The sequence below is a fragment of the Mesobacillus sp. LC4 genome (genome assembly GCF_053543455.1).
Window position 1 is genome coordinate 230,686 of sequence record NZ_JBGCUB010000005.1, and the last position, 56,939, is coordinate 287,624.

Genomic DNA, 56,939 nt, shown 5'->3' on the forward strand with positions numbered 1-56,939 from the left:
ACTGGACTTATATACAGAAACAAAGAGTATCGTCTCTTACTACGGCAGCCGCCCGCTAAATCCGTTTAACGTCTAATCACGAGGCGAGCACTCTATGACCCGGGTGCTCGCCTTTCAATTTTTTTGATCAGGAGGAGTATATAATGAAGAAACTCGTCGTAATCGGTTCTGGCGTTATGGGCAGAGGTATCGCATACGTCAGCTGTCTTGGCGGATTCGAGACCGTACTGATTGATGTGGAAGAAAAACAGCTTCTTAACGCCGAACAAGAAATCAACAGCATTTTTGAAAAAGGAATTGCTCGAGGTAAAGTAACGATAGACGATGCAGAAACTGCCAAGGCAAGATTAAAATATTCAAACTTCCTTGCCGAGAACGTGAGAGATGCAGATTTGATTATCGAGGCAGTACCTGAAAAGATCGATATTAAGAAAACGATCTTTGAAGTGATTGACCAGCACGCTCCTGAACATTGCTTGTTTGCGTCTAATACTTCGACTATGAGCCCGACAGAAATTGCTTCTTTTACGAAGCGCCCTGAAAAGGTCATTGCGATGCATTTCTTCAACCCGGTACATAAAATGCCGCTTGTTGAGATTATTCGCGGTCTTGAAACGAGCGATGAAACAGCTAATGCGGTCCAGCAGGCAGCCATACAGATGGGCAAGGAAACGGTTATTGTAAACGAATTCCCCGGTTTCGTCACTAGCCGGATCAGCGCGCTTGTCGGGAACGAAGCGTTTTACATGCTACAGGAAGGATTGGGCTCGCCAGAAGATATCGACAAAGCCATCAAACTGGGGTTGAATTACCCGATGGGCCCGTTCGAATTGGGCGATCTGGTAGGTCTTGATACTCGCCTGAACAATTTGAAATATCTGCATGAGAAGCTCGGTGAAAAATACCGACCGGCTCCATTGCTAGAGCAATATGTAAAAGCAGGCCGCCTTGGCAGGAAGACCGGGCGCGGTGTGTACGATTATAGAGAGTCAGTTACCACGAAATAAGGGGGATGGCAATGAGAGAAGTTGTAATTGTCGATGCAGTCAGGACACCTATTGGAAGATACAACGGCAGCCTCCGTCAAATCCGTCCGGATGATTTAGGGGCAATTGTCATCAAAGCATTGGTCGAACGCAATCCTGGCGTGCCTGCGGCTGAAATTGAAGAAGTAGTTCTGGGCAATGCGAACCAGGCAGGCGAAGATAACCGGAATGTCGCAAGGATGTCCGGACTTTTGGCGGGACTGCCTGTAGAGGTTGCTGGGACAACCATCAACCGATTATGCGGTTCCGGCCTGGATGCAGTCAACTATGCAGCCAGGGCAATTTTAGCCGGGGAAGGCGAAATCTTCATTGCCGGCGGGACGGAAAGCATGACAAGAGCGCCACTCGTGATGGCGAAGCCAGAAAAGGATTTTCCACGCGGCAATATGGAAATGTTCGACACGACCATTGGCTGGCGTTTCGTCAATAGCAAACTGAAGGACATGTACGGAACAGACAGCATGCCAGAGACAGCAGAGAATGTCGCGAAAAAGTATGGCATCTCAAGGGAAGCACAGGACGAATTCGCTGCAGAAAGCCAGCTCCGTGCACAAAATGCGATGGAAGCCGGGCGATTTGAAAACGAAATCGTTCCAGTTGTTTATGAAGATAAAAAGGGAAACAAGACGGTAATTGACCGTGACGAACATCCAAGACCTGGAACGACGGTTGAAAAACTGGCAAAGCTTAAGCCATTATTCAAGGATGGGACGGTCACTGCGGGCAATGCATCAGGTGTGAATGATGGAGCATCGGCATTGTTATTGATGAGCCGTGAGAAAGCGGAGGAACTTGGACTGAAGCCGCTGGCTAAATATATTGTGTCAGCGACAGCTGGGTTAGAGCCTTCAATCATGGGGATGGGTCCTGTTTATTCGGTCCAAAAGGCTTTGAAGCGTGCCAATTTATCCGTAGGGGAAATGGACCTGATCGAATTGAATGAGGCGTTCGCTGCCCAGTCGCTAGGATGCATCCAAGAGCTGGGACTGGACCAATCAAAGGTCAATGTGAACGGAGGAGCCATTGCATTCGGCCATCCGCTCGGTGCAAGCGGTGCCCGGATTTTGACAACCCTTTTATATGAAATGAAAAAGCGGGATTCCAAATACGGACTCGCGACCATGTGTGTCGGTGTAGGCCAGGGGATCGCCACAATTATCGAAAATATAGGAGAGAAATAAATGAACAACATCAAATTCCAGAAAGAGCAGCATATTGCATATGTGACGATCGACCGTCCGGAATCACTGAACTGCTTCAATTATGAGACGCTCCAGGAACTGGGGAATCTAGTAGACACTCTGCATACAGATACCGACGTCAGAGTGGTCATTTTTACCGGTGCAGGCGAGAAAGCCTTCAGCGCAGGAGCGGACTTGAAGGAAAGGAAGCATCTTACAGAGGAAGAAGTGCGCCGTAATGTGAAAAAGATTCGTGATGTATTCAGTGCGATCGCTGAACTTCCGCAGCCAACGATTGCGGCAGTGAACGGCTTTGCTTTTGGCGGCGGCTTCGAACTGATGCTTGCCTGCGATTTTAAAATTGCCGCAGATAGTGCCTTAATGGGAATGACAGAGGTTAGCTGGGGAATCATTCCGGGTGCAGGGGGAACACAGCGTCTGTCAAGGCTGATCGGTGAAATGAAAGCGAAGGAACTGATTTTTACAGCAAGAAAAATTTCTGCTGAGAAAGCTTTTGAACTCGGGATTCTTACTGCTGTGGAATCAAAAGAGAATGTCATGAGAGCCTGCAAGGAGCTAGCCGGAGAAATCCTCCAGAATGCACCGATTGCAGTAAGACAGGCGAAGTATGCCATCCAGCATGGCAGCAGCACCGACCTGCAGACTGGTCTGGCAATTGAGTCTAAAGCTTATGAAGTAACGATTCCAACCAAGGACCGTGTTGAAGCACTGAATGCCTTCAGTGAAAAACGCAAGCCTGTTTTTACTGCTCAATAAATCCATAGGGAGAAATCCCTATGGTTTTTCCGCATTTTGAGCAAAAAGTTTTTGCAAAATAATGATTATACTGTAAAATGTTCTATAACGGTTTTATTACGTACAATAAAAACGGACGAGGATGACATAAGCTTGAATACTAGATCAATGATTTTTACCTTATACGGTGACTATATCTCCCATTATGGGAGCAAGATTTGGATTGGCAGCCTGATTCGGCTGCTGAATGAATTTGGCCACAATGACCAATCGGTGAGAGCGGCGATTTCCCGCATGAACAAGCAAGGCTGGGTACAGGCCGAAAAGATTGGCAACAAAAGCTATTATTCTCTGACTCCCCGCGGCCAGAAAAGGATAGACGAGGCAGGCAAGCGTATCTTTAAATTGAAGCCAGAGGAATGGGACGGGAAATGGAGAATCCTCATGTACACGATTCCTGAGGAAATCCGCAATGTCCGTGACGAGCTGCGTAAAGAACTGATCTGGAGCGGCTTCGGTTCGATGTCGAACAGTTTCTGGATTTCAGCCAATAACCTCGAAAGACAAGTCAGGGATCTGATCGAGAAGTACGAAATCGAGCAATATGTTGATTTCTTTGTTGCTGAGTACAAAGGGCCGCATGAAAATCTGCGCCTAGTCGAAAAAAGCTGGGACCTGAAGGAGATCAATGCGAAGTACCAGGAATTTATCAGTGAGTACAGCCAGAAATATATCATTGATAAAAACAAAATCCAGAAGGGCAGCATGTCTGACGCAGAATGCTTCGTCGAACGCACGAAGCTGGTCCATGAATACAGGAAGTTCCTCTTCTTCGACCCGGGCCTTCCTGAGGAGCTCTTGCCGGAAAAATGGCTCGGGAGCCACGCCGCCGCATTGTTCAGCGAATACTACAAAGAGCTAGCAGAACCCGCATCCCGCTTTTTCGAATCCGTCTTCAAAGAAGGAAACGAAATCAAGCATAAAGACGTGGACTATAACGTAATGGACCACCCATATATACTAGAATAGCAACAAGCCATCCTTGCATTGTCTTGGATGGCTTTTTTTCATCATATTCGATGGTTAAGCACTTTTAGTTCTGACAGGTTTAGTGCGGAAAGAGGAAAAGCTGTCAAAAGAAAGCCCAACTTAAGACAGGTTTGGCATCAAACGCAGTAAAGCTGTCAAAAGAAAGTCTGACTTAAGACAGGTTTGGCATTAAACGCAGCAAAGCTGTCAAAAGAAAGCCCAACTTAAGACAGGTTTAGCATCAAATGCAGCAAAGCTGTCAGAAGAAGAGGTAACATAAGACAGGTTTGGTGCGAAAAGAGGAAAAGCTGTCAAAAGAAAGCCCAACTTAAGACAGGTTTGGCATCAAACGCAGTAAAGCTGTCAAAAGAAGGAGCAACTTAAGACAGGTTTGGCATCAAATGGAGCAAAGCTGTCAGAAGAAGAGGTAACATAAGACAGGTTTGGTGCGAAAAGAGGAAAAGCTGTCAAAAGAAAGCCCAACTTAAGACAGGTTTGGCATCAAATGGAGCAAAGCTGTCAAAAGAGGAGGTAACTTAAGACAGGTTTGGTGCGGAAAGAGGAAAAGCTGTCAAAAGAAAGCCCAACTTAAGACAGGTTTGGTGCGAAAAGAAGAAAAGCTGTCAGAAGTGGGGGGGATATTAAAAAGTATCAGGAAGCCCCCGGTATTTCTGAAGCTTGCCTCATTTGTTTAGCGTTACATACGTGAATCAATCGAAAGTCCAGGGAGGAAGAATATGAAAGTTCGAGAAAGAGGCATAACAGTTGGCAAAATGTCACCGGGAATCAATAACTGTATAACCGATGTGCCGGGTGTGAAGGTGGGTCATGTGACACTGGATTTCCCACTGGATGACAAAGGTGAGGAGTATGCATGTACAGGTGTGACAGCGATCCTGCCGCATGGAGGCAATTTGTTCAAGGAGAAAGTTACGGCGGCTAGCTACGTGCTAAATGGTTTTGGCAAAACGACGGGACTGGTACAGGTGAATGAACTTGGCACAATTGAATCGCCAATTATGCTGACAAATACATTTGGAGTGGCGGCTGTTACCCAGGGCACTCTGGAGTATATGCTTGCCCAAAATGAAGAAATTGGCGAGACGACAGGCACGATCAATATTGTCGTCGGGGAATGCAATGACAGCCATTTAAACTCAATCCGACTTTTTCCGGTAAAGCCTGAGCATGCGATACAAGCAATAGAGAAATCTTCGAGGAATCCGGCAGAGGAAGGGGCAATCGGAGCAGGAAAAGGAATGGTCTGCTTTGGCCATAAAGGCGGCATTGGGACGGCATCAAGAATGGTTGAATCTGATGATCCTTACACGATAGGCTGTCTGGTGCTCAGCAATTTTGGCAAAAAAGAAGAATTCTTGGCAGGGAACTACGGTATTGGATCAATAAAATCAGGACTATCCGAGACAGTGGACGGTTCCATTATCATCATCCTTGCAACTGATGCCCCCTTAAGCGACCGCCAGTTGTTGCGCCTTGCAAAGAGATGTGGAATAGGCCTTGGCAGGACTGGAAGTCATTTCAGTCATGGAAGCGGCGATATCGTGATCGCTTTTTCAACTGCCAACAAAACGATGCATGATTCAGACGATCTCTTGCAAACAAGCAGGACCATCAGAGATGACCATCATTCGATGAACGAACTCTTCACGGCTTCAGCAGAAGTATCAGAAGAAGCCATCCTGAATTCATTATCCCAGGCTGAGCCAACTAAAGGGAGAAAAGGCAGAGTAATAGAGGCATACCCTTTTTCTAGGCAATTTTAAAAGAAATATGATAAGTTTAAAAAAACAAAACTTGGAAGGAGAGATACATATGCGAGACAAAGATACTTTGAAGCAGGAGATTCTTGATGCTTTCAACTTTAGGCATGCCACAAAGGAATTTGATCCAGGCAAAAAGATTCCGGAGGAAGACTTCCGCTTTATCCTGGAGACCGGTCAGTTATCTCCAAGCTCGTTTGGTTTTGAACCTTGGCGTTTTCTAGTCGTCCAGAGTGAAGAGCTTCGCGAGAAAGTTAAGAATACTGCATGGGGAGCGTTTGGCAAGCTTCCGGAAGCAAGCCATTTTGTGATTATCCTTGCGAGGACGAAAGTTGATACTAAATATGATTCTGAATATCTTCAGGATCATTTTAGAAACAAGAAAAAGATGCCTGAGGAATTCATGGCGAATTATCTCAAGCGAATCGAGGAATTCCAGAAGTCTGATTTTAAATTGCTGGATGGAGACCGCCCGCTGTTTGATTGGGCTTGCAAGCAAACCTATATCGTACTAGCCAATATGATGACGGCGGCAGCGCAAATCGGAATTGATTCCTGTCCAATAGAGGGCTTCAATTTTGAAAACATGAACAAACTTTTGGAGGAAGAGGGATTGCTTGAAGATGGCCATTTTGGTATTTCCGTAATGTGTGCGTTCGGCTATCGTATAAAAGAACCGAATCCAAAGACAAGAAGACCATTGGATGACATCGTCAAATGGGTATAGGAGAAGTGAAAAAAGAGCCAGGCATCTGCCTGGCTCTTGTCTTTTTCAAGTGATATCTTTTAAGCTTTCCCGGTATTCTTTACCCTTTTGCACATATGTATCTATTGATAATTGAATCAGCTCGAGATCTTTATCACCGATCTCCCTTACGACTTTTCCTGGTGCGCCGACAACGAGAGACCGAGGAGGGATTTTCTTTCCTGCAGGGATCAAAGTATTGGCGCCGATGATGCACTCTTCCCCGATTTCTGCTCCATCAAGGATTGTTGAGCCCATGCCAATAATGCATCGTTTTTTAATGGTGCAACCATGAAGGATTGCATTGTGGCCGACCGTGACTTCATCTTCAATCACAAGTGGCGAGCCCTCATACAGGTGGCATGTGACATTATCTTGGATGCTGCAGCTTTCTCCGATGGTGATCGTATCCTCATCACCTCGCAAAACCGCATTGAACCACACGCTGGAATTCTTGCCGATTTTCACGTCTCCAATGATAAAACTCCCGGGTGCCTGGAAAACGGTTTCATCCACGACCGGTTTTTTGTTGGAATAACTTAGAATCAATGAAAATTCCCCCTTTTTTAATTGTCATAATTTTAGAACTAGTATAACATTAATTTAACGAAGGGGGAATTTTTGTGAATGGAATTACTTCTGTTCTGGGCGTAAAATATCCAATCATCCAGGGTGGAATGGGCAATATCAGCAATGCCATTTTAACAGCTGCTGTTTCCGAAGCTGGTGGTCTTGGTACAATTGGCGCCGGTACGATGCCTGCTGACGAAGTGGAGAAAATTATTCTGGAAACGAAATCGAGGACACAGAAGCCTTTTTCTGTGAATGTAGCATTAAGTGTTTCGCCGAATGTGGTGGAAATCCTTCGCCTCGCCGTCAAACATAAGGTTCAAGTTGTAACATTATCAGCAGGTAATCCTGCCCCTTTCATCCCTAAGCTAAAAGAGGCAGGAATCAAGATTATTACCGTTGTTGCATCTGTGAAGCAAGCCAAGAAAGCTGAAGCGGCTGGTGCTGATATTTTAGTTGCTGAGGGATATGAAGCGGCTGGTATAAATTCGAACCTGGAAACAACGACTCTGGCGCTGATTCCTCAGATTGTTGCTCAGGTGAACATACCGGTTGTTGCGGCCGGTGGAATTGGTGACGGGAAGGGCCTTGCAGCTATGCTTGCACTTGGAGCGAGCGGCGTCCAGATGGGAACGAGGTTCATCGCCACAAAGGAAGCTCCTTTCCATGAAAACTATAAGCAAAAACTTTTGCAGGCAAGTGACCATGAAACCGTTATAGTCGGCAGATCTGTCGGCAGAATTCGCAGGCTATTGAATACTTCTTATGCAGGCAAATTGCTCGAGGCAGAAAGACAAGGTCTTACTCCGGAAGAATTCGCTGAACTGACGACGGAGGAACTACATAAAAAAGGTGCACTGGAAGGCAGCGAGGAACATGGCTTCATGAATGGAGGCCAGGTGTCAGGACTGGTTTCAGATGTCCCATCCGTACAAGAATTGCTTACTCGAATGGTAATGGAAGCAAAAGACCGATTAAGAGTTGCAGAACTCTTGCTATAATCTTTAGGAAGCGTGCTCGAACATGGAGCACGCTTTTTTTATGTTTTGGCTCTGTTAAAGCTCTATGTTGTTTAAAAGCCCTGTTGATTGTAGTGGAAGGCGAAGCGCCTGGAACGAAAATCAACAGCCAGGTTTAACAATGCCTATGTTTTTTGTAAGTATTGTTTTTTAAAATGATGTCCCTATCTGGCACTATTAACTAGTCGAAAACAGAAAAGCCTTTAAAATGGGTGTTTATCAGTTGCTTTCGCGCTTAAAAGCGAAAAAGTTATATTATTTTTAAAAAACATCTTGATAGTTTGCTAAAGTGATGGTTTAATTATTAAAAATCATAACATACTAAATTTTCGGAATTTTGTTGACTTTAAATTATTGCTGGTGTTAATATAACGTTATATTTACGGTGTCTATAGTGAATATCATACTTTTTGGAATCGCTTTCAAAAATTGTCAGCAAGATCTTTGCCTAACTTTTTTTAAAATGGTGCGTTCCGGCTGCTTGCAAGATTAATTCTACATAGTTTTACTGCCGGTTAAAAATATTCAAGGGGGATTTATATGAAAAAATCAGTAAAAGCTATTTCTCTTGTTCTTGCCAGTGCCTTGTTCATGGCTGGCTGCGGAGGAAATGAAGCATCAAATGGTTCTTCAGACAAAGATCAGTACAAGATTGGCCTGACTCAATTCGCAGAGCATCCATCGCTTGATGCCGCAACTGAGGGGTTTAAAAAAGCACTTGAGGACAAAGGATTCAAAGAGGGTGACAATGTAACGTATGATTTCCAGAACGCACAGGCAGACATGAATAACACAGCAAGCATTGCGAATAATTTTGTCGGCGATAAAGTGGACCTCATTTTCGCTAATGCTACACCAAGCGCTGTTGCAGCATTGAATGCGACGAAAGATATTCCAATCATTTTCACTTCTGTGACTGATCCTGTTGGTGCAGGACTTGTCGAATCATTCGATAAGCCTGGTGACAATATCACAGGAACTACCGACAACCATCCGGATGCAACGAAAAAGACAATAGATTTCATGACGAATGAAATTGGAGCCAAGAAGATTGGTGTGATCTTCAACGCTGGTGAGCAGAACTCTGAAGTCCAGCTGAAGGAAGTCAAGAAGCTTGCAGAAGCGAATGGAGCGAAGGTTGTTGAAGCCTCTATCTCAACATCAGCTGAAGTTAAGCAGGCTGCAGAATCCCTTGTCGGACGCGTAGATGCCATCTATGTTCCTACAGATAATACAGTCGTATCTGCACTTGAATCTGTTATTTCTGTAGCTAATGGCAAAAAGATCCCATTATTCGTTGGTGAGCTTGATTCAATGAAGCGCGGAGCAGTTGCTGCCAGCGGTTTCAATTACTATGACATTGGTTACCAGTCAGGCTTGATGGCTGCTGAAATTTTATCAGGCAACAAGAAAGCTTCTGAGATCCCTGTTGAACTTCCAGAATCATTAACACTTACAATCAACAAAAAAGCCGCTGAGGAGCAAGGTGTTGAAGTCAAGGAAGCATGGGGAGACGAAGCTGAGTTTTACGAAGAATAAGAGAAAGGATGATTCAACTTGTTTACTTCAATATTTGGAGCATTTGAGTCCGGCATTATCTATGCCATCATGGCTCTAGGTGTATACTTATCCTTTCGGGTACTTGATTTTCCGGATTTGACGGTTGATGGCAGCTTCGTAACTGGAGCTGCGGTCGCCGCCATCATGATTGTAAATGGAGCGAATCCATTTGCTGCGACGATGGTAGCACTGGTTGCAGGATTCATCGCTGGATGCTTGACAGGAATCATCCATACAGTCGGTAAGGTCAATGCCCTTCTGTCGGGAATCCTGATGATGATCGCCTTGTATTCTATCAATCTAAGGATAATGGGCAAATCGAATGTCCCGCTGTTGAATACCGATACTGCTATGACAGCGGTGAGGGACTTTTTCGAAAAAACGGGAATTGACGGTTTTTTCAATGGGATCCTGACGGCAGTCGGACTTGGCGACAGTCTCCCGAGAACATGGGGAATCCTGCTGTTCATGATTGTCGTCACGCTGGCAATCAAGTTCCTTACGGATGCTTTCCTTAAAACAGAACTTGGACTTGCAATCCGGGCAACTGGCGACAACAAAAGAATGATCCGCAGTTTTTCTTCCAATACGAACCTGATGATCATCTTAGGTCTTGGCCTATCGAATGCGATGGTCGCTTTTTCTGGCGCATTGATCGCCCAGCAGGGTGGTTTCGCGGACGTTGGTATGGGAATCGGGATGATTATCATCGGTCTTGCGTCTGTCATCATTGGCGAGGCTTTGTTCGGTACAAAATCGATTGCTAGAACAACGCTCGCTGTAATTGGCGGAGCGATCATCTATCGAATCGTCGTCACACTAGCACTAAGGGTAGAGTTCCTTGAGCCAGGCGACATGAAGCTGATCACGGCTATTATCGTCATATTGGCATTGACTGCACCGAAAATGATAGAAGGCTACAAAGAGAAAAAGCGGAAGGTAAAAAGACAGCTTGAGCACATGAAAATGGCAGCTGTTCCTTCTGAAGGAAAGGGTGAAGCTGGTGCTGCACTTAAATCAGATTCATAGAGTCTTCAATGAAGGTACTCCAGATGAAAAAATCGCCCTGGATAATATCAACCTCACCTTGGAAAAGGGAGACTTCGTGACTGTCATCGGGAGTAACGGGGCCGGAAAATCAACTTTAATGAACGTCATTTCAGGTGTCATGATTCCAGACCATGGCCAGGTGGAACTGGATGGTAAGGATGTAACATACATGACCGAATACAACCGCTCGAAATTGATTGGCCGAGTATTCCAGGATCCGATGGCCGGCACTGCTCCGAGCATGACCATTGAAGAAAACCTGGCAATTGCCTATTCAAGGAACAAGCGTCGTTCTCTTCGCCGAGGCGTCACGAAGAAACGTCGTGAACTTTTCCAAGAGGTGCTTGAATCATTGCACCTGGGACTTGAAAACCGCCTGAATGCGAAGGTTGGCCTATTATCAGGAGGGGAACGCCAGGCTTTATCCCTGTTGATGGCTACATTCACTGAGCCGTCCATTCTTTTACTGGATGAGCATACTGCGGCACTGGATCCTGCACGTGCCGAGTTAATTACCAACCTAACAAAAGAAATCGTCGATAAATACCATCTCACTACACTGATGGTTACGCACAACATGCAGCAGGCACTTGATCTGGGCAACAGGCTGATTATGATGGACAAAGGCCAGATCATCCTCGAGGTGAACGAAGAACAAAAAGCAAAGCTGACAATCGAAGACTTGCTCAATGAGTTCCAGCGGATTCGAGGAACAAAAATGGCGAGCGACCGGGCGTTATTAGGCTAGACAAAAAACAACCAGCTCAAAATAGCTGGTTGTTTTTTGTGGGTTTAATATTATATCAGAATTATTTTTAAGAAAATACCAAAATTTCTTACAATTTATTGACCGTTTATTTAACGAAATGTTATGATAACGTTAAATAAACGTTATACATATTTGCAACTTGGAAAGGTGGGATATGATGCGAGATGGTTTGATCGCTGGGCATACGGCTTCCATCAATGTCATTGTTACACCAGATATGTTTGCCCGCTTTGAGGGGAAAGTCGTCCACCCAGTATACTCCACTGTTTCGATGGTGTATCACATGGAGTGGGTATCGAGACAGATCATTATTCCCTTTTTAGAGGATCATGAAGAAGGTATGGGCGGCGCAGTGACTGTAAAACACATCGCTTCATGTATCGAGGGTGCTGAGGTGACTGTAACCGCAACCGTTACGGGCCTGGAGGGAAATACAATCCTGACTAAGATAAAGGCAGAATGCAAAGGGCGTTTGATCGGAGTGGGGGAAGTCAAGCAAGTGGTCCTTCCTAAAGAAAAGATAACTGAATTACTTACAGGCAGCTAAAAATTTTTGCGCAAAAATGTAAGCGCTAACATGGTTTAACGGAATAAAGGGGGAAAGAACAATGGATATGTTCGAACAAATTCGTGAACACGAGCAGGTAGTATTTTGTAATGATGAAGCAACGGGGCTTAAGGCGATTATTGCAATCCATAGTACTCGGCTGGGGCCGGCTTTGGGCGGATGCCGTATGTACCCTTATAAATCAGTCGACGATGCACTTGAAGATGTACTGCGGCTTTCTAAAGGCATGACGTATAAATGTGCTGCGGCAGACGTCGACTTCGGCGGAGGGAAGGCTGTCATCATTGGCGATCCTACTAAGGATAAGAGTCCGGAATTATTCAGGGCATTTGGCCAGTTTGTTGAGTCGATCCAGGGTCGTTTTTATACAGGAACAGACATGGGGACAGATCCGGAAGACTTTGTCCATGCACTAAAAGAAACGAATTGCATCGTTGGCGTCGATGAAGTATATGGCGGCAGCGGCGATTCTTCGGTCCCAACGGCTCAGGGAGTCATCTTTGGCTTACAGGCTACGAGCAAGGCGCTTTGGGACACGGATGATTTGTCAGGGAAATCTTATGCGATCCAGGGTCTGGGCAAAGTTGGCTACAAGGTAGCAGAATATCTTTTAGAAAATGGCGCAGACCTGTATGTAACAGACATCAACCAGAAAGCGATCGACCAGATTGTCCAGAAAGCGAAGGAAATGGGAGCTGGCATCAAGGTCGTAAACAGTGACGAAATCTATTCCCAGCCTGCAGACATTTTCATTCCGTGCGCAATGGGCGGAATCATTAATGATGAGACGATTCCACAGCTACAGGTGAAAGCGGTGGTTGGGTCAGCGAACAATCAACTCAAAGAAGAAAGGCACGGCCACATCCTTCAGGAGAAAGGGATTCTTTATGCGCCTGATTACATTGTCAACGCTGGCGGGTTGATCCAGGTGGCGGATGAGCTATATTCACCGAACAAGGAACGGGTCTTAAAGAAGACGAAGGCAATCTATAATTCTCTATTAAATATATACAGGCAGGCAGAGGGTGAAGGAATCACCACTGTTGAAGCGGCAAATAAATTCTGTGAAAACCGTATCGATGCCAGAACAAGACGCAATAGCTTCTTCTCTCATATGAAGCGTCCTAAATGGGCAGTGAGGATGTAATAGATTCATAGACTTTTAAAAAAGGGTGAGCCGATGGAAAAGGATTTTCCGATTTTTCAAGTGATGGACCAAAACGGAAACATTGTGTCAGAGGATTATAAGGATTTGGTGACCGAGGAACGAGTGAAGAAGTTTTATTCTGAAATGGTCAGGATCCGGACGCTGGACAGGAAATCAATCAGTCTCCAGCGGCAAGGCAGAATTGGAACCTATGCGCCTTTTGAAGGGCAGGAAGCATCCCAGGTGGGAACAGCTCTGGCGCTAGACAGTGAAGATTGGATGTTCCCGACCTACCGCGATCATGGTGCGGCAACCGTGTTTGGCCACTCCCTGAGAAATATTTTACTATTCTGGAACGGGCGGAACGAAGGCTGTGTGCCGCCGGATGGAAAAAAAATCTTCCCTCCGGCTATACCAATCGCAACACAGATTCCGCACGCAGCGGGTGCTGCTTTTGCAGAAAAACAAAAAGGAACAAAGAATGCGGCCATTTGTTATTTCGGTGATGGTGCAACGTCCGAGGGGGATTTTCATGAAGGCTTGAATTTTGCCAGCGTCTTCAAATCTCCAGTCGTCTATTTTTGCCAGAATAATCAATACGCGATATCTGTCCCAGTCAGCAAACAAATGAATTCAGCAACCATTGCACAAAAAGCGCTTGCTTACGATATTCCGGGTGTGAGGATTGACGGAAATGATATTTTTGCCGTTTTTGCTGAAACGGAAAAGGCATTGGAGCGCGCACGTAATGGCGAGGGCCCGACACTTATTGAAGCAATGACGTGGCGGTATGGATCCCATACAACCGCTGATGATGCTACGAAATATCGTGACCAGGGCGAAAGTGCTCTTAAGCGAATGGAAACCGATCCTTTGCTAAGACTGGAACGCTGGCTGAAAAATGAAGGGTTATTCGATGAAGCATGGGTGAAGGAAGTAGAGGAGCAGGCTGCGGCAGAAATTGATGCTGCTGTACAGGAGATGGAGAAATTCCCTAAAGCTGACCCTGCCGTGATCTTTGATTATGTTTTCGAAAAGCCTACGTGGACGATTGAGAAGCAAAAACGGGAGTACCTTGAGCTGATTGGAGGTGAGGCATGATGGAAACAGCACTTCAGACTAAGACTTTGACACTTGTCCAGGCGATCACCGATGGACTTGATACGATGCTTGGTGAAAGCAAGGAAGTCATCCTTCTTGGTGAAGATATCGGAAAAAATGGCGGGGTTTTCCGGGCAACTGATGGCCTTCAGGAAAAGTATGGAGAGGATCGCGTCATTGACACTCCTTTAAGTGAAGCAGGTTTTGTTGGTGCAGCGATCGGCATGGCCGTGAATGGGTTCCGTCCTGTGGTGGAAATCCAGTTCCTAGGCTTCATCTATCCTGCCTATGAACAAATCATGACCCATGCTTCCAGACTTCGAATGAGAACAATGGGCCATTTTACTGTGCCGATGGTCATTCGTGCTCCATATGGCGCCGGTGTTCGTGCACCTGAAATTCATTGTGACAGCACAGAATCGCTTTTTACCCATATGCCAGGCATGAAGGTGGTATGTCCATCCAATGCCTATGACGCGAAAGGCCTGATGATCGCTGCAATTGAGGATCCAGATCCTGTCCTCTTTCTAGAGCCAATGAGAAGTTATCGCTCTTCACGCGGTGAGGTTCCTGAAGGGAAGTATACAGTTGAAATAGGAAAAGGAAAGAAGCTTACAGAAGGCGACGATGTGACAGTCATTGCCTGGGGAGCCATGGTTCCGGTTGCGATGAAGGCTGCAGAAGAGATGAAACAAAAGGGGATCAACTGTGAGGTCCTTGACTTAAGGACGCTCTATCCAATCGACAAGGACCTTGTCATAGAGTCAGTCCAGAAAACCGGACGGACGGTAATTGTTCATGAAGCCCATGCGACAGGCGGTACTGGCAGTGATTTGATTTCACTGATCAATGATGAGGCATTCCTTTACCAAAAGGCTCCTGCAGAAAGAGTGACAGGCTATGATACGCCTGTTCCGTATTTTGGGTTTGAGGATCATTATCTGCCAACACCGAAAAGAGTCGCAGCTGCAATAGAGAAAGTAATGAAGTTTTAGGAGGCGTGCCGATGGTTGAAGTAAAGCTCCACGACATAGGGGAAGGCATGACCGAAGCAGACATCAATTGTTACCTGGTGAAGCCGGGGGATTTCGTCAAGGCTGATGATCCTTTGGTGGAGGTCCAGACAGACAAGATGACCGCAGAGATTCCTGCTCCCCGCTCAGGTGTAATTAAAGAATTGCTGTTGTCACCAGGGCAAACTGTACAGGTGGGGACGACCCTGCTGATCATGGAAGACCGTTCTGGTGGAGGTCATACAGCAGAGTTCCAGAAGGTAAATGACATGGTAAAGAAAGAATCCCAACCGGCGGAAGCTGCGGTTGCTGTACTGGACAGACCTGCGCAAGGCAAGGTCCCTGTTGGTGTGAGTGCGAGATTGGGACAGATTCTTGCATCTCCTTATACAAGAAAAGTTGCACGCGAAAATGGCGTCAATATAATGGAGGTCAAAGGAACCGGTCCAGCTGGCCGAATCACCGAAGAGGATATATTGGCCTTTGTTAAATTAAGAGAGGCTGGGGTTGCGAACATTTCGGAAGCAGGCTCCGAGCAGCAGGTTCCGAACGTTTCGAAAGCAGGTTCCGAGAATCTGGTTCCGAAGGTTTCGGAAGCAAGTTCCGAACTGCAGGTTCCGAACGTTTCAGAAGCTGGTTCCGAAGAACAGCATACTGTCGTTCACAATGATACATTGCCATTCCGCGGCAGGCGCAAGCAGATCGCGAAAAAGATGGTCCAATCCTTGTACACCATCCCTCACTGTACTCACTTTGAGGAAATTGATGTCAGCGAGTTGATCACATTACGAGAAGAGATCAAGTCATCCGGCAGCTCTATTTCTGCGACTGCTTTCTTCATTAAAGCTCTTTCGATTGGGTTAAAAGAATTCCCTGTGTTTAATGCAAAGCTTGATGAAGAAAATGAAAGTATCCAGCTGCTGCGTGAGCATCATGTCGGGATTGCTGTGGACACTCCGGATGGATTGATTGTACCGGTTATCCGCAATGTGGAGAAAAAGAACTTGAAGCAAATCCATAATGAAATGAAGAGACTGACAAAGCTTGCACTTGATGACAAGCTAACGGTCAAGGATATATCGGGTGGTACCTTCACAATAAGCAATGTCGGTCCGCTGGGCGGCAGCATTGGTGCCACACCGATCATCCAGCATCCGCAGACAGCGCTCGTTTCATTCCATAAAACAAAGAAGCGGCCAGTTGTCACGGATCAAGATGAAATTGCCATCCGTTCAATCATGAATCTATCAATGGCATTTGACCATAGGGTCGCAGACGGTGCAACAGCTGTTGCGTTCACCAACCGTTTCGCACAGCTGATTGAAAACCCAAAAATGATGCTGCTGGAATTGATGTAATTTGTATTAAAAAGCTCACAACTGGTATTAAAAATGCTTCAACTGGAATTAAAAAGCCCACAACTGGTATTAAAACCGATTCAACTGGAATTAAAATGCTCGCAACTGGTATTAAAACCGATTCCATTGGAATAGAAAGGCTTGCAACTGCTATAAAATTCGTATCTTCAGTATTAAAAATTAGTAACAAGTATTCGGATTCAATCAGATTCGGCTCGTAGTCTACTTTTACCATGATTAAAGCAAGTTCTTTATCACACAAAAGCATTATAGCTTTACATCGTGCTCTTGAGAGTGCAAGGACAATTACTATAAAATTATTTTAAATATTATAAATATTATTTCAGGAGGTTTTACAATGCAAGAAAATGTAATGGTATCTGGCCAAAGTACCGAGGACTTTTTTCCGGTCCAGGATGTTGATTATTTAGAGCTTTACGTAGGGAATGCCAAGCAGGCAGCTCACTTTTTCCAGACGGCTTTCGGTTTTAAGGTAGTTGCATATTCCGGACTTGAGACAGGCAACCGCGAAACAGCGTCTTTTGTTCTACAGCAGCGCAAGATCCGCCTGGTTGTGACTGGAACATACAATGACTCTTCACGCGTTGCTCAGTTTGTAAAGACTCATGGAGATGGCGTCAAGGATATCGCGCTTGCAGTTGATGATGTCGAGAAGGCGTATGAGGGAGCGGTTAAGAGAGGAGCAATTGAAATCCAGCCGCCGCATGAGGTTTCTGATGAGCATGGTACGTTAAAAAAGGCAGTCATCGGTACATATGGTGACACAATCCATACTTTAGTTGAAAGAAAAGATTACAAAGGTATTTTCATGCCTGGCTTTGTTGAGCATGAATCGGCTGTTCCTGTGAATGACGCAGGGTTCATCGGCATCGACCACGTTGTTGGAAATGTTGAGAGAATGGAAGAATGGGTTAATTATTATGCGAATGTCATGGGCTTCAAGGAAATGAAGCACTTCACGGATAAGGATATCGTAACAGAGTATTCAGCGCTGATGTCCAAGGTCATGCACAATGGCGGCCGCATCAAATTCCCGATCAATGAGCCGGCAGAAGGAAAGCGCAAATCGCAGATACAGGAATACCTGGAGTTCTACAACGGACCTGGTGTACAGCACCTTGCGATTTTAACAGAAGACATTGTAAGCACTGTAGCACAATTGCGTAAAAATGGTGTGGAATTCTTGAACACTCCTGATTCTTACTACGAAATGCTATCGGAGCGAGTCGGGGAAATTGATGAAGAAATCGATAAACTTAAAGAGCTTAGTATATTAGTAGACCGTGATGACGAAGGCTATTTGCTGCAGATCTTCACAAAACCGATCGTCGACCGTCCTACGCTGTTCATTGAGATTATCCAGCGTAAAGGTGCTAGAGGGTTCGGTGAAGGAAACTTCAAAGCGCTATTTGAATCAATCGAGCGTGAACAGGAAAGACGCGGCAACCTTTAATAGCCGGGAGAGAAGGGGGCGGTTCGCTCCCTTTTCGTTATAAGTGCGACTGATTATGGGGGGATAATCTTGAATGTAAAAGCAAGAGCAGAACTGGAAGGCATCACGCCATATGCCCTCGGCCAAAGCATCGAGGAAATCAAGGAACAGTATGGAATCAAGACAGTAAGGAAGCTTTCAGATAATGAAAATGTGTATGGCACCTCGCCAAAGGTGAAAGAAGCAATCATGCAGGCATCTGCTAGCCTGGCATTATATCCGGACGGAATGACTTCAGGAATTATAGAGAAACTGTCCGAACATTATCAATTGGAGCAAAAGCATTTTCTTGTTTCCAATGGTTCCGAGGAAATCATCCGCCTGCTGACAAGAGCGTATATTGATAAAAATGACGAAGCTGTGATGGCTGAGGCCACTTTCCCGAGATATAAAACGAATGTGATGATCGAGGGCGGCAGAGCTGTAACTATACCGATGATTGACGGCAGGCATGACCTCAAAAACATGCTGGAAGCAATCAACGAAAAAACGAAGATGGTTTTTGTCTGTAATCCGAATAATCCAACCGGGACGATTGTGGCAAAACAGGAACTGCTTGAGTTTATCGGCAATGTACCTTCAAATGTACTGATTATCATGGACGAAGCTTATTTTGAATATGCTGACTCCGAGGAATATCTGGACACAATGCCATTGCTTAAGCAATATGAAAATCTTGTGATCCTAAGGACTTTTTCGAAAATCTACGGTCTTGCCAGTTTGCGTGTTGGCTATGGCATCATGCATGAAGACATTGCGAAAGAGCTTCACAAAGTCAGGGATGTATTCAATGTCAACCAGCTGGCACAGGCGGCAGCGATGGCAGCGCTTGAGGATCAGTCATTCGTCCAAGACTGTTCAGCTAAAAATAGCGCAGAAAGAGACTTCCTGAATGCGAAGTTCAAAGAGTTGGAGATTGATAGTTTCCCATCGCAATCCAACTTCTTGTTTGCCTTCACGAACAGGCCGGTTATCCAGACGCTGACGGAAAATGGCGTCCTCGTGAGACAGATGCAGCTTTCGGGATACAAGGAAGCATTCAGAATCACCCTCGGCAGCCGTGAAGACCATGAGTTCATCCTCCGGATCATCAGCCAGCTTTTTCATGAAAGGGCGGTGTAAGCCTTGGAAATCAAAACAGATCAACTTGAATGGAGAGACGCATACAAGCTATTGCAAGGCTCTGTCCTGCCACGGCCCATTGCCTTTGTTTCCAGCCACGATGAAAACGGGAACGCCAATCTGGCTCCATTCAGTTTTTTTACTGTCATCAGCGCGAATCCAATGATGGTCTGCTTTTCGCCGATGAGAAGAGGGACTGATGGAGCGAAAAAGGATACATTGCAAAATATTGAAGCGACAAAAGAATTCGTCATTAATATTGTCAGTGAAGAGTTCGTACAGCAGATGAATGACTGCGCGACTGAATTTCCGTCAGATGTCGATGAATTCGAGGCATCTGGACTGACTAAGGCTGACAGTATGGCAGTAAAACCGTCGCGGGTAAAAGAATCGAAGGTACATCTAGAATGTTTATTGGATCAGGTCCTGCACTTTGGCGGCGAAGAAGCCGGAGCTGGCAGTCTGGTCATTGGGAAGGTCGTCCATGTACATGTCGAAGATGAACTGTACGAAAACGGACGCATCAATTCGGAAAAATTGAATCCGGTGGGAAGGCTGGCAGGCGCCACATACACTCAACCGCTGGCAAAAACCTTTGAGCTTCAAAGAAAATAGGTGATTTCATGAAATTCATAACTTTTACGAAAAAAGACGGAACTGTAAGTGCTGGCTGGATCAATTCACGCAATGAAGTTGTCGATATGAATGGAGCATCAAACGGGATGTTGCCTGATAATATGCTGGCATTCATCGAAAACCACGAGCAATTTATGGAATACATCGAAAAAAATAAGGGCCTGATTGAGACAGGCAATGGTTCTTATCTTCTGGAAGATATAACCTTGAACGCGCCGCTGCCTAACCCGAAGAGCGTCCGCGATTTTTACGCATTCGAGCAGCATGTGAAAACAGCCAGGGAGAACCGCGGCCTTGAAATGATTCCTGAATGGTATGAGATCCCGGTGTTCTATTTCACCAACCATCTTGCGGTCAAGGGCCCTGAGGAAGAAATCTGTCGGCCGCAGAACTGTGAATGGATGGACTATGAACTTGAAATCGCTTGTGTCATCGGCAAGGAAGGCCGGAATATCAAGGCTGAGGATGCTGAGCAGCATATTTTCGGCTTTTTTATCATGAACGACTGGAGTGCGCGCGATTTGCAGCGGAAGGAAATGAAGGTCGGACTTGGGCCAGCTAAGGGGAAGGATTTTGCGACTTCTTTTGGCCCATATTTGGTCACGAAGGATGAGCTGATGTCCCGCAAAGCTGCGAAAAGCTTTGATTTGCAAATGACAGCTAGAGTGAACGGAAAAGAGCTTTCAAGGGGCAATGTGAAGGACCTCTATTATTCCTTCGGAGAAATGATTGAGCGCGCTTCCGCAGGGACGACACTTTATCCTGGTGAGGTAATCGGCTCAGGAACAGTGGGAACAGGATGTATCCTTGAATTGGGAACGGATGTCCACCGCTGGCTCGAGCCCGGCGATGAAGTAGAACTTGAGATTGAAGGACTTGGTGTCCTGAGAAACAAAATTATCCAAGATTAGAAAGAAGGTGTTTATATGTATTACCGCCAGCTGGGAGAAATCCCGAAGAAACGCCATACGATTTTTAAAAAGGAAGACGGTTCGCTTTACCGCGAGCAGGTAATGGGGACAAAAGGCTTTTCCGGCACGCAGTCAATCCTTTATCATCACCATATGCCGACTGAGGTAGTAAAAAGTGAATTGATTGGCAGCTACATGCCTGAATACGAAGAACAGGAATCACTGAACCACAGGCACTTCCTGACCGACCAGATTACGAAAATGGGAGATGCTTTAAGTGGAAGAGAATATATCCTTGGCAATGACGACTTGCTGATTGGGTTTGCGAATATTAACGAACCAATGAAGCAATTCTACCGCAATGGTGATGGCGACGAGATGTTCTTTTTCCACCATGGATCCGGCAAGGTGGAGACGATGTTCGGTACATTGAACTATCGTCCAGGTGATTATGTCGTTATTCCAATCGGAACAATATATCGAGTGGTCCCTGATGACTCAGAAATGACTAAAGCGCTGATCGTTGAATCGTTCAGTCAGATCACAACTCCTCGACGTTACCGTAATGAGTATGGCCAGCTGCTCGAGCACAGTCCATTCTGTGAACGTGATATTCGCGGGCCGGAAATGCTGGAAACCTTCTCGGAAAAAGGGGAGCATGAGGTGATCACGAAGACACGCGGCCATCTGCATCGCCATGTATTGAACCATCATCCGCTTGATGTCGTCGGCTGGGACGGCTACCTGTATCCGTGGGCATTCAATATCGAGGATTTCGAGCCAATCACTGGCCGTATCCATCAGCCGCCTCCGGTCCACCAGACGTTCGAAGGCCATAATTATGTGGTATGTTCATTCGTGCCAAGGCTATACGACTACCATCCAGAAGCGATTCCGGCTCCATATTACCACAGCAACGTCAATAGCGATGAGCTGTTGTACTATGTGGAAGGGAACTTCATGAGCCGCAAAGGAATCAAGGAAGGGTCTATTACCTTGCATCCAAGCGGAATCCCGCACGGACCGCATCCGGGGAAGACAGAAGCAAGCATCGGCAAAAAAGAAACGCTTGAGCTTGCCGTCATGATCGATACTTTCCGCCCGTTGAAAACGGTGAAGAAAGCCAAGGACATCGAAGACGGCCAGTATATGTATACTTGGATTGAAAAATAAGGAAAGACGACCAATTCGCTATGGAGCGGGTTGGTTTTTTTATGTGGGAAATTGAAAATAATCCAGGTTTTTTTCCAGTTCGCCAATAAAATTTTATTTTCGCCAATAAACATGTGGAGATCGCCAATAAACAGGTGGAAATCGCCAATAAAATGAAATGATCGCCAAAAAATTTTTCAGGTTTCTTTTTAGAGGATGCATTTTTCCCAGCGATACCAAATAATCGTAAAATCAATGGGCAATACTAACAAAATCGACTACGGATTAGGAGGATATGACGTGACGTTATCTATATTCGCCTTGGGCGGCATCAATGAAATCGGGAAAAACATGTATGTTGTCCAGTATGAGGACGATATTTTTGTGATTGACTGTGGAGGAAAGTTTCCTGATGAAAGCTTATTGGGAATCGATTTGATTATCCCGGAAATGACTTATCTAGAAGAAAATAGAGAGAAAATCCGCGGACTGATTGTGACCCATGGACATGAGGACCATATTGGCGGGGTCCCTTATTTTTTCAAAAAGCTGAAGGCACCTGTGTATGCAACAAATTTCACTCTAGGATTAATTGAACTCAAACTGAGTGAACATAAACTTTTAAGAGGTACTGAACTCAATAAAATCAACTCAGATTCACAATTGGATTTTGGCAAGGTGAAGGTTTCTTTTTTCAAAGTGAGCCACAGCATCCCGGATTGCTTGGGAATAGTGTTACACACTCCTGAGGGGAGTGTTGTCCATACGGGAGACTTCAAATTCGATTTGACGCCTGCCAATGATGAGCAATCAGAAATCCATAAGATGGCGAAGATTGGAACGGAAGGTGTAATGGCGCTGCTGTCAGAGAGCACGAATGCGGAGCGGACCGGGTTGACGCCATCTGAGCGAATGGTAGCAAGCCATCTTGAAGAAGCCTTCATGAAGGCAGAAGGGAAAATCTTTGTATCGACTTTTGCATCAAACGTTAACCGAGTTCAGCAGGTTGTCGAGGCAGCGATCAAGACGAACCGGAAGCTTGCCCTGCTTGGCAGGAGTATGGTCAATGTAGTGGATGTGGCAATTGAAAGAGGTTATTTAAATGTTCCTGAAGGCATGCTGATTGAACCACAAGTAGTCGACCAAATGGATCCTGACAAAGTGGTCATCCTCTGTACAGGAAGCCAGGGTGAGCCGATGGCCGCACTTTCCCGCCTTTCTTCAGGGAATTACCGCGATGTCTCAATCTATCCTGGGGATACAGTCATCATGGCAGCGTCACCTATCCCAGGAAATGAAAAGGATGTTTCCAAAATCATTGATAATTTGTTTAAGCTCGGGGCAAAAGTCATCTACGGCTCCGGCAGCACAACAGGCATGCATGTTTCCGGCCACGGCTACCAGGAAGACCTTAAGCTGATGCTGACCCTGATGAAGCCTAAATATTTCATCCCGATTCATGGGGAGTATAGGATGCTGCATCATCATCGCTTGTTGGCGGAATCCGTTGGCGTTGAAAAAGGAAATACATTCATTATTCGGAATGGGGATATCGTTGACATTGAAAACGGCGAAGCGCGCCAGACACGAAATGTCCCAGCAGGTGATACTTACGTTGATGGCGTAAGTGTTGGCGATGTAGGCGAAATCGTACTCAGGGACAGGAAGCAGCTATCTGAGGACGGAATGCTGGTCATTGTCCTGACATTGAGCAAAGCAGAACGGAAAATCATATCCGGTCCTGATACCATCTCGCGCGGCTTTGTTTTTGTGAAAAATTCCGAGGACCTGATGAGAGATGTGAACAAATTGGTGACCAAAACAGTGACTGATCTTCAAGAAGATAATGTACATCGCTGGAATGTCATTAAGCAGGGAATCAAAAAAGCAGTGGGCCAGCATATTTTCCAACAGACTAGAAGAAAGCCGATGATTTTGCCAATCATTATTGAAATTTAATCTTCGCTGATGGACCGGGTACTATAAAGAGTGCCTGGTCCATCTTATTGACGTGACACTAAAAGGTGTTATATACTGAAAAAGCGACACCAAATAGTGTTATTAACTGATGGAGGCAAAAAACATGGAAACACAAAGAGAAATTCGCAAAACCATTATTTTAAATGCACCAATCGAAAAAGTATGGAAAGCAGTCGCAACATCAGAAGGCATTGCAGCCTGGTGGATGCCGAATACGTTTGAGCCGGAACTTGGCAAAGAGTTCATCCTCCACGCAGGTCCTTTTGGAGATTCACCATGCAAAGTGACAGAATTGGAGCCGCCGAATCGCCTGGGTTTTGATTGGGGAAAAGATTGGCATCTTCTATTCGAATTGAAGGAACTTGATGGCCGAACGGAGTTTACTTTAATTCACTCAGGATGGGATCCTGAAAAGGTCACTGAATTCGGACAGCCTCATTCAATTATCCAGGGAATCATGGATAATGGTTGGGAAAAAATCGTTAACGAAGCACTTCCAGCCTATATCGAGGGTTAATATGACAGCCTCAGAAGCGAGATATGATGTGTTCCAAGCTGTTGCGGATCCAACTCGCCGTAAAATCCTGAAGCTGCTCGCAGACAAGGAAATGCCGATTGCTTCCATAACTGAAAAGTTTCCAATTACAAGGACGGCCGTAAATAAGCACTTATTTGTTTTATCTGAAGCAGGACTGGTATCTAGTAAGAAAATTGGGCGGGAAACTCGATATGCCCTACAGCCAGAACCGCTTCAGGAATTGCAAGAATGGCTTTCATTTTTTGAATTATATTGGGATAATAAGCTATCTGCACTTAAACATTTTGTGGAAGATGATGATGATTAGATAAGCCTTTCGAAAGGTTGACCCTTTATAGATTGTTCTCAGATGAAAATTTCCTCAATCATCCATCGCAGGCCGCATAGTTAACTTCCAAGCATGGAGCAATTCCATGCTTTTTTACATTCCTGCTTAACAAATGAGTACATAAGGTCTACACTAATAATTATTGAGAATTGCATCTTCCAGGAGGGAGCAGTCCATGGATATCAAACTAAGTCAAAAAAACATTAAAGATTTATGCGGAACTGTTTCTTTCAAGCGGGGGGATGCGTTTTACCGAGCGGGAAAAGTTGAGTTTACTGATGACAATGTGGGTCGGGTTAGCGCAACCGTAACGGGAGCGGATATATTCCATGTTACGGTCACGGAAACAGGGGACGGCCGTTTCGCAGCTGAGTGCACTTGTCCAAAGCTAGCGTCTGTCAAGCATGAGTGCCAGCATGTGGCCGCGGTCTTACTTGCAATCATGGACGAGCAAAAAAAAGGGACTTCAAATGCACATATAAATGATAAACATAAAGGAAGCGATCTGGCTGAAAGCCTGCTGACTATTTTCAGTGAAGGACCTCGCAGGACAAGCGGCCATCAGCTCCACTTTGAAACAAGAAAGATCCTGAACACAGTATTCAATATTGAACCTATCAAAATGAGTGACAAGGAAATGCTGCTTGGTATTTCGATGAGCATTGGTCCAATTGGTATCCTGGATATTCAGGGGTTTTTGTTGAGTGTAGCAAATAGGGAGGCAGCACATTTATCTGAAGTATTCACATACGATCCACAGCTTCATTGCTTTCAAAATGATATAGATTCAATCATCAACATCCTCATTCAAATCGTCGAGGACGCTGATAATGAGGCGAAAGACGGTACTCTTACCTCAACATTAATTATTCCGCCCTCCTTCTGGGTTCGGCTGTTGCCGCTGCTGGAAAATATTCAGGATGTTAAGTTCAAAGAGGAAGGCAAGGTCACTGGGCCATTTTCAGTTTCAAACGAAAAACTTCCACTTTTGTTCAATTTTGAAAAAATGACAGAGAAAGACTATTCTTTAAAAATTGCTGGTATTTCTGAACTCATTGTGATGGATAAATATGATCTTGTTTGGTTGAAATCCAAATTGATTCAGCTCAGCACAGAGGATTGCAGCAGATTATTCGAACTGAAAAATATGCTTGCCAAAACCAAAACGGATAGCATACCAATTTTAGATGATCAGATGGGCTTCTTTGTGGAAAAAGTCGTGCCGGGACTGCGCCATATCGGAGAAGTTCGAATAGACGGCGATATTACGAAGCAATTTTTGACGGAGCCCTTGACAGCAAAACTATTTTTGGATCGTGTGAATAACCGTTTACTGGCTGGAGTCGAGTTCCAATATGGGAAAATCGAGTTTAACCCTCTAGAAGACAGGGAACCGAAAGTGAATTCTCTATTGATCAGGGACAGTGTCAAGGAGGATCAGATCCTGGAGCTGTTGGATGAAGCTTCATTTGCGAAAACAGATGGAGGTTATTTTTTGCATAATGAAGAGCTCGAATATGAGTTTCTTTATCATGTCATGCCAAAGCTGCAAAAGCTAGTGCAGATTTATGCTACAACAGCTGTCAGGGCTCGAATATTCCGGGAGCCGGTCCGGCCGCAGATTCGAGTCAAGGTGAAAAAAGAACGGACAAACTGGCTTGAATTCAAATTTGAAATGGATGGCATTCCTGAAAAACAGATAAGGGATATACTCGAAGCCCTTGAGGAAAAAAGGAAGTATTATCGGTTACGCAACGGCTCGCTAATGTCACTGGAAACAAGGGAATGGGAAGAAATCCAGCGTTTTTTGAATGCAGGGCCAATACAGGAAGAGGATCTTGAAAAAGGGTTGAATGTCCCAATTGTACGGGGTATGCAGTTGATAGAGACATTCGAGGATGGACCTGTCCTTCAAGTAGAGGAATCTTTCCGGAATTTTCTCGAGGAAATTAGTACTCCTGGGAAGGTGAAGTTTGCTGTCCCTGAATCATTGCAGTCCATATTACGTGAATACCAGAAACAGGGTTATCAATGGATGAAAACGCTCGCTAGTTACGGATTTGGCGGGATTCTGGCAGACGATATGGGTCTTGGTAAAACGCTGCAAAGCATTACGTATATATCATCAGAACTTCGCAATGTGAGGGATAGGCAACATCCAATCCTTATAGTCTGTCCATCATCCCTTGTTTATAACTGGCTTAGTGAATTCATGAAATTCACTCCTGAGATCCAGGCAATCATCATCGACGGCAATAAAGCAGAGCGGTCCAAGATTTTAAAGGATATTTCGGGTATTGATGTTGTCATTACCTCCTACATGCTTTTGCGCAAGGATATTCACCTGTACGAAAAGATCAATTTTCACACGGTGTTTTTCGACGAGGCACAGGCTTTCAAAAATCCGCTGACTCAAACGGCAAAAGCGGTGATGAACATACAGGCTGACCACCGCTTCGCATTGACCGGTACACCGATTGAAAACTCGACTGAGGAATTATGGTCTATTTTTCGAGTGGTTTTTCCGGAACTGTTCCAAGGATTGAAGGAATACAGTCATTTAACAAGCAAAACCATCGCCCGCAGGATTCGGCCATTTTTATTGCGAAGGGTAAAAGAAGAAGTACTTGGAGAACTGCCAGAAAAAATTGAATCAATCGATAGAGTTGAATTGCTGCCTGAGCAGAAAAAGCTTTATGCTGCGTACCTGGCAAAGCTTAGACATCAAACGCTGAAGCAGCTGGACAAGAATACGATCAGGAAAAACCGGATTAGAATTCTGGCAGGATTAACAAGATTAAGGCAAATATGCTGCCATCCAGCCTTGTTTGTAGATGGATACAAGGGGAGCTCAGCAAAATTTGAACAGTTGAAACAAATCATAGAGGAGTCAAGGTTTGCTGGCAGAAGGGTGCTCATTTTCTCACAGTTCACGAAAATGCTCGACTTGATCGGCAGGGAGCTGGCACATGAAGGAATTCCTTTCTTTTATCTGGACGGGCAAACACCACCTGAAGAGCGAGTGGAAACCTGTGAAAAGTTCAATGAGGGAGAACGGGATTTTTTCCTTATTTCCCTGAAAGCAGGAGGCACAGGCTTAAACTTAACAGGAGCTGATACAGTCATCCTTTATGATTTATGGTGGAATCCGGCTGTTGAGGAGCAGGCGGCTGACCGGGCACACCGAATGGGACAGAAAAACATAGTCCAGGTCATTAAATTAATTGCACGCGGCACAATCGAAGAAAAAATGAACGAGCTGCAGGATAAAAAGCGGAATATAATAGAAGAAATTATTGAAGAAAAAAGATCCGCTTCACTGACAGAAGAAGACATCCGCGAAATACTGCAAATTTAGCGGATTAGAGAGTTAAGTATTTAATATTTTTTTAGATAAGCCGATAATAATCTTTGACACTATGCTGTTAGAGGAGAGAATATTTTGGCAAATAGAGGTTTGAACGTAGGCAAGCCAGCACCTGATTTTACTTTACCGGGAACGTATAATACAAAATACAGCTTATCAGACTTCGCGGGTCAGCCTATTATTATTGTTTTCTTAAGGGGCACATGGTGACCTAACTGCCGGAATCAGCTGGTCCAGCTGAATGAGCAATATGATTTCTTAAAAGAAAAGGGGATCCAGGTTCTTGGAATTGCCGGGCAAAATATTAACGGAATTCAGGCGTATGTTGAAAAGGAAGGCATCAAGATTCCCATTCTTTCTGATGAAAAGAGATCAGTGATTAAACAATACGAGGTTTTTGTACCCATAAAATGGGACAGTTTCCGGATCGCCATACCTAGCACATATGTATTGGACGAAAACCATGTAATTCGCTACAGCTATATAGGAGATTCGCAATTTGACCGTCCAGCGATGGATGAAATTTTGAATATCGTCCACGAAATCGATGTATCAACTTCTGGTGGAGATGAAGCAGACGAGCGTGGTCAGGCAAATGTATTCGTTGGTGCAATGAAAGAAACCTTTAATGATATTGTCTTATCCACCCAGACGATTAAACACAGTGTGAATCACAATTTAGTTTCTATTAACGAATTGGAGAACGAACTAACTGAAAATAAAGAAGCACTAACTCAATTTTTCACCGTGTTTGAACAAATGGAATCAAAGATTAGCACTTACAGTGGAGCAATTGAAGAGGTAGCAGAGGGTTCTGTTGCTGTTATCAATGATAATCAGCAGGCTGTCGAGCATATGAATCAAACATCAGAATTATTAAAGGAACTTGTAAGTCTAACCAAAACCATTGGCAGTATCAGCTCTACGATTTCATCGATTTCAGCACAAACGAAAATACTTGCGTTAAATGCTTCCATAGAGGCGGCACGTGCTGGTGAACACGGTAAGGGATTTTCTGTGGTGGCAAAAGAAGTTGGCAAGCTGGCGGCTGCCTCTGCAGAAGCATCTCAAAATATATCTACACAATTAGAAGGAATAGAGAACAAAATCAGTTCGAGTTTTTCTTCTTTCACCGACTTTGACGACCTTATGCAGCAGATAGACACGAAGGTGAAATCCCAAAATAAGGAGCTAGAAAAGGTTTCAACGGGTATCTTATCTATTAGGGCTGATAGTATTTCACTTGCGGAGCGTCTCAGAAACATCACTGAACAGCAAGAAACCCAGCAACGGAAAATCATTTCAGTCAAACAACAAGAAATGAATATTTCTTCCGAAATAGATGGGATCCATCACGATATTGATGAAAATAACAGACTGGTGTCTGAGCTCGACAAGAGATTTTTATAGGCAATAGCAAAGCCCCTATGTAGTAATAGGGGCTTTACTTCTTTATTTAGCAACCTCGTTATCCAGATAAGACCTCAATGTTTGCTGTAATGTGCCTTTGGTTTCTGCCTTTTGGTCAAAAGTGATTCCTGTATGAATCATTTTTCTTACAAGCTCAGGACGCATTCCAGTGATCACTGCGTTCGAACCCATCATGGAAACGCCACTCAATACTTTTTGGAAGTGGGAAATGACGTTCATTTCCATGTCCGCAATCCCTGAAAGGTCCATAATCAAGGTTTGGACCTTAAGTCTTGCAATATCCATTAGGATCTTTTCTTCAATGATATGCATCCTGTAGTCATCAATCATGCCGATTAGTGGCAGAACAGCAACAGTGGCACTGACTGGAATGATCGGAACAGATAAATGTTCAACCAATTTCCTTTGCGAGTTAAGCAGTTCATCTTTGTACTTTGTATAAGTCAGGAAGAAGGTATTCAGGAATTGGTCTATTTGGTCATTGATCCTCTTCTCAAGGTGGAAAAACTCCTCGCGTTCAGAAAATCTATTATGCAATTGATCATATTTGTTTAGGAAGTGCCATAAAGTTCGACGGATGGCCTGAATCCACTCCAGTTTGAAAGCAACAGTCAGTGAATGCTCTGCCCAAGCAATCCCTTCTTGTTCTGCAAAAGCAACCAGATTCTCTTCCTGCTGCTCCACTATGTATACAATTAACTTCTCAGCGTTCTTTAAAAGATCAATATTTCCTTTTTGGAGGATCTCATTGATTTTAGATGCAACATTCACTGCTTCCGACAACAAGTGCTGCTCAAAAAGTTCCCTATTGGCTTTAATGAAATCGGTCACTTCATCTCTTTGGTTAAAGGTTGATTCCATTTTATGTACACTCCCTGATTAAATAATTTAATTTTAATTAACAACACGCAGATAGGTGAAACTTAATCTTTACTAAATGTAACAAATTGACGTTTTTTATTCAAATAAATGCATATTTCCTCCATCTAAAGAGGATATAGAATCTAGACAAAGAAGTAATAATAAATAAATTTTATTAGGAGGAAGAAAAATGGGATGGCTGCTCATTGTAATCATAGCATACTTGCCGATATTTTACAGGATTCATAGAAGGCTGGATTTTCTGGAAAAAGAGGTTGAGCGATTGAGTACGGAAAAGTAAGGAAGGGTTCCTCACACCATAGGCGGAATGAAGAATAATATTATGATAAGTAGGAATCCGCTTTTAACCTTGACCTTGATAGGGAAGAACATAGGACAAATTAAAAGACTGCCATTTTACAGGCAGCCTTTAATTTTAAAATGCATCTATATAGATTTTTTCTTCGAGTCCCGTTTGGGCAGAAATGAATTTATCTTCCTGGAAGTATTCTAAATCCGGTTTCATGTAGACTAGTTCGAAATTGCCTGTCAAAGCTGAGTAAATGACTACTTTCAGTTGATCTTCAATATTGGCAGATGAAACTGAGAGGTCTACTTGATCCAGTGTTTCAAAAGAAGGAACATGACGATTGTGATCAAAGCTTTCAAGTTCACCATTCCTGGCATTCAAATGTAAAATGGTCTCGGTTTCTAAAGGAGTATACAATGTATAACCCTCTAATTTAGGCACAGCTTTGAAGCTGTATACCTTATATCGAGGGTCATCTGCAAACGAGTTGAAATTAAAGCCTAAAGACACAAGTTCAAGGTTGATATCTTTGCCATAAAATCTTTCTAAGTAAAACCTGGCTTTGGTTTCAGCCTCTTTTTGATCAATGATTGAGTCATCACTTAATGGTCCGGTATTACCCATATAATCAGTGATTTGCCCGGTAATAGCATCAATAGCTCCACCATAGCCATTGCCAATATCAAAATGGTAGACATACATGTCATTGACCGGGCTTTCCTTCTTCAGCTTGATCTCTTTTTGATCAAGATCCAGAACTTTAGCAATCTTGCTTTTTAAATCGGACTCTGCCATCGGCTTCACTTGATCTGGCATTTTATGAAACCGAGTATAGCTATAGGTTAATGTATTGACTTTTTGGTAAAACTTATCCATCTTTTTTACATCTAAAATATGCAGGTATGAACTGTATCCATGGTGAGTTTTGCTATACTGCTCACCAACGATTTCATGATGTTCACTAAAGTATTTCTTAATCGCATTGAAGGCATCTTCATCTGTTTCAGACCATCTGCCCTGCTCATAGCGGATTTTCATGACTTCGGCCATCGAGTTCAGTCTTTGGGTGTCAAGCGATAGACTAAACTCAGTAGAGTTCTGGCTCTTCTGCTCAATAAAGTTCATGTGCTCTTCTAGTTTAGCATTGGTTTCAAAAAACTCGTGACTTAGCTGCTGGAACGGATCAAGAGTAATTTGCTCCTTATTTTTTATCATTTCAAATGCCCCGGTAAAGTGGTCGATGGAAGCATAGTATTCATCTACTGCCCTGAACAATTGCTCACGCTCATTGATATAATCTGTGAAAACCATCGTAAAAATAATTGCCGCAAGAACAACAGAAATAATCCTAACTCGATTCAGTTTCATTCTTAGAACAATTTTTTCATCGAGTGATTGTGGTGCTGCAGGCTCTTCTATTTCGCTGATGGGAAATGACTTCTCTCCTGTTTCGTAAAAATTCTTACATGCCTCGCATTCAGTCAAATGTTCATCAACTGCTTTTTTTACCGAAGGACTTAAATCATTTTCCAAATATAATGGATATAAATCCTGGACAACATCATGCTCCAACTTCATTCTCTAGCCTCCATTTCACGGTAGATTTCCCTGAATTTTTTCCTGGCCCTGTATAGTCCAACCTTCATCTGTCCGATTGATTCGTTTGTTATGGCAGCAACCTCTTCATATGAAAGGCCATTGACATCTCGCAGGATGATATACGTTCTGTAATTTTCCGGCAACTTCAGTAATGTCAACTCAATGTGATGCTGATCATCTGAACGTTTGTATGGATCTGGCTGATTAAATCTTTGCTGGTCAATCAAATCCGATTGGTATTCCATTTTGTTTTCTTTCTTCTTGCTGAAATTGATATATGTGTTTCTTGCTATTTTAAAAAGCCAGGTCTTTAATAAGGACTCACCACGAAAGCTTGAAAGTGATTGAAAGGCCTTTAAAAATGTATCCTGAGTAAGATCTTCGGCAATATGCTCATTTAAAGTTGAGCGATACAGGTACAAGAAAATAGCATTCTTGTAGGTCTCATATAATTCAATTCTTGGGTCTGACATTCCATCCCCCTCTCTCTGGAAAACATAGACAGTTAACATCACCAAAAGTTACATATAAATTGATTTATTTATAGAAAATCAGATGGTAAAATTAGTTAAATGCTTACATACAGTCTTTATAATAACATCATCGGTTTAGAATGATGATTTTGTAGAAGGGGGAGGGGGATATTTTATGGAGTTGACTTTACGACTCATCACGAAGGATAACTGGGAAGAGGCCATCCAATTGAAGGTGAAGGATAAGCAAAAGGATTTTATCGCCTCCAACCTATATTCCATCGCAGAAGTCCAATTTCTTGATCAGTTCATTGCGTGTGGCATTTATGAAGGAGACCAAATGGTCGGGTTTACGATGTTTGGAGTAGACCCAGATGACGGTAACTATTGGATTTATCGCTTGATGATCGATGAAATGCATCAAGGAAAAGGATATGGCAGTGCAGCAGTAAAATTAGTAATCGAAGAGATTAAGAGAGGGAACACATCCAGAATCCCTTTGATCATGATTGGCTATGACAAGGAAAATGAAGGAGCAAGAGCTGCCTATAAGAAATCCGGATTTTCGGAGACAGAAATAGCCCCTTGGGGGGAGCAGTTGGCTGCCTACACCCTGAAGGCCGAGGTTCACTGATACTGCGTACAAATATCAGTGTAAGTTCTGGGAAAGTGTCCGTCATCAATGCCATAACGGACAGAAATAGGAAGAAATCCAGGAAAAGTGTCCGTTCTAACTGATGAGGTTGTTAGTTGGCTTCAGGTTTCGTCCCGAATTTACTGAATGAAATGATACGCGCTGCCACACTTGTCAATGAGCCAAGAATAGCGCTTCCGATGATGTCTAATGGATAGTGGTGACCAACCCACACGCGGGAGAAGCCGGTTAGCGCTGACATCCACATCATGATTGTACCTAGGGTTCGATGAAACATCATTACAGTGGTAGAAGCAGCAAAAGCGAGCATAGTATGCTTGCTGGGGAAGGAAGAATCCATTTTTGAAGGAATAAGGATTCCGACACGTCGCTTCATGAAAGGACGAGGTTTAAAATACAATATATGGATGAAGAAGTGTAAAATGAAGCTAATGGCTACTGACATACCTGTTTCAAGTGCAATTTGTTTATTCATTCTGTTTTTAAACAGCATCAATATCAAAATCAAAAGATAAGCATAGCGCACACGATTAGAAATAAGGATCATCAGTTGATCCACCGGTGATACGCGCCCAGAAAGTCTGTTGATTAGCTGAAAAAGGTTAAGGTCCATCATGTTTCTCCTCATTGTTTTTACCTTACTTTTCCCTGGCTGGTCCTAAAAATGTATGAAAAAAGGAGAGGGTTTAAATGGAAGCAAAGCTGGTAAAGAAAGAATCATTCAAGGCTATAGGAGTCAAATGGATCGGCACTTTTGAACAGGCCGCCAAGGGAGAAATTAAAGGCTTTCATAAGGAATTTCTCAAAAGAAGAAATGAAATAGAATGCGCTGTAAATCCTGAAAACATACTTGGGCTTTCTTATCACATCAACGAAACTGGATTTACATATTATCTGGCATTGGAAGTGGAAGATACGACGGCTATACCGGAAGAAATGGAATTAATTACGGTACCGGCCTATGCTTTTGCCAGTACAGAATATAAGGGGACAGCAGTGCATGAAGCATATACAGGCTTGTACGCATGGATCAAACAGAATGGCTATTCATTAAAACAGGGTGAAGTAGAGCATCTGGAAGAGTATCCAGGAAACTTTGATCCTTTAACTGATGAACCTGAACTGATCATCAATATTCCGGTTATCGCTTAAAAAGGGATTTATTTATAGGAAGGGAAATGTTTGAGGGGAAGGAGTTGGTTTATAAGTTTCCCAACTTCTTTTTCATCAAAAAAAAACAAGCACTTTGGAAGCTGCTTGACCAATGTCTTTAGCAAACTTCTTTCTTTTAGGCTGAGGTGTTGGTCTTTTCATTCCCAATATCCTCCCTGACCTGACTACTGTTTCCTATTCGAAATAATTCCAGTCCTCTTAGTAAGGCATCACCCCCAAAGCCAGCCATGATTGACATCAAAAAAACTCTTAGCAGTGAATCAGCTTCGGAAGAGACCACCAAAAGTGCGGCAGCTAATGAACCTGTTAGGATCTCTTCCAAGAAACCAAGGTAGATGAACTTTTTTGTTCTTCGAGGCATGATGATCTTGCCTCGTTTTCTAACATGAGCTGTCAGTCCAACAAATCCACCGATGACCATTGCGAAAATAATGTTTTCTAACAAATTGATCACTCTCCTAAAGTCCAGATTTTTGTTGGTCGACCTTTGGTATCTCTAGGTGTATTACTATTATACAAGTAGTAATGATGGAAAAGCATGTGTAAATTTATCGAATTTTCAGTATATTTTAATGGTAAAAACTATGTGTAACTTTTTGGTAAATTTTAATATTTGAGACCTTTGTAAAAAGTTACAGGCCTATTGTCATAAAGAATTCATTTAAATAAGAGTAATTAATATAGAAAAAGGAATTGAACTGGAGGGTACCAATGTTTGTTATAAATGTGGAAGGGGCTATTTCCAGAGACGGAAAATGGCTAATCATTTAGGAGAAGTAGAGAAGATATCGAGTAAAATCCAGCTTAAATGATGCTGCCGGTACGAGGCGGTATTATTTTTGCCTGAAAAAGGAAATGAATGCTGATTTAGCGAATAAGTAAAGATGTTTTACAAAGTTGAGGTGTGAGGTTGCTCAGATGGAAGCATTAAATAAATTATTGAGACAAATCAATCTGGATGTTCGTCAAAATAAACGATTTATTCTTGGCATAGATGGTCTCAGCAGGTCAGGGAAGACAACTTTAACGAATATGCTACTTTCTATGCTTTCGGAAAGAGAGATTGAGGGCATTGCAATTCATCTGGATGACCACATTGTTGAAAGATCCAAAAGATACAATACTGGCTGCGAGGAATGGCATGAGTATTATTATTTACAGTGGGATATAGAGTGGCTAAGGAAAACATTGTTTGAAAATCTGATTCACTCTGAAGAAATTGAATTGCCCTATTATGATAATGAAAAGGATCTGTATAATGATAAGACCTTGAATTTGGCTGATAAAGAGATCATCATCGTCGAAGGGATTTTCCTTCAGAGAGAAGAATGGAAATCGTATCTAGATTATACCGTTTTTATAGACTGTCCCCGAGATGCTAGGTTTGACAGGGAAAACAGTCAAACTCAGCAGAATATAGAAAAGTTCAGAAACAGATACTGGAAAGCTGAGGATTTTTACTTGGAAAAGCTCAGACCTGAAGAAAAGGCCGATCTGGTCATTTCATATTTTGAATTGTTGAAAAAATCTGCAGGTGATGGGCAATGAATTGGAAAAAGTTATTATCTTACGGCAAAAGTAAGGAAGCCGGAATCAAGATTGAAGAATGCAGTATTTCAGAAGAGGCAATGACAATCGTGAAAAAGCATTATAATGGCCAGTTTATTCCATTTTACAAACAAGAATTGAATACAGAAAAACCTGTTGAAATGGCAGGGATTTGTGCGAAATCCAAACAAGATGAGACGGAAATGCTGGCTTTAAGACTAAGGGAGGAACTTAAGGCAATAAACTATTTGGCCTTTATATGCGATTCCAATCGGGAAAAAGTAGCCATAATCCCTGGATCAGATCAGTTTGAAATCCTGAAGATTCAGCAGACGAACGGAGATAATTACGATATTAGCAATAGAAGTGTTATTTCTAAATTAAAGGAATATTATGGAATTTACCCATTTACCATCATCGGCGCTGATTACGATTGGGTGGAAATGGAATTTGAAGTTTTACCTAATGGCAAAGAGCTAAAGGCGTTTGCCAGAGAAATTGCTGAATTCTGTCCTGACCTTGTAGATCAGGGGACGGGAAGCATCCATGATTTGATGGGAGAAATCAAAGGCACAAGAAAATTGTCTTTATGGTGGGACTAATATGTTAAAACGTTACAGATTATTTGCCATATCTTTTTTGATTGGCTGGATCGGTATTTCTATAACTCCTTTCTTTGACTCTGCCGTTGTAACCTCTGATTATGACTTGACAAGGCACAGACTTGGACTTCCGCTGCCGATCATTGAACAGAACACCTGGTTGACACCATTGGATGATGCTTTTCCGTTTGAATTAGGATTAGTGAGTCCCCAGGAGAACCCTACGAAGATAATAATAGGTAACTATTTATTCCTTGTGATGGCAGCTGTGCTAACTGTTTATATGATTCTAATGAGCATCAAGGTTTTATATATAAGGAATAGGTGATGATGATTATGACTGAAGGTCTTGCTATGAAGTTTAAAAGATTTGCGGTTCATGAATGCAATGGCTCAAGTCCGCTATATGAATTCCTATCTTTAAAAATAGCTGAAGACAATACAATGCTTGATCTTGCAGGGAAAGCGAGAGAGGGACAACCTGTCCCAAATCTATATTTTGGAGCTGTACACTATCTATTAATGAGAGGATATAATCATCCTCTTGCAGGATTCTATCCAAGCTTGACGGAAAAACCTATTCCTGCAGAAGAAGCATTTCCTTTTTTCGTTGATTTTTGCCGGACATATTCTGTTGAGATTATCGAGTTGATAAAAAGTAAAATCGTCCAGACAAATGAGGTTAGGCGCTGTTCTTACCTCTATCCTATTTTCAGCCGCATTTCTCACTTGACCCAAAAGCCATTGGCATTGATTGAAATCGGAACGAGTGCAGGCCTGCAGTTATTTGTTGACAAATATAGTTATACATATGGCACAGTTGAGAATTTCGGTAGTTCTCATTCGGAAGTTCACCTGAGGTCAGAAGTAAGAGGAGATAAATCGATCCTGGATCCATTGCACCATTTTGATGTTGCAACAAGAACAGGAGTCGACCTGCATATAAATGATGTTAGAAATCCAGAGGATTATTTATGGCTAAAGGCATTGATCTGGCCAGAACACTTTGAAAGACGGAAGTTATTTGAAAAAGCGGCAAGCTATGTGAGCAATCAAACATTACGTTTAATAGAAGGTGATGGAGTGGAGATGCTCAGGTCCCTGGCAAGCGACATTCCGGGAGACCAGGTGATTTGTGTATTTCATACCCATGTTGCTAATCAAATGTCTGTGGATACAAAGGAGAAGTTGCTGGAGTACATAAAAGAAATTGGAAAACGAAGGACAATTTTTCATATATACAATAATATTTATGATGCAAAGCTACATATGGATTATTATCTAGATCGTAAGGAAAGCTTGAACACAGTCGGGGAGACCGATGGCCATGGCCGGTGGTTCAAAATTAGTTTTTAGGGCGTTGAAATTTTTCGGTTGGGGGTGGATTTTTTGGATGAAGGCTCTTTAGTTATTTCTAGCATAGGTATGGCCATTGCAATTTTATACTCGATCTATCACCTTTTTATTAGCAAAAAGACTCTTGAATTGGAGCAGGAAATAGACGAAAAGATGAAAGCCCGTCCAGTTGCCAATGTAATTCGTTATTTGATCTTCCTTGCTGTAAACTCTTTTCTTGCTAATATGTTTTTTGATGTAGGTTGGCTTTTATGGATTAGTTTTTGCTCTGCAGTTGCTTTATGGATCTTGCTGGTGGAGCATCAGTTTAACTTGTCATACCTAATCAGTATCATTTTGATTCTTTTGATATTTTTAGGAGCTGGTGTACCGACCCATCAAAAATCGTTTATCAATCATATCAGTGATCATACTGAGTACAAATGTTTGCGAATAGAGTGTGTGAAAGTCGCTGAGATTGTAGTAGAGGATAAAGTAAAGACTGAAGTTAAAATATACTCGATACAAGACTTTTCATTTGATTGGTATCTGCTTTTTGCCCGAGGAGAGCTGATCCTGAAAGATGAAGACGGCAATGTAAAGGAATTCAGCGGGATTAATATTGGTGGCCTATGGCTGCTGGACAAGTGATTACGATGATTTTAGGGGTGGGAATATGATTAGTCTGGATAAGAGATTAGTGGTTGAAAAATGGTTCAGTAAATATTTTACACAGGGGAATCTTAATGTGATTGAGGAACTTACCACATTGGACTTTGTTTACCATTCGCGAAATGGTGAAAATACAAGGGACTCGATGGTTGATTTCATGAAATGGTATCGCTCTGTATTTCATGATGATGAATGGGTACTTGAGGATTTGATTGAACAGAACAATAAGCTGGTGGTGCGCTACACCGGATGGATGACATATAAAGGTGGCTGGTTTGATATACCGTCAGGAAATCAACGTGTTAAAGAGACCGGTATTATGATCTTCGTATTTGAAGGATCCAAAGTAAAAGAAATGTGGTGTGAAAATAGTGATGCAGCTATTCTTTATGATTTGGGTGCACTGAAGAAAAACACTCATGAAGTATTTTAGGAGGATGATGCATGGCTGGAACAATATTTTGGCTGTTAGTCGTAGCGTTTGGCTTCCTGTTAATTGGAGGCTTTATAGCTAAATCATGGAAGCTTCTCCTTATGAGCGGGCTTGCTGTGACTCTACCGTCTCTCTATTTTTTGGGAGCCGAGAATTGGTTTAGGGTTTTGGCTCTTGTTCCATTGGTCCCCTTTGGACTGAGTTATTTTATGGTGAGAAAGATGAAGTCTACGAGTTAACAGTACACAGTGACTTAGCTTCATTTTTAAAAGTAGGAGGATCATATGGAATTTCGAATAGCTAAGAAGAGTGATATTGATCAATTAATTAGAATGAGATGGGATTTCACGCTTGAAGATTACCCTGAAATGGGAGAGGGTGTGGAGTATGCTTCCTTTGAAAAAGAATGCAGAGAGTTCCTCGAAACTGCGATACAGAGCGAGAAGTGGTTTGTTTGGGTTGCCGAAAATAACGGGGAAATCGTTTCCCATATCTATATTGAATTGATTCAGAAGGTCCCGCGTCCAGGCAGGACCACAAATCCGTTTGCTTATATGACAAATGTATATACTGTTCTCGGACATAGGGGAAAAGGGATAGGCAGCAAGCTGATATCATGTGTCAATGATTGGGCTGAGGAAAACAAGTTCGAATTCATCATCGTCTGGCCCAGTGATACAGGCATTGAGTTTTATAGAAGGAATGGCTACACACATAGTAAGGAGCCAATGGAAAGGCATTTTTAAGAATCAATGAACGTTTGGGTGTGCGAATAGTCAGATTATTTGAAACCTTCTCCCCTAATTTGCGTAGTACTTAATATAAAGCAAAAAGGGGGAAAGGTTATGTCGCGTTTAAGTTTCATTTCAGAGAATACCTCGTATTTAATCCTCGTATCAGCGATTATAATAATCATCAGCAGTTTGTTCATGCCACTCGTTTTCGTTTATTTTATACAGGATTATCTTTATCTGTCAGCTGATAAATGGTTTTACGTTTCGCCACCTTCTGCTTATATACTTTTCATGATTGGGATGCTTTGGGTCGCGGTAACTTTATTGCTGCATTTATTTTTACGGTGGAAGTTTGATTGGAAAGGGCTAAAGTGGGTATCTCTCCTCCTTATCTTAGGAAGCATTCCATTTTTCCTGTTTGGTGTGTCTAATTATTACTACCTTGATAATGAGGGTATGCATTTTAATGACCATAAAACGTTCAACACAATTGACTCTTACTATTGGAACGATATTAAAGAAGCGAATGAGATTTTCGTGAAGAGCAACGGAGTAACAGTCCTTGACCATCTGACTTTGATCACTAAATCTGGAGAAGTAGTCGAACTGCCCTATAACACCAAGGTACAGAACAATAAATTTAAAATCATGGAGAAACTGCAGGAAAACAATGTGCCCTTAACCAACAATATGGGAGATTTATATGAATGATGTAAAGGGATGCTGCGCTATTGGATTCGTCTTCAACTAAGTAAATAAAGATAGAAGGTAGGAACATGTTTGTAAAAATATTTAGATACCGCTTAAAGCCGGGTAAGGAGCAGGAATACCTCGAAATACAAAATGAGGCCGAACGAATGTATTCAAGTTTTATCCAGAAACAGACTTTGTTTTTGCAATGCAAGGACGATAAGGAAATCTGGCAGGAAATCCATTTTTATCAGAATAAGAAGAGCTATACTGACACTGTTTCTTCAGTAGACCAACAGCCAGAAATCCAGATTTTGTACAATCGGTTCCTTGCAGTGATTACTTCCCTTGAAGAAATGTCTGAAGAAAACTATCAACTGATTGATTTCCAGAAAAACTAGTTATATGAATAGAATTGGAGATTGAGATGAGAAAATTTATTATTGGCTTATTTGTTTTTATTCTTTTTGGAACAGGCTGTGCTAATTATGAACCTGAGTTGACCAGAATCGATGTGCAAATACTGACTGAAGAGGGCATAAATAATGGGGAAGAAAAGATCATTACCTCAAAGGAAAGGCTGATGAAAATCCAGAAAGCCTTTGATGAAGTCAAATGGTCACCAAGAACAGAAGCTGAAATGTCCAGGAAAGAGGATATACTAGCGACATTCTTCATCCGAGAAGAAAAGAATATGCCGGAAAGATTGTACCAATATCGGATTTGGTTTGAAGGCGAAACGGCTACGATTGTCAGCGAAAAAGAAAATGAGGGTTATGGGAGGTTAACAGATAAAGAACAGGTTGATCTTCTTGAATCTGAATTGCTTTCCGCGGAATAGGGGAATTGCATTGAACACTAAAAAACTAAAGTGGATTACAATCACTCTTTATCTTATGTTCCTGATAGGCCTGATTGTTACGATGTACATCATAGTAACAGATAAAGATACGCCATATTCCTTAGGATTTGTAATCGGGTTTGTTTTATTCTTGCTTTTTTTTGCGCTCTTTCAAATGTTTATGATTGTTATGAACATTAGGAAATTAACTGCAACGGACATAAAAATAAGGATATTGAAATTCGTGGGAACGTTTGTATTCTTAATGGTGGTAACATGGACTTTAAACTATTTTTTTAGACCAGATAGGCTTGGTTTTCTGGACTTTGGAATACCCTTAGGGTTGGCTATTGGTATAACCTTTTATGATCTAATGCAAAAAAAGTGAGGAGAAAAGGAATTAATCCATTTCACCTCACTTTTTAGTACGAAAAAATCAACTCACTGCATTAAAAGCAAGCGGATACTCAATTTTTCCCTGTAAACCTGTTAATGAGCCTTCTTTTAGCTCAAGAGCCATGAAAACTTCGTCAGGCACAGGGAAAGGGGCTTTAATCCCAAATTCGCTGGATGGTGAAAAGCCAAAACGAGGGTAAAAGTTCGGATGGCCCAGAACAAATACATGATCATATCCAAAAGCCTTGCAAGCCTTGATTCCTTCATTGACAAGAGCAGAACCGATCCCGCTATATTGAAAATCTGGTTTCACGGCCATTGGTGCAAGACCTAGAGTTGGAACTGTTCCTTGATCGGTAATAAGATGGATGATGCTAAAAAGTATATGTCCGATTATTTCACCATCACCCTTAGCCGCCACGAGGCTTAAGTCAGGGATAAAGTTCTCCGAATTACGAATAAGTTCAATTAAATTAGCTTCATTTTCTCCATTCCCAAAAGCCTGTAGATTGATTTCTCTAATCCCAGTGAAATCAACTGTTTCTTCTTTGCGAATGACGTAATCAATCTTCTCTTTCATATTTCTTGTACTCCCTCCACACAAGGTTTGACGTTTTAGATTCCGAGTCAGTGAATTCTTTATAATATTTTCTTTCGTTTTCACCGGATATTGAGTCTACTTTATTTAATAATGGAATGAGGAAGTCTTTTTTGCGATTAACTTCTTCTTTGTTCTGAGAGTAATCCACATTATTTTCTTTATTTACAGCTAGTTGATGGTATTCATCAGCCAGCGAATCTAGCATTACTCCTATCATTGATATTTTCCCATTCATCATATGGTATTGTCTGCTTAGGCGAGTTAATTCTCCAATGTGAGAAGCTAATGCAAATTCCCCATTTTTTTCTTGCAAGTTTTTGATCCAAATATTTGGATCGCCATCATATTCCAGCAGAAATAGGGTATCCCTTACAGTCCGTTGAAAAGTGTAACCTAACTCACTCTTAAAATCTGTAATTCTATTGTACTGAAAAATAGTAATTAGAATCAGTAAAGCAATGAGAGCAAATTGAATGTAGATGACTTGTTTTGCTTTCATTAGAACTCCCCTTCACTAGAATTAGGATTATTTTAACAGTTAATTCCTGAAAATGGAATTGTTATTTTTGCCTATATTTTATATTTCAATTCTTTCACTAAATGACTGATTATCTGTTATGATAAAAGCTGGCTTTTTTGCCAGAACTAATATTCTCGAGGAGAACTTTAATGAAAAATAACCTTCCATTTACCATTACCAAGAATGATACCTTCTTTGATTTGTTAGGGGATTATATTGGTGATGTCTTTTATGATATATTGCCTGAAAAAGGCTATGAACTGCGTGATGAACAGATTTATATGGCCTTCCAGGTGGAGCAAGCCTTTAAGAATAAAGGGATTGTTTTCGCAGAAGCGGGTGTAGGAACCGGTAAAACATTCGTATATCTTATTTATGCCATTCTATACGCAAGATACATGGGAAAGCCAGCGATTGTCTCCTGCTCAGATGAGACGCTGATCGAGCAGCTCGTTAAAGAAGGCGGCGATATTGAGAAACTTGAAAAGGCGCTGGGACTGAAGGTCGATGTCCGTCTGGCAAAGGCAAGAGAGCAGTATGTTTGTGTAAAGAAGCTTGATGATCTATCAAATACATCAAGCGACACGGAAATCCTTGATGTCCATGACCGGCTTCCGGATTTCATCTTTGATGAAGGAATTTCAATGAATGCTTTTTCTCGCTATGGAGACCGAAAGGAATACCCATGGGTCACGAATGAAAAATGGTCATCAATGGCTTGGGACCCGCTTCAGCAATGCTCAACATGCAGCTGGCGCCATCGCTGCGGCCAAACCTTGAACCGTGACTATTACCGCCATGCAGGGGATTTGATCATTTGTTCGCATGACTTTTATATGGAGCATGTATGGACGAAAGAATCCCGTAAACGGGAAGGGCAGATGCCATTGCTTCCAGATGCTAGTACGGTGATTTTTGATGAGGGGCATTTGCTTGAATTCGCAGCGCAAAAGGGATTAACATACAGATTCAACTCACAAACCTTGACCACTGTGCTTACGGGGTATATGCACCAGGACGTCCGAGAGGAGTCTCTTTATTTAATAGAAGATATTTTGGAGCTGCATGATGCATGGTTTGACCTTTTAGTTGAGAACTCCTCGGCGATAGAAGGATCTAATCGAAAAGAAGTACCAATGCTATCAAGTATCAGGAAAACAGCGGAAACTCTCGAGAAAAAGGTTAGCGATTTAATGGACCAGCTCGTCTTTGACGCAGAAATGTTCCTGATCGACGAATATCATTTGAAAATCATGGAAGAATATCTGGAGTTTTTCGCATATGGTCTTTCAATTTTCTTGAAGAACGACGAAGGGATTTTCTGGCTTGAAGAAAATGAAGTACAAACTTCACTTGTCATCATGCCGAGGCTGGTTGAGGATATTCTGAAAAAAGAAGTATTTTCCCAAAGTATCCCGTTTGTATTTTCTTCAGCTACCTTGTCTCAGGCCGGAGATTTCAGCTATATAGCGAAGAGCCTCGGGATTGAGAAGTACTCATCATTTACTGTAGCGTCTCCATTTGATTATGAAGAGCAAATGGAATTGGTGGCACACATTGAGGATGATGAAATGAAGAAGTGGGAGAAAATAGGGGATGACGTTAGAAGCAGTAATGGCAGCTCTCTTATACTATTCTCTACTATGCAGGAAATGGAACGATTCCGCGATTGGACTGAAAAACATGAGTGGAGCTTCCCTATTTTGTTTGAGGGTGACCGTGAAATTAGTGAAACGGTAAAGGAATTCCAGACAGACACTGTGACCGTTTTATGTTCCTACAATCTGTGGGAAGGACTGGATGTGCCAGGAGAGTCATTGGTTCAAGTTATCATTTCTTCCTTGCCATTCCCGCCTCATGACCCGGTCTTCCAGGCGAAAAGAAAACATGCGCAAAATCCCGGTCAAGAGGTAGATCTTCCATATATGCTCCTTCGCCTAAGACAAGGAATGGGAAGGTTGATCAGAACGAATCAAGACAGCGGTACCGTGCACATTTGGTTAACTCAAAATCAAAATGCTGCATACTTTGAAGTTTTAAAAGATGTGCTACCTGTTCAATCCATTCAGTGGAAATAGAAAAATCCCGAAAGGTCAAAACCTTTCGGGATTTTTTTAGTTAGTTTCTGCAACCGCACTTTCTGTGGCGGCGGTCACGATCGTCATCCCGATCATCCCGAGCGCCAGCTACCAAATCCTCGATAATACAACGGCGCACAGCACGGCAGAGGTCATCAAAATCAACAGTTGCCCTGACTCTGTCCCTGTCACGGTTAGGATAAAATACGCCTGCAACATCATTGTCATTACGATTGTATCCCATTAGAAACTCAACTCCTTTCCAACTTGAAAGATACTTACACAATATCTTATGTGGAGACGGACAAGTTGTTAGGGTTTCTAACTAGTTTTTTTATAAATGTGCTAGTTTCATATATGTACAGCTTAAAAGCTTTATAGATAATAAAAAAAGCAAGCGAAGACGCTTGCTTTTTTTAATGCATATGGCGGTAGACACCAATGACTTTACCGAGAATGGATACATTACGAAGGATAATTGGATCCATCGTTGGGTTTTCCGGCTGCAGCCGGAAATAATCCTTTTCCTTAAAGAAGCGCTTTACTGTTGCTTCATCGTCTTCAGTCATCGCTACTACAATATCTCCATTATTAGCAGTCTTTTGCTGCTTAACAATCACATAGTCCCCATCAAGGATGCCCGCTTCGATCATACTGTCACCCATGATTTCAAGCATGAAAACCTGCTCATCATGCGGAACAAGGCGATCTGGGAGAGGGAAGTACTCTTCAACATTTTCAATGGCGGTAATCGGCATACCCGCTGTTACTTTACCAACGACAGGAACATTAACGACATTATACTTTGGAATACGTGCATCATCTTCTATTTCGAGAATTTCTATTGCACGCGGCTTAGTAGGATCGCGTCGAATCAAGCCTTTGCTCTCAAGTCTGGCAAGGTGCCCATGGACAGTGGAGCTAGAGGCAAGTCCAACTGCTTCGCCTATTTCACGTACGGATGGCGGATACCCTTTTTTCTTGACTTCGCCTTTTATGAATTCAAATATATCTTGTTGCCGCTTAGATAACTTTGTCATATTCACGCACCTCGTATATTTTTCTTGTCCTAATTATACCATGTCTTTTCCACGGATACAAACATAAGTTCGAATTTTTGAGTTGACACAAAACAAACGTTCGATTTATAATGAAATCAATAAACCGAACATACATTCGTTAAGGGGTGTCGAAATGAAAAAACTATGGGAAAACTATTCATATGGAATGATCTTGCTTGCTGTCAGCTTAGTCTTCACATTCGTGGCTAAAGCTCAATTAAATAACGAAGATGCTTACATAACTGTTACTATAGAAGAAGGGCAAACATTATGGAAGATTGCTGAATCATTTGCCAACGAACACAATTTATCTGAAAATGAATTTGTAAGCTGGGTAGAAAAAGAAAATGGAATTGTCGGTGAAATGGTCTATCCGGGTGACGAGCTGGTAATCCCTGTTGTGGCTGAACAGATTGAACCTACTCAAATTGCCGGTGCAGGAAAGTAGATTGGAACAGAATAAGGTGACAACATGAAAGCAATCATTTATTGCCGTGTAAGTACAACGAAAGAAACACAGGAAACTTCTCTTGCGAGGCAGGAAGAAGAGCTGCTTCGCCTGGCAGGCAGTTATGGCTTTGAAGTAGCCAGTATCATTAAAGAACAGGCCAGCGGTTATGATCTTGAAAGAGAAGGGATACTTGAGCTGCTGGAATTGATTAAGGATAAAAATATAGGGGCACTGCTGATCCAGGATGAAACGAGACTTGGAAGAGGAAATGCAAAAGTTGCGATTTTGCATTGTATCCTTAAAGAAAATGTGAAATTATATAGTGTCTCACATAGTGGGGAGCTGCAACTTTCAGAATCAGATTCCATGGTGCTCCAAATTGTCAGTATGGTCGAAGAGTATCAAAGGAAAATCCATAACATTAAGATCAAAAGGGGCATGAAACGAGCGATTGAACACGGATACAAACCCCAGCGCAATCTAAAAAATCAGGGTGATCATTCGGGCCGGGAACGAAAAGAGATGCCGATTGAGGAAATTGTCAGGCTGCGCAATAATGGGCTGACATTTGCGGAGATCGCTGCTACTCTAAGGGGATTCGGTTATAATGTATCCAAAGCAACAGTAAACCGACGATATCTTGAGTACATAGAAGCAGACGAATAAAAGCTCTATTCTTGTAAAATCTCAATAATTTTAGTAAGATGACATTTGACGTAATTTTTTACAAAGGAGCTTTACAATGCTATCAAGTGATAAAATTGCTAGAATCAATGAACTGGCAAGGAAAGCAAAATCATCTAAGTTGACAGAAGAAGAAGCAAAAGAACAAACGAAGCTTCGAGCAGAATATTTACAGTCTTTCCGGTCTTCTATGCTTAATACACTTAAAGGTGTTACCATAGTGGATCCAGAAGGCAATGATGTTACACCTGAAAAACTTAAAGACGAAAAAGCGAAGAACAAGCTTCATTAAATATATGCAGATTTGGAATACATGCCGAATGTATTCCATTTTTATTTTTATTTTGCTGATTTTCTCATTACAATAGAAAAATTGAAAAAAGGGTGTTATCTGCTCGTTTCATCTACTGATTTAATGGTAATTAGACTAAGTAGGATAGAGAATGCGATGTCTTCAATTTGTAAAAGCGCGTTCTAGCACCTATTTTTTCAATTAAAGAACCATGTATTTTACATATCATAGCGAGATTGTGTCAAAATATATAACAATACGGCCATTTCTGTCTCTTTTAGGCACAATTTGTTGTATAATGATTGCTCTCGCTATAATATTAAGAATGTAGCTAGTACCTATAGAAAGGATGTATATTATGTTTAAAGAAATTGATATGCTTTCAATTGATTCCATTCGTACCTTATCAATTGATGCAATTGAAAAGGCTAATTCCGGCCACCCAGGCATGCCGATGGGGGCTGCTCCGATGGCTTACACACTGTGGAATCGTTACATGAACATTAACCCTAAAAACCCGGAATGGTTCAACCGCGACCGCTTTGTATTATCTGCTGGGCATGGTTCAATGCTGTTATACAGCTTGCTGCATCTTGCAGGTTATGACTTAACGATGGATGATATTAAACAGTTCCGTCAGTGGGGAAGCAAGACTCCAGGGCATCCTGAGTTTGGACACACGGCTGGTGTAGACGCAACTACGGGACCACTTGGTCAGGGGGTTGCTATGGCAGTCGGTATGGCAATGGCTGAGCGTCATCTTGCAGCGGCCTACAACAAGGATAACTATAATCTCGTTGATCACTATACATACAGCATTTGCGGTGACGGCGATCTAATGGAAGGTGTTTCTGCTGAAGCGGCATCCCTAGCAGCCCACCTAAAATTAGGCAAAATGATCGTCCTTTATGATTCAAACGATATTTCACTGGATGGCGACCTTGATAAGTCGTTCTCAGAAAGTATTGAAGGGCGCTTCAAAGCTTACGGATGGCAATATGTCCGAGTTGAAGATGGTAACAACCTTGAGGAAATCGCTAAAGCGATCGAGGAAGCGAAATCAGATTCAGATCGCCCAACAATGATTGAAGTGAAAACCGTCATTGGATATGGTTCACCTAACCTTTCAGGTAAGTCAGATGTCCATGGTGCTCCACTCGGTGCAGATGAATTGAAGCTTACAAAGGAAGCTTATAAGTGGACTTTTGAAGAAGACTTCCATGTGCCAAGCGAAGTATATGATCACTTCAAACAGCAAATCGCTGATAAAGGTGAACAGACAGAACAAGCTTGGAACGAACTTTTTGCAAAATATAAGAGCGAATATCCTGAACTAGGAGCACAGCTTGAAAAAGCGATGAAGGGCGAGTTAGTAGAAGGATGGGATAAAGACATTCCGGTATACGAAGAAGGCAAGAGCCTTGCGAGCCGCGCTTCTTCTGGTGAAGCACTTAACGGCATTGCGAAAAACCTGCCTTACTTGATCGGCGGATCTGCTGACCTTGCTGGTTCAAACAAAACCATGATCAAGGGAACTGGTGACTTCTTCCCAGGTTCATTTGAAGGCCGCAACATCTGGTTTGGTGTTCGTGAGTTCGCTATGGGTGCTGCAATGAACGGTATGGCTCTACACGGTGGACTGAAGATATTTGGCGGAACATTCTTCGTGTTCTCTGATTATCTCAAGCCAGCAATCAGATTGGCTGCATTGATGGGCTTGCCTGTAACATACGTCTTCACTCATGACAGCATTGCAGTAGGAGAAGATGGACCTACGCACGAACCAGTTGAACAGCTCGCTGGACTTCGTGCTATGCCAAATCTGTCTGTGATTCGACCTGCAGATGGCAACGAAACAGCCGCTGCTTGGAAGCTTTCAATTGAGTCTACAAAGACACCTACGGCACTTGTGTTGACACGTCAAAACTTGCCGACAATCAAAGATACTGATAAGAACGCATATGAAGGCGTATCGAAAGGTGCTTACGTCATTTCTCCAGCTGGAAAAGATACTGCTGATGCATTGATTCTTGCAGCAGGCTCAGAAGTTGGCTTAGCCGTTAAGGCACAAGAAGCGTTGGCTTCTGAGGGTATTGATGCAGCTGTTGTTAGCATGCCTTCATGGGATCGCTTCGAACAACAGTCTAAGGAATACAAGGAAAGCGTAATTCCTAAGTCTGTCAAGAAGCGTCTTGGAATTGAGATGGGATCTTCACTTGGTTGGCACCGTTATGTTGGTGACGAAGGGGAAGTTCTTGCAATTGATACATTCGGCGCATCAGCTCCAGGTGAGAAGATCATGGAAGAGTATGGATTCTCAGTAAACAACGTAGTAGCACGCGTAAAGGCATTGCTTGAGCAAAATTAAATAATTGTTTCTAAAGAGTACGGAACCATAAATGGTTCCGTACTCTTTTTTTGAATGGGAATTGGAAATCTATGTTAAAATCAGCTGGGGCTAAGTTAATAGTAGACTAACATGGATTTGTTAAAAATCGGGCTCTATTAAAGCAAAATGAATATTTTAACTCCCTGTTGATTGTAGTCCGCAGAAAGCGGATGGTCTGTAACGAAAATCAACAGGCGAATCTAACAGAGCCATTAATATATTTTTCGTCATTTTGCAACCAGAATGAGGTTGACTTCGCCTATAGAGTAGAATCAAACAGGGAGGTGCTGTTTTTGGAACAGAAAGAACTGATGCTGCGAATTCATAATGGAGATGAGTCAGCATTCGCTGAGTTGTTGAATCCCTTGATTGAAAAGGCATATAAAACGAGTTACAGTATTGTCCGGTCAAAGGAAGAAGCAGAAGAAGTCGTTCAAAACGCAATGATAGAGGCATATCGAAATATCATGGCCGGCAAGGAAATCATCTATTTCAACACATGGTTCTACAAGTTGGTTTCACATCGCTCTATTGATAGCGTTAGAAAGAATGCAAGGTTGAAGGAAACTGTAATCGAAATCGATACGTTAAAAGAGCAGCGAGAGGTAGTCGACGATGTGCTCCAGGATGAAATGTACCTGGAAATCAATCAAGGGATTCAGTCCCTCAAGAACGGGGATTACCGCAATGTATTGCTCTTGTACTATTTTCAGGATTTCTCCATCCAAGAGGTCTCAGAAATGCTTGGCTTAAAAACTTCCACAGTCAAATCTCATCTCCATAGAGCCAGAAAAGCATTGAAGGCAAGGTTAATGGAAAATCAAATTATAGGGGTGAGCACACAATGAATAACGAAGACAAGTTAATCAAAAGAGAGTTAGAGGAAGAAATGAAAAAGATCGAGGTGCCATCTTCACTTTATGATTTTGCCAAAAACATTAAGAAGGAAGAAAAACGAATGACACCTCCCCGAAAAGTTAGGAGAAATAGAACTTTCAAAGTCGCAGCAGCAGCTATAATTGCATTAGGGGTAACGGCTGGTTCTGCATTCTTTAATCCTGCTGTAGCTGAAATGGCTTCAAAAATTCCATACCTGGGGCAGGTTTTTCAGACGAAATCTGTTGATACCATGCTTTGGGAAGCGCTAGAGAAAGAGGGGTATCACAAGTTCTCCCTAGGAATGACTCCGGGAAACGTGACCAGTTTTGAAATCAGGATCGAGGGTTCTGAAAAAGATGCTGAACGGGAGCGGGAGAAAATCACAGCTATAACAGAGAAAGTTCTAAAAAGTAAAGGATACGATTCCTATAAAATTAAAGTCAGCTCCTATATACCTCAAGTTATCCCACTTACTAAGGAGGAGGAAGAATTAGCCAAGCTGGGTGAAAACCTAGAAGCTGAACTTAAACAATCAGGATTTGACATTCTATACGTAAATCCATTCAATAGCCTGATTGAAGTTGCTATACCCAAAACAGAAAACAGTGTAGAAGAAATTAAACAAGCTACAACCCTGGCAGCCAAAAATGAAGGGTACGAAAAAGAAGTTACCATAGAAATTGTCGATATAGAAAAAAATAACCGTGAAGACATTTGGCTGGGTTATATGAGAAGCATTTATGAAGGGTTGGCCTTGAAAAAAGAGTATCATGTGACAGGGTATGGATATTCCTACAAAAAAAATAAAATGAAAATGATCATCAAGACCAATTTAAAGCCATCTGATGAGGTAGCTGAAGAAACGGTCATCAAAATCCGTGAGGAAATCGGCAAGTTTGTTGAAAGTGAAAAACCGAATTCAAGGGTTAAGGAAGATGAATATGAGGTTATCATCCGCGACAAAAGTGGGGATGACTTGCCGTATTAACAGTTTGTAAAAAAAAGCGGAACTTCCGCTTTTTTATTTTTATACCTGAATAAAATTGAACTCAATAACAGATAATGTTAAAATAGTTACGAACTGATGTTCTTAAATTTTTGAAAGAGGTGCTGAAATGATTACAGGAATTGTCCCTTATCTGGTGACGGATGGAAATGGCCAGGAAGCAGTGAAGTTTTATCAGGAGGCTTTAGGAGCCCAAGTAGTTAGCCTCCAAACATTTGGAGATGTGCCTCCAAATCCTGAGTATCCACTTCCTGAAGAAGCAAAGAACCGAGTACTGAACGCTCAGATGAACATTGGAGATGCGAAACTGATGTTATCTGATACATTTCCTGGACATCCATTTCAGCTCGGATCTCAGGTAACAATTGCACTCATGGTGGATAACGCTTCTGAAGCAAAAGAAATTTTTGAAAAGCTCCAAGAAGACTGAAAAGTATCAATGCCACTTCAGGAAACATTCTGGAGCCCGGCTTACGGCCAGGTGACAGATAAGTTTGGTGTCGAGTGGCAAGTATCAACAGAAGAGAAGAAATAATTCCCTAGCTGGACTGTTAAGGCAGTCTGGCTTATTTTTATTACTAGGATTGAAATCATATTCGATGTGGAATCAATGATAATATTACTTTGATTTAAAAGGAGGTCTGTACCATGTCAGGTAGGTTTGAAGGAAAGACAATCATCATAACTGGTGGGGCGAATGGGATTGGGAAAGGAATTGCTGAAGCTTTCGCAAAAGAGTATGCAAATGTGTGCATAGCCGATTTAGATGAGATAAAGGGGAAAGAACTGATTTCCACCTTAGAGAAGTTCGGTGGACAAGCAGCCTTTTATAAAACAGATGTCAGGAAAGAAAACGATCTTCTCTCCCTGATGGAACGTGTTATGAATGACTTTGGCCAGATTGATATATTGGTCAATAATGCCGGAGTGTCAAGATTCAAGCCCTTATTTGAGCTTACAACTGAGGAATGGGAAGATGTTATTTTTACCAATCTCAGAAGTGTCTTCATTGGATCCCGTGAGGCTGCCAGAAGGATGGATAAAGGTGGGCGGATCATCAATATAGCATCGACAAGGGCCACCATGTCAGAACCGAATTCCGAAGCTTATGCTTCCTCTAAAGGAGGAATTGTTGCCTTGACACATGCCCTTGCTGCTTCGCTTCAAGAGAAAGGAATTACAGTCAACTCTATAAGCCCTGGCTGGATCCAGACAGATGATTATGATGAATTACGTGAAAAAGACCATCTACAGCACTGGTCCAACCGAGTCGGAAGACCGGAGGATATAGCAAAAGCATGCCTCTATTTAACTGACCCGGAGAACGATTTTATTAATGGACAAGACCTTGTTATTGATGGTGGAATGACACGGAAAATGATTTATGAAGATTAAACTAAGTGAGGGAGCCGGCATATTGATTGCCGCTCCCTTTTAAAATTGCTGTATTTTTTATATTATAGGAGGATAGAGAACGAATTTGGGAGAGAAATATCAATGAAATACACAAAAAAGAAACCCAAAAAGAAAAAGCAAGTGCAGAGAAATTTCAATCTGGCCATCTTACTTTTTATGAGTTTTATTGGCTTTCTTCTACTTGATAGATTCCTGGAATTATATAATGAAAGTTTTAAAAAAATGAATGTTAGTATGAATAATTCGATAGGAGAAGTTGCCAAGTATACGCCGATGATAGAAGACGAATTGAAAAAGTTTGGGATGGAAGAACACACCATAACGGTGGCTGCATTGATGATGCAGGAAAGCAGGGGAAAGGGTGGCGACCCTATGCAGGCGTCTGAGTCATTGGGATTAGCTCCTAACAGCATCCAGGATCCCCAGCAAAGCATCCAGCAAGGTGTGAAGTACTATCAGCGTGTTGTGGACCATGGCAAAAAAATGCAAGTTGATTTCCCGACAGTCATCCAGTCTTACAATATGGGAATAGGCTATATTGATTTTGTAGCCAAAAACGGCGGGAAGCACAGTGAGGAGCTGGCAAAGAAGTTCTCCATGATCCAGGTTGAAAAAAATCCGCAAACCTATGATTGCGGCGGTGATAAAAATAATTTCCGCTATCCCTATTGCTATGGTGACTTCACCTATAGCACCAAGGTTGCAAAACATATGGAATCCATTACAGTCAGTATTCCAGAAGATTTAAGCAAGGGTTCAACTAAACGTTCATTTTAGTACCTTGGTTGACTTTACCAAAAATGTCATATATAATTAGCTTACTAATATCGAAGGGAGTGAGACGGCATATGTTTGACCTTTTAAGAATAACCTCGGGAATAAAATGTTTGCCACTCACTTATACGGATGAAAGATAGTAGAGAGATGGACCACGAGGGAAGAATAAAACTCGTGGTCCTTTTTTGTGCTTAATCCGTTCAAATGCCTGTGAGGATTGATAGAGGGCAGATGTATTTTGTTTGGCAATATTCATTCCAGTGGTTGTTTTTAAACTAAACTGGTGGGATTAATAATGATGAATCTTGTTACAATGGCAAAAGTAGTTAAAACAGTAGACGGGGAATGGAGAAGTACTCTGGCAGAAGAAATCCTGGAGAGATGGGGGTATGACAGAGGGACTGTCTATTACTATCGTGCAAGTTCAAACTTTTTGTTTGTTTTTAAAAAAGCAGGAAAAAAATATTTTTTACGGTTCAGTGATGCCAGCGAAAAAGCATATTCGCAAATTGAAAGTGAAATGAAGATACTTGAGTATCTAAGAGATCAGCCTATTTGCGTGGCACTTCCTGTAAGATCAAGTAATGGTAATCTTATTGAGTGTATCGAAGCGGACATTGGCACTTATTATGCAGTTGTTTTCGAAGCTCTTCCAGGTAAACAACTAGAGATAGAGGAACTTGAAGAAGACGATTTTCATGCCTGGGGAAACCACCTTGGACGCCTGCATAAGATTTTCAAGGAAATGCCAGCAGAATATGTGTCAGGAAGAAAAGATGTACAAGACCAGCTGGATGAAGTCTTTAAAAATATATCAGACTATGAAACTGCAGCTTTAAAGGAGTTTGATGCAATTAAGCATTGGGTTGGTGCTTTGAGGCGTTCCAACGAAAACTTCGGTGTGATTCATTATGATTTTGAATTGGACAATTTAATCTGGCAAGATGGAAAGATCGGTATCTTGGATTTTGATGATTGTATGAACAACTGGTTTGTTGCCGATATTGCCTATGCTTTAAGAGACATTTTAGTAACACGTGATGACATAGGGAATCCATTTGTGCATGCATTCATATCAGGGTATCAATCAGAAACACAGCTTGACCAGATGCTAGTAAAAGAACTACCAATGTTCATTCGAATGCATAACCTCTTAACCTTTGTCAGTTTGCTCAAAGTAGTTGATGTTCCAGAGAGCATGGAATTGACAGAGGGACTTATAAATTTAAAAGGAAAACTAAAACAATATATTGTGAAGTATCGTAATTCTCTTTCAAGTTAACACCCGATTTTTTCGGGTGTTTTCTTATTTTTAAAATTATTTACTACAGGCAGGAAAAACGAGTGAGCACGGTAAATATATTAGTAATAAATACCCATACTATAAATCAGGAGGTGTGTACTAATGTTTGAATATGGTAAGGAGATTCCACTGGACGGTGCAGCTGTAAAACAGGGAGTTCAGCAAGGAAACAATGATGAACAGGAAATCTCGGAAGCAACTGTTTTCAGCTTTGACCATCGCATGGATATTCCATTGGACGGTGTGAAATAATCAGTAAAAAAAGCCTGCATTAACAGGCTTTTTTGCTGTATTAAAATTGTTTGGCAAGCTCGTTCGCTTTCTGGATTGCTTGTTGCTTAATTTCCTGTGCTTTATCAGGCATAGCCGCCATACCTTCTATTGCTAGAGTTTCGGCATCAGTGATCCCCATGAATGCGAGAACGGCTTGAAGATATCGGTCACCGAACTCCAGTTCCTTGGCTGGACCTTCTGAATAGATACCGCCACGTGCCTGGATATGAAGAGCCTTTTTACCACCAAGTAAACCGACGGGGCCTTCTGCCGTATACTTGAATGTTTTCCCTGCAATCGCAATGTTATCAATATAAGCTTTCATTTTTGGCGGAAAGCTAAAGTTCCAAAATGGTGTGACAAAAATATATTTATCTCCGGCAATAAATTGATCCGTCAGTTTATTGATCGCGCTCACTTTTTGTTTTTCATCATCGCTAAGCTGGTCAAAAGCAGATCCTTGCTGTAATTTGCCCCAGCCGCTAAAGACATCTGTATCGATAAATGGAACATCCATTTTATATAGATCCAGTCTAATTACCTCATCGTCAGGATTGTTTTCACGGTAAGCTTTAATGAACTCCTCGCCAACCGATAAACTGAAAGATTCCTCAACCGGTTTGGGGTTTGCTGTAATGTAAAGTACGGTAGCCATGCATAGTCATCCTTTCTTTTTCTAATCAACATTGATATATTCCCCCCATTACAACCCAATATTCCTTATACGGTAAAATTTCAAATAAACCTCTAATCTCGTGACAACTGAAAAATAGAATTTTATAATAAAAAGTAAGAAAGTTTTGAATTCGACATAATTAGTGGTTTTTCTCGGCATCTTTAGACAAACGAAGACCCAATGTTTTCCTATAATAAAGACAAAAGCTTGTCTGCAGAGGAGGGGATCAGGTGAGATCCTACCAGCTATATCTAATAGAAGATGAATTTGCCTCCCATTATTTCGGAAGAGAACGGATGTTTTATCAATTGTTTTTGGAATATAGTCAAGCAAACCATGATCTTAAATCCATCATCGCCAAGCAAGTCAAATTCGTCACGAAATCCATTCCTGCACTTCGCATCCATCAGCTCCTTCATCAACAGCTTTCCAAGTCAAAGGGATTCCATGTTGAGAACGGCATATATATTTATGAAAATAAATCAAATAATAGCTCTGCCACACTTAAAGTGCATGAAAGATGGCTGGAATTACAATCCC

The 56,939-nt window shown here is 42.2% G+C and carries 63 protein-coding genes and 1 pseudogene (2 of these 64 only partly in view); 53 read left to right on the forward strand and 11 right to left on the reverse strand.

Going from position 1 to position 56,939, the window contains the following annotated elements:
- From AB5I83_RS16615 to AB5I83_RS16645, 7 genes are all read left to right on the forward strand, one after another.
- On the forward strand, positions 1–76 hold the 3' portion of the coding sequence (locus AB5I83_RS16615) for an aldehyde dehydrogenase family protein (RefSeq protein WP_448976780.1). The gene continues 1,442 nt to the left of window position 1, outside the view; only the last 76 of its 1,518 coding nucleotides appear in the window; its start codon lies beyond the left edge, outside the window; the stop codon is at positions 74–76.
- Positions 77–143: 67 nt separating this feature from the next.
- Positions 144–1,007: a 3-hydroxyacyl-CoA dehydrogenase gene (locus tag AB5I83_RS16620; protein WP_448976782.1), complete on the forward strand. Its 864-nt coding sequence runs from the start codon at positions 144–146 to the stop codon at positions 1,005–1,007.
- An 11-nt stretch (positions 1,008–1,018) separates the two neighbouring features.
- Entirely contained in the window at positions 1,019–2,227 is a 1,209-nt protein-coding gene (gene pcaF, locus AB5I83_RS16625; RefSeq protein WP_448976783.1) for a 3-oxoadipyl-CoA thiolase, read from the forward strand.
- Positions 2,228–3,004, forward strand: coding sequence for an enoyl-CoA hydratase-related protein (locus tag AB5I83_RS16630; protein WP_448976784.1), 777 nt, complete (start codon positions 2,228–2,230; stop codon positions 3,002–3,004).
- A gap of 132 nt (positions 3,005–3,136) precedes the next feature.
- Positions 3,137–4,012, forward strand: coding sequence for a phenylacetic acid degradation operon negative regulatory protein PaaX (gene paaX, locus AB5I83_RS16635; RefSeq protein WP_167832925.1), 876 nt, complete (start codon positions 3,137–3,139; stop codon positions 4,010–4,012).
- 737 nt (positions 4,013–4,749) lie between these two features.
- The gene (locus AB5I83_RS16640; RefSeq protein ID WP_448976786.1) at positions 4,750–5,796 is read left to right on the forward strand and encodes a P1 family peptidase; all 1,047 of its coding nucleotides are present in this window, start codon (positions 4,750–4,752) and stop codon (positions 5,794–5,796) included.
- A gap of 49 nt (positions 5,797–5,845) precedes the next feature.
- Complete coding sequence (locus tag AB5I83_RS16645) at positions 5,846–6,520, forward strand: NAD(P)H-dependent oxidoreductase (RefSeq protein WP_448976788.1); 675 nt, start codon at positions 5,846–5,848, stop codon at positions 6,518–6,520.
- Between the two features lie 45 nt (positions 6,521–6,565).
- Here AB5I83_RS16645 and AB5I83_RS16650 read toward each other — a convergent pair whose 3' ends face one another.
- Positions 6,566–7,087 carry a gamma carbonic anhydrase family protein gene (locus tag AB5I83_RS16650; protein ID WP_448976789.1) on the reverse strand — a complete coding sequence of 174 codons (522 nt, stop codon included), beginning with the start codon at positions 7,085–7,087 and terminating at the stop codon, positions 6,566–6,568.
- Between the two features lie 74 nt (positions 7,088–7,161).
- Here AB5I83_RS16650 and AB5I83_RS16655 point away from each other — a divergent pair, with 74 nt between their 5' ends.
- The 19 genes from AB5I83_RS16655 (at position 7,162) to AB5I83_RS16745 (ending at position 29,650) form a co-directional block, all read left to right on the forward strand.
- Positions 7,162–8,109 (forward strand): NAD(P)H-dependent flavin oxidoreductase, encoded by a 948-nt coding sequence (locus tag AB5I83_RS16655; RefSeq protein WP_448976791.1) that lies wholly within the window; start codon positions 7,162–7,164, stop codon positions 8,107–8,109.
- 558 nt (positions 8,110–8,667) lie between these two features.
- Positions 8,668–9,666, forward strand: coding sequence for an ABC transporter substrate binding protein (locus tag AB5I83_RS16660; protein WP_448976793.1), 999 nt, complete (start codon positions 8,668–8,670; stop codon positions 9,664–9,666).
- An 18-nt stretch (positions 9,667–9,684) separates the two neighbouring features.
- Entirely contained in the window at positions 9,685–10,716 is a 1,032-nt protein-coding gene (locus AB5I83_RS16665) for an ABC transporter permease (protein ID WP_448976795.1), read from the forward strand.
- Positions 10,691–11,485 carry an ABC transporter ATP-binding protein gene (locus tag AB5I83_RS16670; RefSeq protein WP_192471245.1) on the forward strand — a complete coding sequence of 265 codons (795 nt, stop codon included), beginning with the start codon at positions 10,691–10,693 and terminating at the stop codon, positions 11,483–11,485. Before AB5I83_RS16665 ends, AB5I83_RS16670 begins: the two co-directional genes overlap by 26 nt.
- 178 nt (positions 11,486–11,663) lie before the next feature.
- Positions 11,664–12,053 (forward strand): thioesterase family protein, encoded by a 390-nt coding sequence (locus AB5I83_RS16675; RefSeq protein ID WP_448977154.1) that lies wholly within the window; start codon positions 11,664–11,666, stop codon positions 12,051–12,053.
- Positions 12,054–12,114: 61 nt separating this feature from the next.
- Positions 12,115–13,221 carry a Leu/Phe/Val dehydrogenase gene (locus AB5I83_RS16680; protein ID WP_448976797.1) on the forward strand — a complete coding sequence of 369 codons (1,107 nt, stop codon included), beginning with the start codon at positions 12,115–12,117 and terminating at the stop codon, positions 13,219–13,221.
- Positions 13,222–13,254: 33 nt separating this feature from the next.
- On the forward strand, positions 13,255–14,322 hold the full coding sequence (pdhA, locus tag AB5I83_RS16685; RefSeq protein ID WP_448976799.1) for a pyruvate dehydrogenase (acetyl-transferring) E1 component subunit alpha: 1,068 nt from the start codon (positions 13,255–13,257) through the stop codon (positions 14,320–14,322).
- Positions 14,322–15,317, forward strand: a complete 996-nt coding sequence (locus AB5I83_RS16690; protein WP_448977156.1) for an alpha-ketoacid dehydrogenase subunit beta — start codon at positions 14,322–14,324, stop codon at positions 15,315–15,317. The genes pdhA and AB5I83_RS16690 overlap by 1 nt, the downstream gene beginning before the upstream one ends.
- An 11-nt stretch (positions 15,318–15,328) precedes the next feature.
- Positions 15,329–16,693: a dihydrolipoamide acetyltransferase family protein gene (locus tag AB5I83_RS16695; RefSeq protein ID WP_448976800.1), complete on the forward strand. Its 1,365-nt coding sequence runs from the start codon at positions 15,329–15,331 to the stop codon at positions 16,691–16,693.
- Between the two features lie 358 nt (positions 16,694–17,051).
- Positions 17,052–18,167: a 4-hydroxyphenylpyruvate dioxygenase gene (hppD, locus tag AB5I83_RS16700; protein WP_448976801.1), complete on the forward strand. Its 1,116-nt coding sequence runs from the start codon at positions 17,052–17,054 to the stop codon at positions 18,165–18,167.
- Positions 18,168–18,236: 69 nt separating this feature from the next.
- Positions 18,237–19,328 carry a histidinol-phosphate transaminase gene (hisC, locus tag AB5I83_RS16705; RefSeq protein ID WP_448976802.1) on the forward strand — a complete coding sequence of 364 codons (1,092 nt, stop codon included), beginning with the start codon at positions 18,237–18,239 and terminating at the stop codon, positions 19,326–19,328.
- Positions 19,329–19,331: 3 nt separating this feature from the next.
- Positions 19,332–19,943 carry a flavin reductase family protein gene (locus tag AB5I83_RS16710; RefSeq protein ID WP_167832937.1) on the forward strand — a complete coding sequence of 204 codons (612 nt, stop codon included), beginning with the start codon at positions 19,332–19,334 and terminating at the stop codon, positions 19,941–19,943.
- 8 nt (positions 19,944–19,951) lie between these two features.
- Positions 19,952–20,875: a fumarylacetoacetate hydrolase family protein gene (locus AB5I83_RS16715; protein WP_448976804.1), complete on the forward strand. Its 924-nt coding sequence runs from the start codon at positions 19,952–19,954 to the stop codon at positions 20,873–20,875.
- A gap of 15 nt (positions 20,876–20,890) precedes the next feature.
- The gene (locus tag AB5I83_RS16720) at positions 20,891–22,048 is read left to right on the forward strand and encodes a homogentisate 1,2-dioxygenase (RefSeq protein ID WP_448976806.1); all 1,158 of its coding nucleotides are present in this window, start codon (positions 20,891–20,893) and stop codon (positions 22,046–22,048) included.
- Between the two features lie 279 nt (positions 22,049–22,327).
- A complete protein-coding gene (locus tag AB5I83_RS16725) occupies positions 22,328–23,986 on the forward strand; it encodes a ribonuclease J (RefSeq protein ID WP_448976808.1) in 1,659 nt (552 codons plus the stop codon).
- Between the two features lie 124 nt (positions 23,987–24,110).
- Positions 24,111–24,524, forward strand: coding sequence for an SRPBCC family protein (locus AB5I83_RS16730; RefSeq protein ID WP_448976810.1), 414 nt, complete (start codon positions 24,111–24,113; stop codon positions 24,522–24,524).
- A 1-nt stretch (position 24,525) separates the two neighbouring features.
- On the forward strand, positions 24,526–24,852 hold the full coding sequence (locus AB5I83_RS16735; protein ID WP_448976812.1) for an ArsR/SmtB family transcription factor: 327 nt from the start codon (positions 24,526–24,528) through the stop codon (positions 24,850–24,852).
- A 196-nt stretch (positions 24,853–25,048) separates the two neighbouring features.
- Positions 25,049–28,231 carry a DEAD/DEAH box helicase gene (locus AB5I83_RS16740; RefSeq protein WP_448976814.1) on the forward strand — a complete coding sequence of 1,061 codons (3,183 nt, stop codon included), beginning with the start codon at positions 25,049–25,051 and terminating at the stop codon, positions 28,229–28,231.
- Positions 28,232–28,330: 99 nt separating this feature from the next.
- Positions 28,331–29,650: a redoxin domain-containing protein gene (locus AB5I83_RS16745; RefSeq protein WP_448977157.1), complete on the forward strand. Its 1,320-nt coding sequence runs from the start codon at positions 28,331–28,333 to the stop codon at positions 29,648–29,650.
- 42 nt (positions 29,651–29,692) lie between these two features.
- On the opposite strand, the gene AB5I83_RS16750 is transcribed toward AB5I83_RS16745, so the two are convergent.
- The 3 genes from AB5I83_RS16750 to AB5I83_RS16760 all read right to left on the reverse strand — a co-directional run bounded on the left by AB5I83_RS16750 (position 29,693) and on the right by AB5I83_RS16760 (position 32,914).
- Positions 29,693–30,532 carry an STAS domain-containing protein gene (locus AB5I83_RS16750; RefSeq protein ID WP_448976816.1) on the reverse strand — a complete coding sequence of 280 codons (840 nt, stop codon included), beginning with the start codon at positions 30,530–30,532 and terminating at the stop codon, positions 29,693–29,695.
- A 436-nt stretch (positions 30,533–30,968) separates the two neighbouring features.
- Entirely contained in the window at positions 30,969–32,420 is a 1,452-nt protein-coding gene (locus tag AB5I83_RS16755) for a zf-HC2 domain-containing protein (RefSeq protein WP_448976818.1), read from the reverse strand.
- A complete protein-coding gene (locus AB5I83_RS16760; protein WP_448976819.1) occupies positions 32,417–32,914 on the reverse strand; it encodes an RNA polymerase sigma factor in 498 nt (165 codons plus the stop codon). Before AB5I83_RS16760 ends, AB5I83_RS16755 begins: the two co-directional genes overlap by 4 nt.
- A 175-nt stretch (positions 32,915–33,089) precedes the next feature.
- On the opposite strand from AB5I83_RS16760, the gene AB5I83_RS16765 reads away from it, so the two are divergent.
- On the forward strand, positions 33,090–33,548 hold the full coding sequence (locus tag AB5I83_RS16765) for a GNAT family N-acetyltransferase (protein ID WP_448976821.1): 459 nt from the start codon (positions 33,090–33,092) through the stop codon (positions 33,546–33,548).
- 112 nt (positions 33,549–33,660) lie between these two features.
- Here the strand turns inward: AB5I83_RS16765 and AB5I83_RS16770 are convergent, their stop codons facing one another.
- Complete coding sequence (locus AB5I83_RS16770) at positions 33,661–34,185, reverse strand: undecaprenyl-diphosphatase (RefSeq protein WP_448976823.1); 525 nt, start codon at positions 34,183–34,185, stop codon at positions 33,661–33,663.
- A gap of 74 nt (positions 34,186–34,259) precedes the next feature.
- Here AB5I83_RS16770 and AB5I83_RS16775 point away from each other — a divergent pair, with 74 nt between their 5' ends.
- Positions 34,260–34,721: a GyrI-like domain-containing protein gene (locus AB5I83_RS16775; RefSeq protein WP_448976825.1), complete on the forward strand. Its 462-nt coding sequence runs from the start codon at positions 34,260–34,262 to the stop codon at positions 34,719–34,721.
- 136 nt (positions 34,722–34,857) lie between these two features.
- Here the strand turns inward: AB5I83_RS16775 and AB5I83_RS16780 are convergent, their stop codons facing one another.
- The gene (locus AB5I83_RS16780) at positions 34,858–35,187 is read right to left on the reverse strand and encodes a DUF4257 domain-containing protein (protein WP_448976827.1); all 330 of its coding nucleotides are present in this window, start codon (positions 35,185–35,187) and stop codon (positions 34,858–34,860) included.
- Positions 35,188–35,660: 473 nt separating this feature from the next.
- Here AB5I83_RS16780 and AB5I83_RS16785 point away from each other — a divergent pair, with 473 nt between their 5' ends.
- The 12 genes from AB5I83_RS16785 to AB5I83_RS16840 all read left to right on the forward strand — a co-directional run bounded on the left by AB5I83_RS16785 (position 35,661) and on the right by AB5I83_RS16840 (position 41,985).
- Positions 35,661–36,290, forward strand: a complete 630-nt coding sequence (locus AB5I83_RS16785) for a kinase (RefSeq protein WP_448976829.1) — start codon at positions 35,661–35,663, stop codon at positions 36,288–36,290.
- Entirely contained in the window at positions 36,287–36,892 is a 606-nt protein-coding gene (locus tag AB5I83_RS16790; RefSeq protein WP_448976831.1) for a DUF4253 domain-containing protein, read from the forward strand. Before AB5I83_RS16785 ends, AB5I83_RS16790 begins: the two co-directional genes overlap by 4 nt.
- A 1-nt stretch (position 36,893) precedes the next feature.
- Entirely contained in the window at positions 36,894–37,220 is a 327-nt protein-coding gene (locus tag AB5I83_RS16795) for a hypothetical protein (RefSeq protein WP_448976832.1), read from the forward strand.
- Between the two features lie 2 nt (positions 37,221–37,222).
- Positions 37,223–38,248: a DUF2332 domain-containing protein gene (locus AB5I83_RS16800; protein ID WP_448977159.1), complete on the forward strand. Its 1,026-nt coding sequence runs from the start codon at positions 37,223–37,225 to the stop codon at positions 38,246–38,248.
- 33 nt (positions 38,249–38,281) lie between these two features.
- Positions 38,282–38,878, forward strand: a complete 597-nt coding sequence (locus AB5I83_RS16805; protein WP_448976834.1) for a hypothetical protein — start codon at positions 38,282–38,284, stop codon at positions 38,876–38,878.
- Positions 38,879–38,903: 25 nt separating this feature from the next.
- Positions 38,904–39,332 (forward strand): ester cyclase, encoded by a 429-nt coding sequence (locus AB5I83_RS16810; protein ID WP_448976836.1) that lies wholly within the window; start codon positions 38,904–38,906, stop codon positions 39,330–39,332.
- Between the two features lie 11 nt (positions 39,333–39,343).
- Entirely contained in the window at positions 39,344–39,571 is a 228-nt protein-coding gene (locus tag AB5I83_RS16815; RefSeq protein ID WP_448976838.1) for a hypothetical protein, read from the forward strand.
- 45 nt (positions 39,572–39,616) lie between these two features.
- Entirely contained in the window at positions 39,617–40,078 is a 462-nt protein-coding gene (locus AB5I83_RS16820) for an N-acetyltransferase family protein (RefSeq protein ID WP_448976839.1), read from the forward strand.
- A gap of 99 nt (positions 40,079–40,177) precedes the next feature.
- A complete protein-coding gene (locus AB5I83_RS16825; RefSeq protein WP_448976841.1) occupies positions 40,178–40,777 on the forward strand; it encodes a hypothetical protein in 600 nt (199 codons plus the stop codon).
- A gap of 65 nt (positions 40,778–40,842) precedes the next feature.
- Complete coding sequence (locus tag AB5I83_RS16830; RefSeq protein ID WP_448976843.1) at positions 40,843–41,157, forward strand: hypothetical protein; 315 nt, start codon at positions 40,843–40,845, stop codon at positions 41,155–41,157.
- A 26-nt stretch (positions 41,158–41,183) separates the two neighbouring features.
- Positions 41,184–41,597 carry a hypothetical protein gene (locus AB5I83_RS16835; protein ID WP_448976845.1) on the forward strand — a complete coding sequence of 138 codons (414 nt, stop codon included), beginning with the start codon at positions 41,184–41,186 and terminating at the stop codon, positions 41,595–41,597.
- A 10-nt stretch (positions 41,598–41,607) separates the two neighbouring features.
- On the forward strand, positions 41,608–41,985 hold the full coding sequence (locus tag AB5I83_RS16840) for a hypothetical protein (RefSeq protein ID WP_448976847.1): 378 nt from the start codon (positions 41,608–41,610) through the stop codon (positions 41,983–41,985).
- 48 nt (positions 41,986–42,033) lie between these two features.
- Here AB5I83_RS16840 and AB5I83_RS16845 read toward each other — a convergent pair whose 3' ends face one another.
- The gene (locus tag AB5I83_RS16845; protein ID WP_448976849.1) at positions 42,034–42,573 is read right to left on the reverse strand and encodes a GNAT family N-acetyltransferase; all 540 of its coding nucleotides are present in this window, start codon (positions 42,571–42,573) and stop codon (positions 42,034–42,036) included.
- The gene (locus AB5I83_RS16850) at positions 42,557–43,093 is read right to left on the reverse strand and encodes a hypothetical protein (protein ID WP_448976851.1); all 537 of its coding nucleotides are present in this window, start codon (positions 43,091–43,093) and stop codon (positions 42,557–42,559) included. The genes AB5I83_RS16845 and AB5I83_RS16850 overlap by 17 nt, the downstream gene beginning before the upstream one ends.
- A 170-nt stretch (positions 43,094–43,263) precedes the next feature.
- Here AB5I83_RS16850 and AB5I83_RS16855 point away from each other — a divergent pair, with 170 nt between their 5' ends.
- Positions 43,264–45,192 carry an ATP-dependent DNA helicase gene (locus AB5I83_RS16855; RefSeq protein WP_448976853.1) on the forward strand — a complete coding sequence of 643 codons (1,929 nt, stop codon included), beginning with the start codon at positions 43,264–43,266 and terminating at the stop codon, positions 45,190–45,192.
- A 40-nt stretch (positions 45,193–45,232) separates the two neighbouring features.
- On the opposite strand, the gene AB5I83_RS16860 is transcribed toward AB5I83_RS16855, so the two are convergent.
- Positions 45,233–45,436 carry a hypothetical protein gene (locus tag AB5I83_RS16860; RefSeq protein ID WP_448976855.1) on the reverse strand — a complete coding sequence of 68 codons (204 nt, stop codon included), beginning with the start codon at positions 45,434–45,436 and terminating at the stop codon, positions 45,233–45,235.
- 172 nt (positions 45,437–45,608) lie between these two features.
- On the reverse strand, positions 45,609–46,232 hold the full coding sequence (lexA, locus tag AB5I83_RS16865; protein ID WP_167832965.1) for a transcriptional repressor LexA: 624 nt from the start codon (positions 46,230–46,232) through the stop codon (positions 45,609–45,611).
- 154 nt (positions 46,233–46,386) lie between these two features.
- Here lexA and yneA point away from each other — a divergent pair, with 154 nt between their 5' ends.
- The 11 genes and pseudogenes from yneA (at position 46,387) to AB5I83_RS16920 (ending at position 55,702) form a co-directional block, all read left to right on the forward strand.
- Complete coding sequence (yneA, locus tag AB5I83_RS16870) at positions 46,387–46,701, forward strand: cell division suppressor protein YneA (protein WP_448976857.1); 315 nt, start codon at positions 46,387–46,389, stop codon at positions 46,699–46,701.
- Positions 46,702–46,725: 24 nt separating this feature from the next.
- Complete coding sequence (locus AB5I83_RS16875; protein ID WP_448976859.1) at positions 46,726–47,370, forward strand: YneB family resolvase-like protein; 645 nt, start codon at positions 46,726–46,728, stop codon at positions 47,368–47,370.
- 76 nt (positions 47,371–47,446) lie between these two features.
- Complete coding sequence (locus tag AB5I83_RS16880; protein WP_167832968.1) at positions 47,447–47,680, forward strand: DUF896 domain-containing protein; 234 nt, start codon at positions 47,447–47,449, stop codon at positions 47,678–47,680.
- 358 nt (positions 47,681–48,038) lie between these two features.
- Complete coding sequence (gene tkt, locus AB5I83_RS16885; RefSeq protein ID WP_448976861.1) at positions 48,039–50,048, forward strand: transketolase; 2,010 nt, start codon at positions 48,039–48,041, stop codon at positions 50,046–50,048.
- A gap of 314 nt (positions 50,049–50,362) precedes the next feature.
- Positions 50,363–50,917, forward strand: coding sequence for an RNA polymerase sigma factor (locus tag AB5I83_RS16890; RefSeq protein ID WP_448976863.1), 555 nt, complete (start codon positions 50,363–50,365; stop codon positions 50,915–50,917).
- Complete coding sequence (locus tag AB5I83_RS16895) at positions 50,914–51,936, forward strand: DUF4179 domain-containing protein (RefSeq protein WP_448976865.1); 1,023 nt, start codon at positions 50,914–50,916, stop codon at positions 51,934–51,936. Before AB5I83_RS16890 ends, AB5I83_RS16895 begins: the two co-directional genes overlap by 4 nt.
- A gap of 127 nt (positions 51,937–52,063) precedes the next feature.
- Positions 52,064–52,489 (forward strand): annotated as a pseudogene (locus tag AB5I83_RS16900) (VOC family protein).
- A gap of 113 nt (positions 52,490–52,602) precedes the next feature.
- Positions 52,603–53,349, forward strand: coding sequence for an SDR family NAD(P)-dependent oxidoreductase (locus tag AB5I83_RS16905; RefSeq protein ID WP_448976867.1), 747 nt, complete (start codon positions 52,603–52,605; stop codon positions 53,347–53,349).
- A gap of 255 nt (positions 53,350–53,604) precedes the next feature.
- Positions 53,605–54,147: a lysozyme family protein gene (locus AB5I83_RS16910; RefSeq protein ID WP_448976869.1), complete on the forward strand. Its 543-nt coding sequence runs from the start codon at positions 53,605–53,607 to the stop codon at positions 54,145–54,147.
- Between the two features lie 295 nt (positions 54,148–54,442).
- Positions 54,443–55,429, forward strand: coding sequence for a phosphotransferase enzyme family protein (locus AB5I83_RS16915; RefSeq protein ID WP_448976871.1), 987 nt, complete (start codon positions 54,443–54,445; stop codon positions 55,427–55,429).
- Between the two features lie 123 nt (positions 55,430–55,552).
- Positions 55,553–55,702, forward strand: coding sequence for a hypothetical protein (locus AB5I83_RS16920; protein ID WP_448976873.1), 150 nt, complete (start codon positions 55,553–55,555; stop codon positions 55,700–55,702).
- A gap of 40 nt (positions 55,703–55,742) precedes the next feature.
- Here the strand turns inward: AB5I83_RS16920 and AB5I83_RS16925 are convergent, their stop codons facing one another.
- Entirely contained in the window at positions 55,743–56,378 is a 636-nt protein-coding gene (locus tag AB5I83_RS16925; RefSeq protein WP_448976875.1) for an FMN-dependent NADH-azoreductase, read from the reverse strand.
- 251 nt (positions 56,379–56,629) lie between these two features.
- On the opposite strand from AB5I83_RS16925, the gene sirA reads away from it, so the two are divergent.
- On the forward strand, positions 56,630–56,939 hold the 5' portion of the coding sequence (gene sirA, locus AB5I83_RS16930; RefSeq protein WP_448976877.1) for a sporulation inhibitor of replication protein SirA. The gene runs 131 nt beyond the window's last position; only the first 310 of its 441 coding nucleotides appear in the window; it begins with the start codon at positions 56,630–56,632; its stop codon lies off the right edge, out of view.

What these genes read in the sequence shown, in the direction of transcription:
- AB5I83_RS16860 (WP_448976855.1), bottom strand. Translation starts at nt 45,436, where the DNA reads ATGGGATACAATCGTAATGACAATGATGTTGCAGGCGTATTTTATCCT.
- AB5I83_RS16690 (WP_448977156.1), top strand. Translation starts at nt 14,322, where the DNA reads ATGGAAACAGCACTTCAGACTAAGACTTTGACACTTGTCCAGGCGATC.
- AB5I83_RS16750 (WP_448976816.1), bottom strand. Translation starts at nt 30,532, where the DNA reads ATGGAATCAACCTTTAACCAAAGAGATGAAGTGACCGATTTCATTAAA.
- AB5I83_RS16720 (WP_448976806.1), top strand. Translation starts at nt 20,891, where the DNA reads ATGTATTACCGCCAGCTGGGAGAAATCCCGAAGAAACGCCATACGATT.
- AB5I83_RS16815 (WP_448976838.1), top strand. Translation starts at nt 39,344, where the DNA reads ATGGCTGGAACAATATTTTGGCTGTTAGTCGTAGCGTTTGGCTTCCTG.
- AB5I83_RS16760 (WP_448976819.1), bottom strand. Translation starts at nt 32,914, where the DNA reads ATGTCAGACCCAAGAATTGAATTATATGAGACCTACAAGAATGCTATT.
- AB5I83_RS16755 (WP_448976818.1), bottom strand. Translation starts at nt 32,420, where the DNA reads ATGAAGTTGGAGCATGATGTTGTCCAGGATTTATATCCATTATATTTG.
- AB5I83_RS16800 (WP_448977159.1), top strand. Translation starts at nt 37,223, where the DNA reads ATGATTATGACTGAAGGTCTTGCTATGAAGTTTAAAAGATTTGCGGTT.
- hppD (WP_448976801.1), top strand. Translation starts at nt 17,052, where the DNA reads ATGCAAGAAAATGTAATGGTATCTGGCCAAAGTACCGAGGACTTTTTT.
- AB5I83_RS16640 (WP_448976786.1), top strand. Translation starts at nt 4,750, where the DNA reads ATGAAAGTTCGAGAAAGAGGCATAACAGTTGGCAAAATGTCACCGGGA.
- AB5I83_RS16850 (WP_448976851.1), bottom strand. Translation starts at nt 43,093, where the DNA reads ATGAAAGCAAAACAAGTCATCTACATTCAATTTGCTCTCATTGCTTTA.
- AB5I83_RS16680 (WP_448976797.1), top strand. Translation starts at nt 12,115, where the DNA reads ATGGATATGTTCGAACAAATTCGTGAACACGAGCAGGTAGTATTTTGT.
- AB5I83_RS16905 (WP_448976867.1), top strand. Translation starts at nt 52,603, where the DNA reads ATGTCAGGTAGGTTTGAAGGAAAGACAATCATCATAACTGGTGGGGCG.
- AB5I83_RS16740 (WP_448976814.1), top strand. Translation starts at nt 25,049, where the DNA reads ATGGATATCAAACTAAGTCAAAAAAACATTAAAGATTTATGCGGAACT.
- AB5I83_RS16790 (WP_448976831.1), top strand. Translation starts at nt 36,287, where the DNA reads ATGAATTGGAAAAAGTTATTATCTTACGGCAAAAGTAAGGAAGCCGGA.
- AB5I83_RS16825 (WP_448976841.1), top strand. Translation starts at nt 40,178, where the DNA reads ATGTCGCGTTTAAGTTTCATTTCAGAGAATACCTCGTATTTAATCCTC.
- AB5I83_RS16830 (WP_448976843.1), top strand. Translation starts at nt 40,843, where the DNA reads ATGTTTGTAAAAATATTTAGATACCGCTTAAAGCCGGGTAAGGAGCAG.
- AB5I83_RS16785 (WP_448976829.1), top strand. Translation starts at nt 35,661, where the DNA reads ATGGAAGCATTAAATAAATTATTGAGACAAATCAATCTGGATGTTCGT.
- yneA (WP_448976857.1), top strand. Translation starts at nt 46,387, where the DNA reads ATGAAAAAACTATGGGAAAACTATTCATATGGAATGATCTTGCTTGCT.
- AB5I83_RS16715 (WP_448976804.1), top strand. Translation starts at nt 19,952, where the DNA reads ATGAAATTCATAACTTTTACGAAAAAAGACGGAACTGTAAGTGCTGGC.
- AB5I83_RS16895 (WP_448976865.1), top strand. Translation starts at nt 50,914, where the DNA reads ATGAATAACGAAGACAAGTTAATCAAAAGAGAGTTAGAGGAAGAAATG.
- AB5I83_RS16645 (WP_448976788.1), top strand. Translation starts at nt 5,846, where the DNA reads ATGCGAGACAAAGATACTTTGAAGCAGGAGATTCTTGATGCTTTCAAC.
- AB5I83_RS16820 (WP_448976839.1), top strand. Translation starts at nt 39,617, where the DNA reads ATGGAATTTCGAATAGCTAAGAAGAGTGATATTGATCAATTAATTAGA.
- pdhA (WP_448976799.1), top strand. Translation starts at nt 13,255, where the DNA reads ATGGAAAAGGATTTTCCGATTTTTCAAGTGATGGACCAAAACGGAAAC.
- AB5I83_RS16630 (WP_448976784.1), top strand. Translation starts at nt 2,228, where the DNA reads ATGAACAACATCAAATTCCAGAAAGAGCAGCATATTGCATATGTGACG.
- AB5I83_RS16835 (WP_448976845.1), top strand. Translation starts at nt 41,184, where the DNA reads ATGAGAAAATTTATTATTGGCTTATTTGTTTTTATTCTTTTTGGAACA.
- AB5I83_RS16880 (WP_167832968.1), top strand. Translation starts at nt 47,447, where the DNA reads ATGCTATCAAGTGATAAAATTGCTAGAATCAATGAACTGGCAAGGAAA.
- lexA (WP_167832965.1), bottom strand. Translation starts at nt 46,232, where the DNA reads ATGACAAAGTTATCTAAGCGGCAACAAGATATATTTGAATTCATAAAA.
- AB5I83_RS16775 (WP_448976825.1), top strand. Translation starts at nt 34,260, where the DNA reads ATGGAAGCAAAGCTGGTAAAGAAAGAATCATTCAAGGCTATAGGAGTC.
- AB5I83_RS16875 (WP_448976859.1), top strand. Translation starts at nt 46,726, where the DNA reads ATGAAAGCAATCATTTATTGCCGTGTAAGTACAACGAAAGAAACACAG.
- AB5I83_RS16735 (WP_448976812.1), top strand. Translation starts at nt 24,526, where the DNA reads ATGACAGCCTCAGAAGCGAGATATGATGTGTTCCAAGCTGTTGCGGAT.
- AB5I83_RS16810 (WP_448976836.1), top strand. Translation starts at nt 38,904, where the DNA reads ATGATTAGTCTGGATAAGAGATTAGTGGTTGAAAAATGGTTCAGTAAA.
- AB5I83_RS16920 (WP_448976873.1), top strand. Translation starts at nt 55,553, where the DNA reads ATGTTTGAATATGGTAAGGAGATTCCACTGGACGGTGCAGCTGTAAAA.
- AB5I83_RS16695 (WP_448976800.1), top strand. Translation starts at nt 15,329, where the DNA reads ATGGTTGAAGTAAAGCTCCACGACATAGGGGAAGGCATGACCGAAGCA.
- AB5I83_RS16675 (WP_448977154.1), top strand. Translation starts at nt 11,664, where the DNA reads ATGCGAGATGGTTTGATCGCTGGGCATACGGCTTCCATCAATGTCATT.
- AB5I83_RS16770 (WP_448976823.1), bottom strand. Translation starts at nt 34,185, where the DNA reads ATGATGGACCTTAACCTTTTTCAGCTAATCAACAGACTTTCTGGGCGC.
- AB5I83_RS16925 (WP_448976875.1), bottom strand. Translation starts at nt 56,378, where the DNA reads ATGGCTACCGTACTTTACATTACAGCAAACCCCAAACCGGTTGAGGAA.
- AB5I83_RS16620 (WP_448976782.1), top strand. Translation starts at nt 144, where the DNA reads ATGAAGAAACTCGTCGTAATCGGTTCTGGCGTTATGGGCAGAGGTATC.
- AB5I83_RS16855 (WP_448976853.1), top strand. Translation starts at nt 43,264, where the DNA reads ATGAAAAATAACCTTCCATTTACCATTACCAAGAATGATACCTTCTTT.
- pcaF (WP_448976783.1), top strand. Translation starts at nt 1,019, where the DNA reads ATGAGAGAAGTTGTAATTGTCGATGCAGTCAGGACACCTATTGGAAGA.
- tkt (WP_448976861.1), top strand. Translation starts at nt 48,039, where the DNA reads ATGTTTAAAGAAATTGATATGCTTTCAATTGATTCCATTCGTACCTTA.
- AB5I83_RS16915 (WP_448976871.1), top strand. Translation starts at nt 54,443, where the DNA reads ATGATGAATCTTGTTACAATGGCAAAAGTAGTTAAAACAGTAGACGGG.
- AB5I83_RS16765 (WP_448976821.1), top strand. Translation starts at nt 33,090, where the DNA reads ATGGAGTTGACTTTACGACTCATCACGAAGGATAACTGGGAAGAGGCC.
- AB5I83_RS16910 (WP_448976869.1), top strand. Translation starts at nt 53,605, where the DNA reads ATGAATAATTCGATAGGAGAAGTTGCCAAGTATACGCCGATGATAGAA.
- AB5I83_RS16795 (WP_448976832.1), top strand. Translation starts at nt 36,894, where the DNA reads ATGTTAAAACGTTACAGATTATTTGCCATATCTTTTTTGATTGGCTGG.
- AB5I83_RS16660 (WP_448976793.1), top strand. Translation starts at nt 8,668, where the DNA reads ATGAAAAAATCAGTAAAAGCTATTTCTCTTGTTCTTGCCAGTGCCTTG.
- AB5I83_RS16730 (WP_448976810.1), top strand. Translation starts at nt 24,111, where the DNA reads ATGGAAACACAAAGAGAAATTCGCAAAACCATTATTTTAAATGCACCA.
- AB5I83_RS16845 (WP_448976849.1), bottom strand. Translation starts at nt 42,573, where the DNA reads ATGAAAGAGAAGATTGATTACGTCATTCGCAAAGAAGAAACAGTTGAT.